A 57,671-nucleotide genomic window follows, 5' to 3' on the forward strand; every position below is an offset into this window, starting at 1 on the left:
ACATTGTTTGGGAACGCGGGTATGCTATTTAACATCGCCATGTTGTCGTTGCAGCTGGTGTCTTCAGGAGCGATCGTTCCGCGTGAGCTTTTATCGGGTTTTTACCATACTCTAAGCGAAGCTTTTCCTGCCACTTACGCAGTAAATGGATTAATGAATATTTTATTTGGCGGACCTGCTGTAGGGAAAGAGGTAGGCTTCCTGTTTATGATTTCCGGTGTTGCATTAGTCATTGATGTCATCGTGGTTGTATTGAAAAAAACGAAGCGTGTACCGGCTGTAGAGCATCGCGCGCAGACAGCTTAGCAAGAACCGAGGAGGATGCAAATGGCTGGCCAAGATATGGATATGAGAATGCGCATTCTTCTGGCAGCGAAAAAGCTGTTTGCCAAGAACGGCTATGACGCTACAAGCGTACGACAAATATGTGAGGAGGCCGGGGCCAATGTGGCTCTGGTTTCCTATTATTTTGGTGGAAAAGAGAGCGTTTACCATGAAATCTTCAGGCAATTTTTCCCGAGCGGCAGGCTTCCTGAGTTTTTGTCTATTGAAGATCCGGTCGAAGGGATTCAAACGATTATTCGGGAGGTTATATTGATCCGTAATGCCGATCTTGACCTGATTACTATGATGCAAAGGGAGATTATTACGGTATCGACCCGCGTTGAAAAAATTCGGGAGTTTGTCTATCCGTTATGGCAAAAAGTCCGGGATTTTTTGGAGAAGGGCAGACAGCAAGGGCTCTTCCAGTTTGAATCGCTGGATAGCACGCTTATGTTTGTCTTAGGGTCGATGTTTTTTTATAAACAGAGAGATTTTTTTGAACTTTTGTTTACGGAGGAACGTCCGGATACACAAACCTTGATTAGACAAACAACCACATATATTATGAATGCGTTAGGTTATCGCGGAAAAGGAGAATGAATGAATGGACAAACGTTACATTGTGTGTTTAGGTGAGTTGTTGATTGATTTTGTGCCGGACGTGAACGGACAGGCGTTAGCCGACGTCACGAACTTCCAGCGGGCGGCTGGCGGAGCGCCGGCCAATGTAGCAGCGGCGATCGCCAAGCTGGGCGGCGACGCGCGGTTTATAGGCAAAATCGGCCGTGACCCATTCGGCGATTACTTGAAGCGCACGCTAGAGGAGGTCGGCGTGCAAGCGGCTGTGATTCAGACCGACGAGGCGAAGACCGGTCTGGCTTTTGTGTCGCTGCGCGCGGATGGGGAGCGCGACTTCTTGTTTTTCCGCGACCCGGCGGCGGACATGCTGCTGCGTGCAGACGAAGTCGAGGCGCAGTGGCTGGCGGACGCCGCCGTCTATCACTTCGGCTCGGTGTCGCTGATCGCCGAGCCTTGCCGCACCGCAACGCTGGACGCCGCGCGTCGCGCAAGGGAACTTGGCGCACTGGTGTCGTACGACCCCAATGTGCGCCTGGCTCTTTGGCCGAGCGCTGAGGCCGCTCGGGCTGAGATCTTGGCCCAGCTGCCGCTGGCCGATGTGGTCAAAGTGAGCGAGGAGGAAATCGAATTCCTCCTCGGCGTGGACGCGACCACAGGGGCGCAGCAGCTGCTGCAGCGCGGCCCCAAAGTGATCGTCATCACTTTGGGGCCGCAAGGCTGCCGTGTCGTGACCGCACGGCAGGATATCGTGATCCCCGGCCAACCTGCGGCGGCTGTGGATACGACCGGCGCCGGCGACAGCTTCGTCGGCGGCATGCTCTTCCAGCTGGTGGCGCTTGGCGCTACACCGGCTAACATCGTCGATGCGCTCGGCGAAGCCGGCGTTGCGGAGCGTGTATTCGCCTTCGCCAACCGCGTAGGCGCGATCACCACCACGCGCAGGGGGGCGATCCCTGCGCTCCCGACGCTAGCGGAGGTCCAAGACTAATGTGTGAAAGTTCAGATCCACACTTTTCCCATAACAGGTGAAACCTCAGACCCCCTGAAACTCGGCTTAACACGGTTTTTCCGTCTTAACCGGCTTAGATTGGGTACATCTGCAACTTTAAGACGGCTTTTCAGCGTTAACGTCATTTAGTGGTTTATAAGTCATAAATGGCTGGCTGCAGGTTCGATGCTCTTTCCTCTAAATTCTGAAATATCTGCAATTCTGAGTGCAGGGGATAGTGGCGTGAGAATAATTCTTTTGGATAACATGAGCGAAGCGCGGGAACATATTCTGTCACTTTTCCGTCTCTATTTACCCACTATCCCCATAGCTCAGAACTATGGTACAAGGAAAGCGATGTTTCTGAAATATCTGTAATTCTGAGTGCAGGGGATAATGGAGAGAGGTTTCAGAGTGTAAGATATAGGTTCAATATCAAAACCTCAGTTGTGTAACCTCGAAAAAACTTGTAAAAAACTGTTGTAAATTGGAATATCATGTGCTATTTTAAACATATAGATAAGCACTTATATCAATGTTTCATTGATTTGCGAAGAACGCAAATTTCGGATGGTTGTCCGGGGTTTGCGTTCTTTTTGTTTACCACATCAGAATGTTTAAGTTCTTTACAGCGCTAAAGCGCGTAGAACGGCATTCTGATTGGCGAATAAACCTATCTCTAAACGCGGTCGCTCATCTTCGAAAGACTTCGATAGAGGTTTATCTCATTTTGGTGGAAAAAAGGAGGTTGATGTATTGAATCGCAGGAGAAGCCTGCTTATTAGTTTGGCTGCAGCGGTGTTGGCCGGGCTGCTGGTATATGGTGTTTACGTTTTGCAGGTGAATCAGGTGGAACTGCAGCAGACGGTACAGGTGGTTGTGCCAAAGGACTTTATTCGTGCCGGGACGATGATTGGCGGTGATATGGTGGAGCTTAGGGCTTTCCAAAAGGGCAGTTATACGGACAGCATGATAACCGATCTGAAAGATGTTATCGGTCAAGAGACATTAATTCCCCTTGGGACGCAGGAACCGATTCTTAATTGGAAGGTGAACAAGTATCATCTTTTACCGAATGAGAACCAAGCTACCTTTCAAATTCCAAAAGAGTATGTCTTGTCCGTTTCTAATGGCATTCGTGCAGGCGACAGGGTCCATGTGTATGTATCTGCGGCCGATGGCAGCTCACGCAAACTTTTTGATAAGGAAATGACAGTGGCTTCTGTGAAGTCATCTGCCAATGTGGAGATCGATAACCCCAAAAACTCCAATCTACTCTCCAAAGTGGACGGGGACACGGAAAAAATGTACGCTTCCAGGCTGGAAGCCAACGGAGCTATCGACCAGATTAATTTGAATTTGAGTGAGGACGAGTGGCTGGAGATCGACCGGCTTTGCAGCACGAAAAAAGCGAAGCTTGTGATCGCGTTCAGCTCTTCGTCCATACTAGTACCTCAATGAAGGGAGGAATGAAACCATGAACATCGGGTTACTATCAACGGATGAAAGATTGATTGATGAGCTTACGAATGTCGTGTATAAGCAAACCCTAACATGGGTTGTATGCTCGGAGATTGAAGAATTTGGCCGAGAGGTAAGCAAAGTTCCATTTTCCCATATTATCGTGTCGGATCGGCAGATGGATTTTGGAGTATTAGAGGAATGGCTTGATAACTTACAAAAGCAGCATCCGGAGATGAAGATGATCATCTTGCTCTCCAATTATCATGTTGCAACGGTCAATGAGAAGTATGAAAAGATGTGCAGGTTGAAAAAGTTGGACTACATCCAACCGGGGCGAAGTACGGCTGTCATTGCGGATGAAATCCGTGCTTGGGTCGATGGTTTGTCGGGAGAGCACCTGTATCATCAATCGACAGGCAAGCTGATTACTTACATCGGGTCAACGCCGAATATCGGTACGACATTAACTTCCTTTGGAACTGCCGTTTCCTTAGCCAGGGAAACCTCAGCGAAAATCGGGTATATGTGCCTCAATTTAAAAAGCTCCAAGCTTCATCGCTATCTTGGCCGGGATGATAACGTCTTTACGCTGGATAGCTTGAGAGCCGAACTGAAATCGCAGAGCCTTACGACGGAAAGGCTTCAGCAAGTATGTGACAAGCTGAGAGAGGTGCCCGGGCTGCATGTTTTGTATGGGAATATGCTTAGGGAGCAGGCGGAATTTTTCACGCCTTCTGAAGTTGTTCATCTGTTGCGTGTAGCGAGAGCCGCTTTTGATTTGTGCATAATTGAAGTTAATGCTTATTGGGACAATGCAGCGACGGTATGCGGTCTTTTGGAAGCTGATACCAGAATTGTTATAACCACACCTGACATTGCTCAATTTCAAGAGGACTTCACGAAGTGGATCCGGCAAGTCGGCTCTGTATTCGGGCTTCAGTCTGATGCTTTTGAATTAATAGCTGTTCAAACCGATCGAATGTCCAAACATGACGAGTTCACGATCAAAGATATTCGTAAGGAAACACAACTGCATCTGATCGGTCAAATTTCCAAACATGCCGATGCGCTTTCTCGCTGCAATCAAGGCAAACTGCTCGATTTGTTCTTGCCCGGTCATGCCATGCAGGAGGAGCTCATTGCGGTATCGCGGAAATTAATCGATTACTATCAACTGCCTAGGAGAGTGAGTTTGCGCCAAACAACATGGCTCCGAAGAATGATCGCGGGTCGGCGGGCTGCAACTTAAAAAGAATGGAGGGTGAAAGGGAGTGAATGAGGAACGGTTTTCGATTATTACGTACATGCACGAGCGCAAGGTTGATGATGCGGTAGAGGCTGTTAGTATGAGACCCCATGTCCCGGAAAGCAGGGATCGAGCTGAAGGGCAAACACAAGGAGACACTGTCTTTAACCAGTGGGTACAAGATATCCGCAGCGAGCTTGTGACGGTAAAAGGCAGAAATGAAGAAGAGAAGCAGCACTATAATGAAACTCTAAACCGAGCTATTCTAGGCTATGAAGAAGATCGGGGCAAGCTTCTAGCCATTATTCATGATCTTGTGGCGAAACGAAGGCTGACCGATGTGCCGCCACGTGCGAGTAGTTATGCGACTTTGCCGGAAGCCATTTTTGCTGAAATAATTGGACTTAACGTGTTGGAGCTTGTATTGAAGCAGAAAGAAGGGCTTGAGGAGATTCAAGTCGTAGGGAAGCGAATTTTTGAGGTTCGCGGTGGAATACCTGTGCCTTCCCCCTATATGCTGCCTTCTCTAAGGGATTTAGAGCGGATTCAGCAAAATCTGGTACTTTTTAATAACGATACCTTAAATCCAAGAAAGCGTTGGGCGGAAGTCGTTTTGCGTGACGGTTCGCGTGTTACCATGACCGGATTTGGTTTTACGGCTGAGCCGACATTGACGATTCGTTTTTATACGGTAAAACGATTTGATCTGACTTCTCTTACAGGATCTGAACTGGCAACGATGGATACAAAGATGAAAGAGCTGCTCCTAAGTATCGTTCGTTCCTATTTCAATGTGGTTGTTATTGGTCCAACGAACTCAGGTAAAACGAATTTAATTAAGGCCATTATTGCTGAAATGGATGATAACGAGAGAATCATTACGATCGAATCGCGATTCGAGTTGAATTTGAAGCGGGATTTCCCCCATAAGAATATCGTCGAATATGAAATTGATGAGCAAGATCCGAGGCATTCCGGCTTGCAAGCTTTCAAATTAGCGCTGCGGCAATCCCCAAAACGTATATGTCATGCCGAAATTCGAGATGAAGATGCCAATTTGTATGTGCGAGCATGCACACGCGGTCATGAGGGCAGTATTACGTCAGTTCATGTTAATGAGCTGGAAGATGTGCCCGATGCGATAACGGACATGTGTATGCTCGATGGACGGGGGATGAATCCAGCGCGATTAACGAAGCGAATTACCGAATATGTTACACAGTTCGGGATTGAGATGGCTATTGTTCGTGGAAAAAGAAAAATTGTGCGAATTGGCGAATACAGCTACGAAAATGGGGAGGTTCGTGTAAGCGCTCTCGCACTTTATGACAATTTCACAGATCGATGGACATTTCCCGGGAAATTGTCGCATCGTGCATCGCAAAAAATTAATAAATATGACCAAGCAGGGTTTGCTGTGCTGATGAAGCTCGGTTTTACAGAGAAAGAAGGCAAATAACATGTTGGTTTTCGCCAAATATTTGTTTCTTTTGCTGCTGTTTGTGCTATGCTACGTGTTTCTCCAAACGATGCTGCAAGCGCTAATCCGACAGCGTAAGGCCAGATACAGGCTTTATTATGTCAAACAATCTACGGCCCTACGCAGATTCAGCGAATATTTGGGGAAAAGGAGTCACTTTTATAAGCATGTTAAAGAGATGATGGAATCGGTCGAATCCAAATTAAATATGAATACGATGATGATGCTGGCTGTCATCTTATTTTTGGCAGGCTTACTCGGTGGGGCATTATTTTTTCAAACAGTAAAAGGTGCTGTCGTTGTCACGGCCATATGCGTTTCGCTTCCATATATGGTGCTGCGCATGAAGCTGTTGAGTGTTCGTCTACAGACTCGATTAGAGTTCTTGCCTGCTGTCGAAGTATTTTATCAGTACTATATGATTGACCCGAGCAAAAATATTAAACTAGCTCTCAAGTTTTGCTTGGAAGAAGATCGAATTTTATACCCGATTAAGCCGGTATTCGAGCAATTGTATCGAAATTTAATGACGCAAAGGGAGACGGAGGAGAGCTTGAGGATATTTTCACTCGCCTTGGGACATACATGGGCGGATTATTTTGTCGGTATTGTTCGTGTCGCTTTAACGGAGGGCAGTTATGTTGGAGAAAGCTTAAAGGAGTTAATTGTCGATATGCGGAAAGCGCAGCGATCCGATCAATTAGAAAGAAACCGGCTCCTGGAGATACGGATTGCTAATTTCACTCCTATTTTTTTCTTGGCTCTGTTTTTATTTATAAATTTTAAGGTAAACACGGATAATGCGTATTTGTATTATGTCGTAGACCCGGATGGACGGAATATGCTTCTGGATGCGATATTGCTTATTTTTGTTTCATTTTTAATGGGTATCTACTTATCACTTAGAAGAATGTGAGGCTGTTCGCTATTGGTTATGGAAAGTACGCAGCTGCTTGTGCTGCAAATAGGCTCAAATCTGCTTCTTTTTATTTTAATCATGACGGCACTATACCACATGCTGAACCAAGTTCCTGTCAGATCGAAGAGATGGAGATCGCTGCATGTAAAACAAGTTCTTCGGCAAGCAAAACTTCCAGCGTGGTTATGCAAGCTGCTTGGTATGAGCAATAAAAGTGTGGAGGAGAAACGTCAGCTTCTAATCGGATGCGGGGTGTGGCTGGATGCGGCTTTATACGAAGGAAGCAGGCGGTTGTTGATTATTGTTGCGCTAGTCGCGATTATCGGAAGTTACTTGGCATTCCAACATCCATGGATGACGTTTCATGCGCACCCGATTTATGTCATGGTTGGCGCTGGATGTTTACTGCCGTTTTTGCTATTCGATAAAAAAGTGCTTTTTCAACTGAAGGGACAGCGATCGCATCGGATCGTCAAAGAAATTTACGTCATTAGTCATCATCTTTTATATTACAACGATTCCCATATGAATCTGCATGCAAAGCTTACACTCTGTGCATCTCAAACGAGATCTATTCGGTCGATTTTTCAAGTGATGCTAAACGAATGGTACCAGGATTCGGAAGCTGCCATTTACCGATTTAAAATGAGACTTGGAACGGACGAAGCACACAGCTTCGGAGAGACCTTGAATGCATTAAGGCTGAATGAACACGGCAGCTATTACGAACTATTGAAACAAAGAATTCAAGATTATAAAGAGAAGATGGAGCTTGTTCGCGACAGCCGTAAAGAGACCGTGTCTTATTTGCTCTTTGTACTCGCAGGGCTGCCGATTCTAAATACGTTTCGCGTATTTATGTACCCTTGGATTGCTGAGGGGCAACGATTATTTGACTCTATTAACTAAGGGAAGAGGGCGTATATGAGAAATATTTTAATTACGGTGATGATGATGATTGTGGTGGCTGTTTTGTTTACATCGATTATTAATGATGGATCTGCGGGCATGAAGAAGAATATTGAAACGCATGGAACGAAGGCGAATGCAGATATTACGGCACTCAAACCGTGAGATCCATATTAGTTACGGTAATGCTCATCATGGTCGTGATTATGATTTACAGCAATGTGGTAGGCGGGAGCGGCGGTACTCGGCAGCAGGTAACAAATAGCGGAGCGCGGATCAGCGGCACGATTCAAAAGATAGATCCATGAAGCAGATTCTCGTTTTCATTCTTTTTGCGACGCTGCTCTGTTGGTTCATGTTTGCGCCCGTATATAAGCACGTTGTTATTATGCGGCAAGCTTTACTTCAAAAAGAGGTCGACTACTTGCTCGAAATCGGCTCGAACGGCAGGCATGGCTACATCAATGAGGCGATGATTAATGACTCTAAACAACGGATGGCTGAGAAAGGTTTTTTACCGACAGATCTCGTGTATACAGTAGCTACGACAACTGGTATGGGCGGGACGGATGCGAGTCAGCCGGTTATTAGAGGGACCGGATTATCTTTGAAGCTTACCTATCCGCATCATCGGTTGTTTGTGATTGATCAGTTAGTCGGTATCACGATTCCGGCGCAAACCGATCGAATGGGGGCAGCGGGCATGAAGATGAGCGAATATGTGCCTTGAGGAGATATCATGTACAAACTTTTGTTAATGATCCTAATGAGTGTTGTATTCATGGCGCTCTATGCTTTGCAAACGGATGTGGAGGTGGCGATGCATACACTTTTTCATGGCAAGCATGCGTTGAATCGTGCGGTACATGCAGCTGCTCAGCAAAGCGATCAGGTGAAGTTAGCTTCTGGTATCCACTCGATTGATGAGAGTAAGGCTCAGGCAGAAGCACTTCGCTACTTGCAAGCGAACTTGCGGCTTAATAGTTCCAATGATCCGCTCCCGGATACGTTTTTACGCAGCCGGGTGGTCGTGGAATTATTTAAGGTCGTTAATGATAAGGAGGTATTTCCTTATACATACACGAATGCGGGGTACGGATACTCAGTTACTCTGCATAGACCCGGCGTTATTATGTTTATTCGATTGGAATACCCTCGAACCTATTCGGTGCTGCAGCCCATCACTTGGACGGTCAAATCTTCGGCGGAAATGGTGTATTGATGTATAATGGATGTAAGATACATCTAACTTCCATTGGGAGTTTAAAAAGTCCGCTTTCAGAACCGAGAAGGTTGGACAAAACCGGAGAAGGAACGGAGCGAGATATGAGTACCGGACTTCCCGGGTTTGTTCAAGATTCGATGCCGAGTGACATCCTGAGTATCAACGTTATGAGATAAACCTTTATCGAAGTCATTCGAAGATGGACACCGCGTTAAGCGGCAGGTTTATTCGCCAATCAGACTTTCGTCTGATGTGGTTCAAAGTGGACTTTTTAAACATCCTCTAAAAGGAGAGGTTGTTCATGAATAGGTATGAGCAAAGACAGCAGTGGCTGCAGGCCGAGATGATTCAGAGGGGATGGTCCGGCTTTTTGGTCACGCAAAATGTCGATATCTACTATTATACCGGTTCGATGCAGACCGGATATTTGTTTATCCCTGCGGAAGGCGAACCATTGTATCTGGTTCGGCGGAGTTTGGAACGAGCGGAAGATGAGGCACATGCGGCTGTAGAGCCGCTTGGCTCGATGAAGACGCTCAAGGAGCGTCTGGCAGCCCGATACCCAGGGCTGCTGGAGGCAGGAGCCGCAGCCGGCGGACTGCGGCTGGCGACGGAGCTGGACGTACTCCCCGTCCAGCAGTTCCAGCGCTTGCAGGCCGCGCTTCCCGGCGCGGCCTGGGAGGACGGTTCGTTGCTCGTGCGCGAGCAGCGGATGATCAAATCGCCGGACGAAGTCGCGGCGATTCGGCAGGCTGCGTCCGTCGTCGACGCATCACTGGAGGCGGTCATTCCCCAGATTCGTGAGGGAATGGCAGAGTTCGAGCTGATGGCGCTCATCGAGCATCAGCTCCGGCTGCGCGGGCACCAAGGGCTGATGCGCATGCGCGCTTACAATTCCGAGTTGATCACCGGAATGGTAGCGGCAGGCGCTTCGGCAGCGGTGCCCACCTATTTTGACGGGCCGGCCGGGGGGACGGGGCTTCACCCGTCCAGCCCGCAAAGCTCGGGCCGCGCGCTGCTGCAGCGAGGCGAACCGATTCTCGTCGATATCGGCTGCTGCATCGACGGCTATCTTATCGATCAGACGCGCACGCTCGTGATCGGCGGTCTGGACCCTGAGCTGCAGCGCGCTTACGAGGTGACGGAGCAGGTGCTCCGCGCCACCGAGGCCAGGCTGCAGCCGGGCACGATCAGCGAGCATCTGTATCTGCTCGCGCTGGATCAAGTTCAGGAAGCGGGGCTGAGCGCCCACTTCATGGGTTACGGCGCCGACCAAGTGAAGTTCCTTGGTCACGGCATCGGGCTCGAAATCGATGAACTGCCCGTTCTCGCCAAAGGCTTCAAATACCCGCTGGCGCCGGGCATGGTCATCGCCATCGAACCCAAGTTCACGTTTCCGGGACGCGGGGTTGTTGGTATCGAAGATACCTATTTGATCACGGAAACGGGTTATGAGAAGTTAACGATTTCCCGAGAAGGAGTGATCGTCATTTAGCGGTGATAACAAAAAAGACTAGCGCAATTTTGATTTTGTGCCAGTCTCTTTTTGCTTATGGAGATCAGCACGGGATAGGAATACGTAAGGGTCCATTCTTCATACTTAAATATAACAGCTAGAACGGTAATCCACCCGAAGCTAATCGCAAATATGGAGCAGCTCAGAATGCCCAATAATCGCTTACCACCAAACTCTCCAAATTACATCATGGTGTATGAGCTGCATCCAAATGATCATAGGTAAATCTTATTAATTCCATACAGCCCATTTAGTAGTAAAAAAAGACTACCAAGGAACTTTTCAATTCCAGAGGCAGTCTTTTGGTAATTTCTATTTTGTAATTTACGGGTTACAGCTTTTCAATAACTTTATCAATCAAACCGTAGTTTTTTGCTTCCTCTGCAGTCATATAGTAATCGCGATCGCTATCCCGTTCAACTTTTTCTATGGATTGCTTGCTCGTTTCAGCAATAATCCGGTTCAAGGTTTGACGCGTTTTGAGAATATGATTCGCACGAATTTGGATATCGCTCGCTTGCCCTTGGGCGCCGCCCCACGGCTGATGGATCATGACTTCGGCGTTAGGAAGCGCGAAACGTTTGCCTGGAGCCCCTGCTGTCAGCAGAATAGCGCCCATGGACGCGGCCATGCCTACGCAGATGGTAGATACGTCAGGTTTGATGAATTGCATCGTATCATAGATCGCAAGTCCGGATGATGTGGAACCGCCAGGCGAATTAATGTACAGCGAAATATCTTTCTCCGGATCTTCTGCAGAAAGGAACAGCAGCTGAGCGATGATCGCATTCGCGACCTGATCATTAACCTCTGTGCCGAGGAATACGATTCGATCCTTTAGCAAACGGGAATAAATGTCGTAGGAGCGCTCCCCGCGACTGGATTGTTCAACAACCATAGGAATGAAACTCATTTGAATCATCCTTTCTGTTCGTAGTTATGCGGCAAGACTTTGAACTGTGTGACCGCTGTAAGAAGGCTTTTGGCCAAATCCGGAGGATACGATCCTGAGACGGATTGGTTCACCGGATGGAGATGCGGAAATGTCCTGTATGCTGACGGTAGCTTCCGAGTCGAGAAATGGGGAGCCATGACGGCGATAGTCATCGATGGAAATGACTTTACTGTTCGTATCATTCGTGCGCTCAACCTTCCGTTCCCAGATAATGACAGGTGCAGCATCTGTCTGCGGCTTGCTTGTTTGTTGTTCTTGGCTCATAGGAAGTGCCTCCTTATTCTTTGGGTTTGGGATACACCGCTAGCAGCACCTGATAGGTTGAATCTTCGTTGGGTGTACCTGTGTAACGGCTAACTAATTGCTGAACCATCGCCGTGTATTCTTCTACGAAAGCTTGCCTCTGCTGTTCATCGGCTAAATTTACATGCAGTGCTAGGGAGGCGCTGGGGATGACTTCGTTTGCATCAGACTGTTCCATTAGCAACATGGCATCCCTTTTGATACGTTCCGAAGTCGTAATGAGATGGGCGAGGGAGCCTTGGTCCTTCAGTCTTTGTACCGTTTCCGGCTTCATGCTGAGGGACTCGGCAAGGACGAACGTTTTGGCGATGGATCGGAACAGCACTTCCACCAAATTGCGCACTTGGCGCGTGCCAACCTTCTGTACCAAGCCTGCTTTTTCCAGCGCTTTGAGATGATAATTAATACGCTGCGCGCTTTCGCCAAGCTGTCTGGCTACTTCAGCTGCAGAAGCCGGCTCCATGAGTTGGGCGATGATTTCCCCGCGAAGCGGATTAAGCAGCATGGTCGCTTGTTCGGGAGATTCAATGTAATAGCTGTCTTGAATGTCGTTTAACATGGAGAGAAAGTGCCTCCAATACAAAATATATGTTACGTAAAAATATTTTATTACGTAGTGGAGAGAATGTCAAATGGCAAATGCCCAACACAATGATTGTTGAAGGACAATAATGTTTTGAAGTAGACAATAAAGTGTTGAAGTAACAAATAAAGTCTTGAAGTAGACAAAAAGTTTTGAAGTAAATAGGCGTTCACTCTACTGGGTGAACGCCTATTAAATTTCTTGTATGGAGGAAATCCTTAGTCGTCGTATGGAAGCAAGCAAGTCAGTCAACCCGGGGAGGGGGCGATTAAACTAACGGGTAGTAAAATTGATAATCACCCGCATAAATTGCGGGCTTTTGTTTTCATACAGACAAATTCTTGTCGGAGATGATTGACAAGAACGTGACCCTCGGAACCGGTCCTTAATATGAAACTAGCAATCCCCATAATTGGTACAGCGGTTCCAAAAGTAGAGTGACTGAACGGTTAAACTTTTGGTTGTCGAGTGCGTCTAATAGATATAATAGGAAAATGATACCAGTCGGGAGTGGGGCATATGCGAAGGTGGATTGTTTTAATCGGATTGTTTATCGTCCTCCTCCTGGCAGGCTGCGAGCGAGGAGACGGAGGACGGAGCGATCCGGCCCGAGGGGCCGAAGTGGCAATGAAGCAGACGGCGGAATCGTTCTTTGAAGCGGTTGTCCGCGGGTATTTCGATACGGCGTTCGAGCACGTCGCTTACCGGGTGGGGACGCCGGACGAGGCGCCGGGCATCGAATACGCCGAGGCGAAACGGCTGTGGACGGAACGGATCGGCAAACTGCATGGTGAAGGCACCCGACTGCTCGCCTACGAGCAGGTCGCGATTCGTTCTGAGCGGGAAATTCCGCAAGGGGTCGTCAAACTGCGGTTGACGGAGCGAGGAGGAGCGGAGCGGACGGAAGAGGCTTCGATTCATTTTCATCAGACGGATAAAGGCTGGAAGGTACTGAAGGTGTATCCGAAGGATCAGACTAAGCAGTCGGAGCTGGAGCTCGCCATGGGCGGGCATGTCGGCGTCAAGGCGGCTGTCGCAGTCAAGCCTTCCGTACCGGAAACGCGCCCGCCGATACCTGAGGCCGATACCTGAGGCCGATGCCAAGCCGGCTTCGTTTCGCAGCGGCATTCGGGAGCTGAGATTCGGGGAAAGCGACAAGATGCAAGGCTATGTGTTCCGGACATTGGACGGAAACGAGCTTCCGGAGCGTCTCTATGAGGTAGCCCGGCATATGGACGAGTTCAGTATCGGCTGGACGTGGAGCGACGCCGGAAAGCATCGGAGAGAGGAGCTGCTGCAGCAGATTCAGGTGGAGGGAAAGGCGAGCATGCGGATTCAGGGCGAAAACGAGCATGGAGCGAGCCTGAGCTTTTCCGACATGGGCGATTCATTCACGGTTATCTTGGGCAATCTGCCGGCCATAATGGTTACGCGCATGGAGCCGCTGGGCATCAAGATGGAAACGGCCAATTCGACCACTCCAAGCCTGCTGCTGCACGGAGATTCACCCTACGTTCCGCGACTAGCAGCACTTCTTCCTTCCGGCGAGAAGCAACTGATCGTTGTCTTCTCAGAGGATATGGATACCTCGCGGTTTCCCCAACTTCCTGCAGGGACATGGCTGGATGCTCGCCGTTACCGTCTGGAATTAAGGGCGGATCAGCCGGGGGGTTCGGATAGCGTCATGACCAGCGTTACCCTGATGCCGTTTCGGTCGGCGCGAGGGAACTTTATGGACGGCGATTATATAAACATTCATTGGAGGTTGCCGGAGCGATGGCGAGATATCTCAACAGGTGAAACGGTCGGCTGGTCCGAAAGGGATCCGTTTTATGATTCGATTGTATTTTCGCCGGATCGCTCCAGGTATGCTGGCGCGACAATAGCTGGTTATCCGGATGGAGACGGAGACGGCCGATTTTACGGGCTGGTGCTGGAGGAAAAGGGAAGACCACCGAAAGTGATCGAACCGATGGTTTACTCCGCCGTTCTTCAGGACGGTTCTCCGGTGCAATGGGTGGATAACGATCGACTTCTGTATGCCGACTATGAACAAGTTTTTGAATACTCAATTGGTTCAGGTCGGAAACGCACTGTATTTACCATAGGAAAAGGAGAGCATCGCGTTCACGCGTTTGCATATGACCGGTATGCTAATAAGCTGTATGTGCTGTCCCACAGATACGAGTCGAAGGACGGGCAGGAGCAGTTCTCCATAGATGCTTATGTGCTCGACCGGGAATACCGGCAGTTGGAACGGATCGAGCGTTGGACGGTTACACCGTTCGAATACGGGTACCGGCCCAAACGGCTACCGATTCGGGTTGCCGAGCAGGGTGTGTACCGTAGTTTCGTGCGCGACGGCCGCGTGTTTACACAGTTTGAAGCCCGTGGCGGTCGAAAAGCGGAGGCACAAGGGGAGATCGTTTATGTCGACGGCAATCTCGCACTACTTCTGGATGGGCCGATCCCCGGGGATCTTGGAGGGGAGATTCCACAAGCAGTGAGTGTATGGCAGAAGGGAAGCGAACCGATTGAGGCAGCGAAGGCGCCGGGCTTAATCCGTCTGTACGCAAGCCGGATAGTTGCCGAAAAGGACGGCAAGCGTTACGTTTACGACATCCAGTCCGATTCCTGGGATGCTTGGGAAGAAGAAGGGAGCATACTTCACCTGTCTCCGTCCGGTATGTACAAGAAAACGAAAAAGTAGGACAGAATAGAGTCTGGACTGAGCTAACGGAGTACGATTGTTCATTAAATGTAATAAAGTTGAAATCTTATTTTCATACAGCATTAATGAATCAAAGCTATAATAAACATTGACCCCCTTTAAAATATAAACTTTAGACCCGCAGCCCGTTGCTGTGGGTCTCTTTTTGTAAATGATTGAAAGGGCAGGATAGCGCGGTGAACGGCGGCTTCTTTTGTTGAACTATTGGGCAGTTTTCTTCAACTATTCATATTGATATGTTAAAGTTGAATCATAGTTCGGTTATCTATATGGCTACTTTTAGGTGACGAGAAAATTCTCCACAATACGATATTACCGCAGAAGATCAACTGCTCGTTAATGTTAAAAAGCTAAGTATTAGGAGGCTATATTAATGTGGCTTACGAATCACGAAAAAAAATTCAAACCACTAGATATAAATATTGTGGGTGAAGTCGAAACCAGTCTAGGGTACAAATTACCAAAAAGTTATATAGAGTTATTAAAGATTCAGAATGGTGGCGAATTATAAAATGGCTTTATTCAAATTGAAAAAGAAACGGGTGTTAAATCAGTTAATACAGGCAGGTTTTATTCTTTAGAGAAACTAGCGATAAACTTTCAGGAACATTTGAACATAATTGAAGACCAGCTAGCTTTTAGCGATCATAATAGAGATCTCTACCAAGCGTTTAAAAATATTTTACCTATCAGTGTTGAGAATCATGGTTATGTATGTTTGGATTATAGAAATTCGCTAATAGCTCCATCAGTTGTTTACTTTTATGACGAAGATTTTGTTGATTATTACATCGCATCGAACTTTGATGATTTTTTAAATAAATTAATGTCAATCGATTAATATGGACATGGTTAATTAAACTAACGAAGAACTATAGTGGAGGGGCTTGCTTCGCGGCAGCACCTCTTTTGTTTATTAAAGTAACTGGCAGTTTCTTTTGAAAGACTTAACAAACAATCTCAATTATCTCATTGAAACATTTGTTAACTTATGGTATAAATTCCTAGTTGAATTTGAAAGGGGCATACAAAATGAAAATTGGGATTGTTGGTGATTTTAGTCCAGAATATCCATCACAGATAGCTACTAACGATGCTCTAATGCATTCATCTAGGAAGTTAGGGATTTTTATCGAGTATGAGTGGATTCCTACAACTACTGTAATTAAACAACTGGATACCATCAAGGAAACCTATCAGGGTTTTTGGATAGGCCCTGGGTTCCCAGATTCTGTTGACGGGGTACTTAGCATTATTCAATTTGCACGCGAAAATAATATACCTTTGTTAGGGACATGCGGTGGATTTCAATACATCATTATGGAATATGCAAGAAACAAAATGATGCTGGAGAATGCTGGGCATGAAGAACGCGATCCACACGCAAATCAATTAATTATTAGTAAACTAGCTTGCTCATTAGTCGGTCAAAAAGGTGAAGTCATAGTAAAGAAACCTTCGAGAATCTTTGATATTTATCAAGTTGAAAATGTAATTGAACAATTCAGATGTAACTATGGACTTAGTGCGGAATATGAAAAACAAATTCATGAAGCCGGATTAAGAATAGTCGGAACGGATTCAATTGGCAACCCAAGAATTATTGAACTACCTAAGCATAAGTTCTTCATCGGCACGTTATTTGTTCCCCAATTAAGTTCCACCTCTAATTCAACACACTGCGTCGTTGACTCTTTTATTACTACAGTCTTAAGTCAGTCAGAGGATTAAGCAGAAGTAGGGGGTAATAGCATGGATTCAAGATTTCAGCAATTGGCCGATTATGTTTATGATATGCAACTCCGTATAGGAGCGACAGCAGCAGCGTTATACGTCCTACAGAACGGCCGAATCGCGCACGAATCCTACTCCGGCAAGCACGATGATGACGAGTGTTCGCGCATCGTTGACGCTCGTACGCAATTTAATGTGGGTTCTGTACGCAAAACCTATCTTGCACTTGCCATCAGCCTGCTTATTGAACAGGGAAAGATCGGGAGTATAGACGATTCGGTATCGCGGTATCTGGACAAGCTGCCTGAGTACACGTATGATGTGACGCTACGTCACCTCTTGACGCATACACATGGACTTATGGAACGGGAAGGACAGCTTATCCAGGAGTTTCCTGCCGGCAAAGGATGGGCTTATCGTAATGCAGGCATCGCGCTGCTATTCCGGATCGTATCCCGGCTTACCGGGATGACATTGAGTGAATTCATGACAGTAGCGGTTTTCGAGCCTTATGGCTTGCGTGAAACCGGTTGGTGTACGGCACCGCACGAACATCTAATCTACAATTATTACTCGCATTTGGACAACTGGGTCGGTCCGAATGATAGTACGGCTGGAGACCAAAGCAACCTATTCGTCAGCGCCCGCGACCTTGCAAAGTGGGGACAACTTCATCTAAGCCGGGGCGCCGCCGGGGATGGCAGGCAGGTACTGCCACAAAGCGTATTCGAGTGTGTGACGGCTCTCCAGACGCCTGTGGGCATTCCGTCTTTAAAACCACGTAACGGTTATATCTGGTGGCTGCAGCACGGCACGCAGTTGAATCAGATTGGCGAGCGTGTGCCCGCTGGCTCGTATCAAGCACTCGGCATCACGGGATGCGTCGTGTTGGTCATTCCCGCCTATAACGTGGTAGCTGTACGCATGTATAACCAGCTCTTTAATCCTGAGGATTACGATTATCTCAAAGATATTCGGGCATTCGGCAATTTTGTGTCCGACGCGATGATGTAACTAACGGGAAACTATAGTTGAAAAGTTCTTGGTTCTTGATCAATAATAAAGAAAGCGAAGTTAAAGGAGAGTCGTCAGTATAGATGATCTCGTTCGATTAATAATAGGTTGCATATGAAGAAGCCAATATGAGATTTTATCAGGATTGGATAAGCTCTGAAGAGGACATGGTACCTTATAATACCAAGTTTTAAACGAATGTTTGTTGAACTAACGGATCTTCACGACAAAGGCTGCCGGTATCATCGGCAGCCTCTTCAGCTAACGAAGCAGAATAGTGGAACCAGGGAGCAGATTGCCGGCGGCAACTGCTCCTGTTTTTATACGAATGCCGTGTACCAAGTAACTTAATTTGCTCACTGCGACACAAACATATGTGCATAATCGCACTTTATACTCTAATGATTTTTCACTAGAATCTTGAACCATGTCTTCGAACTGCCAACATCCCTTTTTTCTTCATATTCATTTTGCATTCTGAAATAAAAAGTCCAGCCATTGTACAAATGATCCCCAATGCAACCAGCCCTGTCATTTGTTCGTGCAAAACAATCATAGAAGTAACTACCGTAATGACAGGAACCATGTAAATATAGACGCTGCTTTTAACTGCACCCAATGCTTTAACAGCATAATTCCATGTCATAAAGCAAAGAGAAGAAGCCCCAAGACCCAAGAATAATATATTGAGTAAGGAAACAGGATTTGAAAAACGTTCCAGTCCCAATTGAAAGTCAAACAGGAATAGGGTAGGAATCATGAATAATATCCCATAAAAAAACACCCTTCTTGTCGTTTGGATCGTATGATATCCGTAACTACTGATTTTTCTAGTCAATACAGAATATGCAGCCCAAATTAGAGTAGCAGCTACTGCTAACAAGTCACCCAATGGGTTTAAGTGAAAATTTGAAGTTCCATTAAAGCTGATGAGGAAGATGCCAGTAATTGCAACAACAAATCCAATGAAAAAACTGATCCGTAATGGTTCCTCTTTCAAAAATAGATAGGTAAGAATGGCCGTAAAAAATGGAACAATGGAGCTTATTACGCCTACATTGGAAGCCATTGTAAAGGTTAAAGCCATATTTTCTAAAAGGTAATACAAAGTAACACCACATAAACCAGCACATACAAAAGTGAGTTCATGTTTTTTATTGGTTACTTTCAGTCTGTGTGGGTAAACAGCCATTAATGCAATGAAACCTATTGCAAACCGGAAAAATAGGATCTCAATAGGGGAAAAATCTTTCAATAAAATTTTTGTGGAAATGAACGTTGTACCCCAAATCAAAATGGTTATAAGAGCTGATAAATGGCCAGCAGTCTTTTTGTTTTCCATAGTCCTGTCCTTCCCCGCAGTTGATTATTTAATATGGTTAACAAAAATGTTGCGGTATTGTCCGGGTGTTAGTCCGATTAATTCCATAAAAAAATGGCTAAAATGACTTTGATCTCCAAATCCTGTTTGCAGGGCTGCATCTAACGGCTTCACTCCTTGTTCCAATAACTTCTTAGCTTCATTGATACGTACTGTTTGCAGGTAACGATACGGGGTAATTCCTCGAACTCGGGTAAATGAACGCAACAAAGAATATTTGTTCATAGTAGAAATTCTTGCTAAATCATCTAAAGCGATAGGCTCTTTATAATGTGATTCTATGTACTGACAGATATTTTCAATTTTGTGTTCGTTTGCTCCAATTTCTGTTTCTTCGGTGGTCTCGGTATATTCTTCAATTAGCTGTTCAATAAGAAAATAAAACGTTTCTTCCTTCTTAAAATTTGGTGATTCGTTCATTATCATCTGATGAAGATTCTGCAACAAATGGGTTTGTTCACTTCGATAGGCAACAGGAGCAGTAAAGTGGGGAAGATAATCTTTTCCAGTAATCTCTTTTGTCACTTTCCGCATGATTTCAGGCTTGATATTTAAACAGCGATAGTCTAAAGTTTTGTTGTCAATCTGTTCACAAGCATGATTATCCAGAGGATTAAAAAAAAGTAAATTACCTGTACCTATGACATACTCTTCATTTTTGCAAGATAATCGTCTTTGTCCACTCTCTATAAAACCAATCACATAGTACTCATGGAAATGATTCGGAAATTTTTGCATGATCCCATGAAAACGGAAGGCTTCAATTTGCAAATCATGATCAAATCGAACCGTTCTTTCCTCTTGTCTCATATGAATAGCCTCTTTTCGATATTTTCAAACTAAGTTTAGCACATATTATTCAGCTTTTATTGTATGATATTGACTTTGAAGCGGGTAAACCCGGGTTTCCAGAATATGTCGTACCGTAACAAAAAAACATCCTTCAATTTAAAGGATGTTTTTTCTTATCATCAGCTTCTAATCAGCATTCTCATTGACATGCCGACATGTAACATTAAGTGGTCGTACTTATGTACAAAAAGTATTGGATACGGGTAACGTACTTGCATATCATCACACTCCCTCTTATTATCCCGTTCATATTGTTACGATTCCAAAGAAGCATATCTCATCCTTACTTATTCTGGAACACAGTGACAAGGGGAGATACCAAGACTCAAAACATCTTCATTTTCATGTATTTTACGGTGAGCCAATACGTTAATTGCTATTGTTTTGCTCACTGAACTAACATACACAACACTTGAGGAAACATTTTCTATGAACGGTAACCCAACAAAGCAGAGGGTGAGTAATTTGCTGAAAAGAGTTGTTTTTCTTATCACCGCCTTGTCGGCATTAATCGGCGGTATGATTTGGCTGCGGATGGGCTTTGAGTTGTCCTTGATGCCCACTGGTAACCCCAAAGATCAAGTTTACCGAAGTTCTCAGTCTTTTATGCCATGGTTCGGTTGCGGTATAGCTTGTATCGGAGTAGGATTGGTTGGTTTATATGTTTCCGCAAAGGTGGTAAACATCCAGGGCATCTTGTGGAGAAGCGTGCAGTAGATAACAGCCTGGGGAATGTTCAAGAACGTTTCTTCTATTCCCGCACGCCCTAAAAAGGATTTCAACAATGGTAACAGCTTTCTTTCTGTCGACCGCTGCAATACAAGGTGATGAAATCCTACGAATGAGTGAGAATACGTGAGGGACGGGCAGGATTGATCAATTATTTTCCATTCAAGCAATTGTATAAATATACGTGTTAGAGTATTATTATACCAATAGTTGTTGGAGGGTTGTAATTTGATGATATTGATATGCGAATCAAACTCACTTGAAGATTATTTGATGGAGACTGAAGAAGTTGACTTTAGTCACCTTTCCATTAAGGAAAAAACAGCCGAATTATATTCTAAATCATCATCTTACGAAGTCGATTTTGTAAAAAAAGCGTATGAATTTGTTCGTGATGAAATATCTCATTCGTGGGATATTCAAAGTTCAAGAATAACACGCAAAGCCTCGGAAGCACTCTATTTCAAAGAAGGTATTTGTTATGCTAAGTCAAATTTATTATGTGCTATATTAAGGAGCAGAGGGATTCCAACAGGATTTTGTTATCAACGACTTACAATAGGTGACACTCCTGACACAGGGTACTGCATCCACGCATTAAATGCTGTTTTTCTGAAATCCCAAGAAAAATGGATTCGCCTAGATGCACGCGGAAATAAAGTTGGTGTTAATGCGGAATTTTCTCTAAACGATGAAAAACTGGCTTTTACTATACGGAAAGAATACAACGAAATAGATTACTCAAATATATATAAACAGCCCAATCCTAAAACCATTAACGCACTAAAACAAAGTACAGATTGTATAAATATGTATCTTCATGGTTTACCAACAGACTTATAGAAATTCAACTAACGAAATTACTTTCATTTGTATGGAGGATTTCAATCTTGGCAAAACTCTTCAAGATTTTTTTGACTGCTCTAGTGTTGATTCTAGGCTATATCGTAGTTGCACCATACCAATATGGAATGTCAACTACTTTGTTTTATACAGTATCAATTGGTTGTATTGTATTTTCGGCAGTTCTTGTATTTTTGTTATTAAAAAAAGCAACCGCAAAAGAAATAGTGAGCATTGTAGTTTTAATTTTACTAATAATATTTTCAACGTACGAGATATATGACCAGCAACCTAATATCAGGATAAAGCAAAAAATTGCAGAATTTTTACCTAACGCCCCCATTGAAATTGCTGGATTTAGAAGATTAGAACCTGCAACCATAGCAGCACAACCGTACTATTTAAATGAAGATTATCCCAAAAACGAGTTAAGTGATGTTCAATGGTCGAGAACTGTTTTTCTAAAAAGAGCGATTTCACCTGAAAAAAGCGTGGATTACTATGCCATTCGTTTTAAACGTCCATATATGATAAACGGAAATGACGTTTCCAAAAAAGCTTGCAGCAATTTAATGTGCAGCTATTATTTTACTGGTTCTATTATTCTAGACCCCATAGCGGGCGAATTGCTTGGACTTTGGATTGAAAATAAAGGGGTTGGAAAATAATATTGTGTTCAACTAACGAGGAACAAGAGTTCAATAAAGAGATGAGAAGGCAACCAGTTGCATTTTCGTCAAAATGGGATTCGTTTTGTACTTTGAAGGTTCTGCTAACTCTCCAGACATAGCCATTCGCACAATATTGTCGAATCCTTCTGGATGGCAAGGCATTTCCAGTGCCTCCGGTAGAACCATTGAGCCAGTCGAAAAAAGTTTTTGGTTGTGTAACCCGACTAACATAGGGCTCCATATGGGCAAACTCCACTGCCAAGTATGGTAGCAATTTCGTTGCAGGTTTGAAGTCTTTCATTTCGAGAAATATTTACAGGTCCATTCATGTGCATTTGTGTGCATCTCCCTTTGATTTATTTGGGCGAATAGTCACTAAAACATGGATGGAGGACCTCGGGCTTAACGGGGGACTTTTTTTGGATGCATTGGATTTCCTCCCACAAGGTTCTCTTGTGGAAATTGTTCCCAAGACATTTTCGAAGCTACCGATTAGGTAGCTTTGTTTGTTTGTTTTTTTGGATAAGATGTTTGTATGAATCGAAAGGGATAAAGACAAATGAAGAATAACAAACCAGTAAAGTTGGATGATCTAGTCGGTGAAATTGAACTTCAAATTGAGGATACTTTTACTTTTATAAACACCAAATCAGGCGAAGTTATTACTTTAATGAGAGAAGAAATTGGGGCTGCAGAAGATGAAAAACCACTTGAAAATTATCCTGAATGGCAAAGAGAAAACATTGAAAAAGCAATAAGTATTATTGAGGATGAAGACGGGGTTTACGTTGACTTCAAGTTAAGAAACGATTACAACGAATATGAAATCATACAGGATTTTATCGGGACTTTAGAGGATGAAGACATTAGAGAAGAACTGTATGGTACCATTCAAGGAAGAGGAGCATTTCGGAGATTTAAAGATGGAATAATAGAATATGGTATCGATAAGCATTGGTATAAGTACAAAGAAAGAAAGATAAAAGAATTAGTAATTGAATGGTGTAAGGAACACGACATTGAAATCCAGGAATAAGAAAGAGCCCTATTTTTCAATGGGTGAATAAACATCTTGGTTGTGCTAAACGGGCAGTTTAGTTGAATATTAATTCCGGTGAACCGTATCACAAGTAACGGCGAAAATTGAAATATTATCACGATAATCCAAGGTGTGTAATTAGTGATGTAACGATGTGTAAAGGTGACAATTAACTCTTTACCGATCGTTCTCAATATGTTATATTGATGGCGGGAGGGAAACGGAATGGCGAGAAGCAAGGAGTTTGAAGAGAACGCGGTATTGGATAAAGCGATGAGACTCTTTTGGGAACAAGGTTATGAGAAGACATCCATGACCGATCTGGTCGAGCACATGGGAATCCATCGAAGAAGCTTGTATGATACATTTGGCGACAAACATACGCTGTTTCTAAAAGCGATGGATCGGTTTGGCGATAAAATCAACGCTGCGCTTGCAGCTGGAGTTAAACGCTCCAAGTCTGCAGCGGAAGCTCTTCAGTTTATTTTTGACTTCATCATTGATGGAGAAGTAGACTTGCCTTCCGGCTGCTTAATGGTGAATTCAGCTGTAGAATTGGCAGCGCGCGATGCAGATGTTGATGCCAAGTTCACTGAGGCGTGTACAATAGCAGAGCAGCAACTCAAGGAAATTATTCTCTGGGGGCAGCGGGACGGTGAATTTGCCACTGATTACGATGCCGGGGAAATGGCAGAATATCTGCAGAATGTTTGGGTTGGGCTAAGGGCAATGGCAAGAACCTCTGTTGCCAAAGAAAAACTTCACCGCATAGCCAATACATCGATTAAACTTATAGAAGGATAATGGTTTTTTTTCTTTAAATTAGAACGATTGTTCCTGAACTCGCGAGTCTCCTCTTTGCCTAAAGCTTTTTTTCCATCGTAATAATTGCTTGCACTTTTTTTAGAATGATCGTTCTTAAATGTGAACCCGAAACAAATAACAAGAAGCTGAGCCAGCAAGGAATAGAACTGCTGCATTCAAACAAAAGATGAAGATAAGGAAGGATGGATAAACAATGTTAAACCAAAAGATGATGAGAGCGATCGGATATTACGAACCGGGGGAAGGAGTACCGCCGTTTCAGGAGGTTGAAGTGGAGAGACCGAAAGCGTCAGGAAGGGATTTGCTCGTAGCAGTGAAGGCAGTATCCGTCAATCCGTCGGATTGGCGGTCACACAAGGACAAAAAACCGGACGATTCGTCGCTTACGATAGCCGGTCGGGATGTAGCCGGCGTGGTAGTCGAGGCAGGACCGGATTGCAATATATTCAAAGTCGGTGACGAAGTTTATTATTCTGGATCCATCATTCGCCCGGGCGGATTCAGCGAGTTTCACCTGGTCGACGAACGGATTGTCGGCAAAAAGCCTAAGAGCCTCGATTTCGCGCAGGCAGCGGCTTTACCGTTAACAACCATTACAGCGTGGGAAGCTTATTATGAACGATTGGGTATTTCCAAAAATCCATCGGATAATGAGGGCAAAAGTATCTTGATCATCGGGGCTGCGGGGGGCGTCGGATCGATCGCGACTCAACTGGCCAAGCTTGCCGGTCTAACGGTCATCGCTACGGCCTCGCGTCCTGAATCGATCAAATGGACGAAAGAACATGGTGCCGATCATGTTATCGATCATCATCGACCGCTTGAACCTCAACTAAAAGAGCTTGGCCTGGTTGGCGTTCCGTATATTTTTGTTTTGAATAATCCGGATCAGCATTTGAATGAGATGAAGAAGGTGATTTTGCCGCAGGGGAAAATCTGCTCGATTTTGCCATTCGAACAGCCGGCTGAACTTGGTGAATTGTTTATAAAAAGCGTGACGTTTGCTTGGGAATTGATGTACACTCGTTCGGCATTTCAGACGGACGATATGATTGAACAGCATCGACTGCTTAATGAAGTGTCCAATCTTGTGGATGCAGGGAAAGTACGTACAACGATGAAAGAGCTTATCAAACCAATTAATTCCGGAAACCTGAAGGAAGCATTTCACAAGAGCCTGTCAGGCAGCACAATCGGTAAAATCGTATTAGAAGGATTTGAATAAAAGCGCTGGGCAGACAGCAACTGGCATCAGCGATCGTTCAAGGGAATTGTTTTAAACCTATAAGATGGAGGCCGCATGATGAGAGCAATGGTAATTGAAAAATACGGGAAATACCCGCTTCAGTTAGCGGATATTCCAAAGCCCGCAGTAGACGATCACGAGGTGCTGGTGGAAATCCATGCGGCTAGCGTGAACCCCCTCGATCTTCTTGTGCGGGATGGTAAATTACGTGTCCTGCTGAAATACGATATGCCCCATGTATTAGGATATGATTTTTCGGGCGTTGTCATTCAAGCGGGACGGAAGGTTACCAGATTCAAGGTCGGGGATGAAGTATTCGGCCGACCAAGCAAGGGCGGAGCCTTCGCCGAATTTATCTCCGTGAATGAAGACGATATCGCCATAAAGCCTCGCAACCTTACCTTTGAGGAAGCGTCATCCATTCCATTGGTCGGGCTTACCTCCTATCAAGTATTGCATGAAAAATTGAAACTAAAGGCCGGGCAGAAAGTATTGATCCAAGCTGGTTCCGGCGGAGTCGGTACTTTTGCTATCCAACTTGCCAAAGCGATGGGACTTTATGTCGCAACAACGACAAGCGAAGCTGGAGCCAAATTGGTCGAGTCGCTTGGAGCCGATCGAATCATCAATTACAAAACAGAACAATTCGATACACTGTTACAAGGTTATGATGCCGTTTTTGATACCAAAGGCGGAGAGACTCTAGAGAAGGCCTTTAAAATTGTCAAAGAGCAAGGCCAAATCGTATCCGTCGTTGGGCCGCCCAATGCGCGCTTCGGAAAAGAGGAGAGGGTTGGCTTCGTCAAAACAAATCTACTTCGGTTGGTTGCCCGGAAGATTACCAAGTTAGAGAAAAAATATAAGGTCAAGTACAGCTTCCTGTTTATGAAACCAAGCGGCAGACAACTGGAGATCCTTTCTGAATGGATTGAATCCGAGAAAATAAAGCCTGTTATTGATCGAGTATTTCCTTTTGAAGACACTCAAAAAGCAATGGAGTACTCCGAATCTGGCAGAGCAAAAGGGAAGATAGTCGTAAAGATAAAGTGATCGCATAACTAAAACAGACAATAAAAGGAGCATATAAAAATGATTATTTCTGAACAAGTTGCATTTGTCACCGGTGCGAACCGGGGTTTGGGCCGTCATCTTGCCTTTGAACTTCTATCCAGAGGGGCTAAGGTGTATGCTGGTGCAAGAAATCCGGAGTCCGTTAACATTCCAGGTGTGATACCTGTAAAGCTTGATATTACTAACCCGCAAGAGGTAGCTGAAGCTGCTATGGTCGCTAAGGACGTTACGCTTCTGATCAACAATGCAGGCACTTCTACAGGCGCTTCTTTGCTTGACGGCGATCTCGACAAAATACAATTGGAATTTAATACCCACTTCTTTGGCACACTATCCATGACTCGTGCGTTCGCGCCTATTCTCACCAATAATGGGGGAGGATCAATCCTGAATATTCTTTCTGCATTATCATGGTTCAGTATAGGGGGTAATGAAGGTGCTTATACGGCTGCAAAGGCAGCAGAGTGGGCACTGACGAACGAGTTGCGCTTAAAGTTGTATCCTCAAAATGTGAGAGTGGCTGGCTTGCATGTGGGCTTTATGGACACAGACATGACGGCCGGCGTTGAAGCTCCGAAGGCCGACCCTGCCGAAATTGCAAAACTGGCTATTGATGGAATAGAGGCCAACAGCTTTGAGATTCTTGCCGATGAACTGAGCCGCAAGCTCCAAAGTGCTCTCGCTGGTGGTGTAGCTGCGTTATACCCACAGCTTACATGAGCCTAACTGTACTAATATCTTCTCTGGCGGTGGAAGGTTTCTAAACACATTTGATGCCCGTGTTCCTGTTGGGACGCGGGCATATTTGTGACAACCATAGTAGGCACCCAAAAAGGTGTCCCTTAAAATTCGCCGTTAGAGTGATACGGTGAACCGTATCATAAATAAGGGCAAGTTATTATAATTGACAGCAACAATTAATACGTGGTAATTTCATAATAGGATAATAAAGGCAATGTAACCTTCGGGTTCAACCTCGCTGAGAAGTGGGTTGGACCCTTTTTTACATTTCAAAACCAGGGGAGGATTCGTAATGCTGAGAACAGAATTGCTGTTACAGCGGCTCAACGAGATCGGCAAGTCGCTCGAACGCAAGGGGGGAGCTCTTTTATTACTAGGCGTTGGTTCCGTTGGGGTTGAGACAGAACGGTTGGATGAATTTTCGGATTTAGATTTCTTTGTCATTGTGAAACCGGGGGAGAAAAACAGATATATCGACCGATTGGATTGGCTCGAAGAAATACACCCTCTTGCCTATTTGTTTAAGAATTCGGATGTTGGGTACAAAGTACTGTTCGAAGACGGTATTTTCGGGGAATACGCTGTATTCGAGGAATGGGAGCTGGCGAACGCCTCCTATACGGATGGCCGGGTCATATGGAAGGATCCGATGTATGGCAATACGGGAATCGCCAAACCTTCCAACCCGATCCCCAGCCTAAAAAATGATTCCTTGGACTTTCCTTTGAACGAAGCCTTAACAAATCTATACGTGGGGCTCGGCCGCTATGCAAGGGGAGAGCGCCTATCCGCAACGAGGTTTGTTCAAGGTTACGCTGTGGACAGGATTCTATCCGTACTCCATCTACTGGAGCAAGAGGTGGATTACTTTCCCGACCCATTCGGGAATGAGAGGCGGTTAGAAAAGAGATACCCCCGTTTTGCGGAAATCATAGGAGACATGATACTGGGTTACGATCATGTTCCCGAATCGGCACTTCGCATTTTAAATTTCTTAGAAGAAGTTTATCCAGTCAATCGAAGGTTAAGCGAGGAGATACGGCGATTGGCTAATCTAACTTGCCGATAGAAACAGCACGGTGAAAAGTATCACAAGTAAAGTAGTTTGTTGAACTAACGGGTACTATGGTTCAATCAAAACACGGAGAAGACTGCGCGGCATTTGCTCCGTGTTTTATTATGCTAAAGGGTAGTTTAGCGTGGAAAATGAATTACGGACGAATATTCTGAAACACAAAGAAGAACAATACGATATAGTTAATGAGTAAGGCACGACTTTCTTTTACGAGTGCTAGTTTGACAGCTGGATACAATCATGATATATTTAGCTTGCTAAGTAAATTCGATGATAAAGGCTGAGAAAAGCAATATGGAGACAAAGGTTGACTGTGAGATTCGTGAGTTGTTCGATAAACTTTCGGCTAGAATGAGACGAGATTACAGCGAAAGTCTAAGGGAACTAAACCTACATGTCGGTCAAGATAATCTGCTCTACCGTTTATGGTCGGGTGATGGAATAACACAAATGCAGCTAAGTGAACATCTGCATTGTGAACCTCCCACCATAACCAATATGGTTAAATCACTTGAACAAAACGGGTTTATTTACCGTAAGCGTGATGAGAAAGATGCACGAGTTATGCGTATTTTTCTAACCGACAAAGGTAAAGAGCTTGAAGAGCCAATTCGTAGCATATGGCAAAAGCATCAAGAAAAGTTGCTAGAATCGATTTCAACTGAAGAACGACTACTTTTAAGACGGCTTATGAAGCAAATGGAGAGTAACTTGTTTTAATAATCTCTCCTTTTCTCTGATTTTATTTAGCAAGCTAAACTAATGTTTAGTATACTAATTAATTGGTCCATAAAAGTTTAAGTATTTATTTAGTAAACTAAATATTTATTCTTAAAAACCACAAAGGAGTAGAAAATTAACAATGATGAATAAACAAAAAATTGGTGTTGGTATTATTGGTGCAAGCCCCTCAAATCCGTATAGTTGGGCGGTTAATACACACATACCTTCGATTAAGGCGTTACCGGATGATTACGATTTGAGCGCTGTTAGCACAAGCCGTCAAACGACCGCAAAAGAAGCCGAGAAAAAGTTTGGTGCACCCGGATTCGATAATCATCTGGATTTAATTAACCATCCTGGCGTTGATCTGGTTGTTGTCACGGTAAAGGTTCCCTATCATCATGAAATCATTTCGGCTGCGCTTGACGCAGGGAAGATGGTCTTCTCGGAATGGCCGCTCACCAATGGCCTGGATGAAGCAGAAGATTTGTCTAAACGGGCAGAAACATCCGGAATACGCACAATTGTAGGCTTACAAGCACGGTATAGTCCTGTCATTCGCTATGCAAGAGACCTCATTTCAGAGGGTTACATTGGAGATGTTCTTGGTACGACACTTGTTGGTTCAGGCATGGGTTGGACGGGAGTTACCGACCGTTTGAATTCGTACGTCTATGATAAGGCCAACGGAGTAACGCTTCTCTCGGTTCCGATTATGCACACTTTTGACGCCCTACAGTATTTGCTGGGTGATTTCTCGACCCTGTCGGCAGAATTGGTTTCCAATCAAACAGAAGCTTTAATAGCAGATACGAATACTATAATTCCCTTCACCTCACCCAACCATGTATCGATTATGGGGACGCTGACGAAAGGCACGGCTGTGTCTGTCTTTTATCGCGGTGGAATATCTCGTGGTGAAAATATGCATTGGGAAATCAATGGGACAAAAGGTGATCTGGTCATAACTGCACCAAGTGGTCATACCCAGTTAGCTGAATTAAAGTTGCAAGGCGGACGAATTCAAGAGAACCGTGTAGAAGATTTAATTGTTCCTGAATCTTACTTTGCTAAACATCTACCGACAGGTATGCCAGGCAATACAGCACGTATTTATGAACAGTTCGCCAAGGACTTGCGTGAAGGCACATACAATACCCCGGATTTTGCACATGCTTTACGCCAACATAAACTTCTCAGCGCTATTGAAACTGCTTCACTTACAGGAATGAGGCAGCATTTAAACTGATTTTTTTAAAGAGGAGTAATTCCAATGCATTCAACTATGAATGAACGATTGTAAAAGAAGAAAGCGGCGGGAAATTTCCAGCCGCTTCTTTGTACATAATAAAAAAGGATCCGTCCAGGTTTAAGATGATGATAAAGATTGACATCGACATAATACGTGTATATACTCATATTTATGAGAGAACATAATTCAACTTCAGATTTTTCAGGGACGACCGATTATACAGCAGAGTGCGCTTGCTTTAATTTAAGAAAAACGTCCCGGTTCATTACCAGTTTATATGAAGAATATTTAAGACCAGTCGGGCTTCGGGCAACCCAATTGTCTGTCCTTATGGCACTTGAACAGGCCGGATCTGTCACCATTACATCTCTCTCCGAAATTCTTCTAATGGATCGGACCACATTGCCACGGGATCTCAAGCCGCTTGAGAGACAGGGCTGGGTGTCGATCACGGAAGGGGAGGATCGCAGGAAACGATTTATTGCTCTGACACCCGAAGGCCGGGACCTTCTTAAGCGTGCGCTGCCGTTATGGGAACAGGCGCAAATCCGTATTCGGGATTATATGGGCGATGACCGTTATAAAGGTTTGCTTGGTCAATTGTCTGATATCGTTAAGTTGAACAGGCAAGATTAATTTTTTTTCACCTAAAAGGTGTATATACACTTAATGAGAAAGGATAGATGAAAGTGGCCGATATGAAAAAACATCCCACAGTTGTGCGTTACTACGAATCCTCTGCGCAATCCGCCACTCTTGACAACGAAACGCTTGATTATGAGTGGATACGTGAATTGTGTCTTGAGGCCGGAGCTGACGATGTCGGGGTTATATCCATTGAACGCTCCGAATTGGATGATCAGCGTGATGACATTCTGTCCGCATTTCCGCATGCTAAGACAATGATCAGTTTCGTTGCCAGAATGAATCGAGAACCGATCCGCACACCAGCACGATCCCTTGCCAATATTGAATTTCATCATACCGGCGATAAGGTAGCGGAGACAGCCCATCACATCGTGTCCGCATTGGAAGCGCGAGGGATACGGGCTTTAAATGCAGCCATGGGTTTCCCGATGGAGATGGATAAGTTTCCCGGCAAGACCTGGGTCGTTTCGCTCAAGCCTGTTGCCGTTGCGGCAGGGTTAGGCCATATGGGCATCCATCGCAACGTGATTCATCCGAAATTCGGAAACTTCATTCTGCTTGGCGCCGTTATGATCGATGCCCGGGTCAACAAGGAAGACCGGCCGATTGACTACAACCCGTGTCTGGAATGCAAGCTTTGCGTATCTGCCTGCCCTGTGGGCGCGATCGGTGCGGACGGACAATTTAATTTTTCTTCATGCGCTACGCACAATTATCGTGAGTTTATGGGCGGTTTCAGCGACTTTGTGGAAACGGTCGTGGACAGTAAGAACTTCAAAGAGTACCGGAATGAAGTACCGATAACCGAAACGACTTCCTGGTGGCAAAGTTTGAGTTTCGGGGCTAACTACAAAGCAGCTTATTGCTTATCGGTTTGTCCGGCGGGCGATGATGTGATCGGGCCGTTTCTGAAAGACCGTAAAGGGTTCATGAATGATATATTAAAGCCGTTGCAGGCCAAAGAGGAGACGATCTATGTAACTCCTGGCTCCGATGCGGAAGCGTATGTCATGAAACGTTTTCCCCATAAAACGGTAAAACGCGTCGGGAATGGACTCAGACCGAACACGATCCGCCTTTTGATCACCCTGATGCCTCATGCATTCCAGCCGAAGCAGGCAACGGGTTTAAACAGCACCTATCATTTTACATTCACCGGAGATGAAACGAGACAAACGACAATCGACATTCGTGACAATAAGCTCCAGATTAGGGACGGTTTTCACGGCAAGCCGGATATTCGGATTACGGTGGATAGCAAAACGTGGCTTAAGATCGTGGGGAAGGAAAAAAATGTGGCTGCGGCATTGTTGACAAGAAAACTGCGGATCAAAGGGAACCCCAAATTGTTGATGAAATTTGAGAAATGCTTTGCTTAATAAGAGTGTGTATACACTATTATGCATAGGGGGATTGAATCCGATGCATTATTGGAGAAAGACGGCAATCATTGGTGGTTCGATGAGACGCATGAAAAACATTCAAAACCGAAGGCGGCGAACGATATGCCTATCTCACAAACCATCGTTTAGCGATCGATATGATAGTTTTGGCAATAAGCTTGCACAATACTTTGCTTGGGATTCGGGTATTTGCAGGAACCTTACGATCTTTGGAAATCTTGTTGCACAATAAAGCATGCAAAGCCACTATATAAATCATTTATAGAGTCATTTATAGAGAAAGGATTGATTTTTATGAAAATGGATTCCAACACAATTCTTATAACGGGTGGAACGTCCGGGATTGGACTCGAGCTTGCTGCTCAGCTCCTTCAGCTTGGGAACACGGTAATTATTACCGGCCGGGATCAGTCCAAACTGATCTTAGCCAAAAAGAAACTGCCAAACGTTCACACATTTCAGTGTGATGTAAGCGATCCAAAGGCAATTTCTGATCTTTTTGAAAAAGTAATCAGTCAATTTCCAGAATTGAATTTTCTGATCAATAACGCTGGGGTTATGCGTGCATTAAATCTTCATACCAAAGAGGTTGATTTAGAGGATATCAGCAGCGAGATTGATATTAACCTCAGCGGTTCGATCCGTATGGTGAAACAATTCTTATCGCATTTAAAGGCGAAGAAATCCGCTGCGATTATGAATGTCTCATCAGCGCTTGCATTTGTTCCTTATCCGGTATTGCCGGTATATTGTGCGACGAAAGCCGGTATTCATTCATTTACACAATCACTGCGAATGCAGCTAAAAAATTCGAATATTAAAGTATTTGAATTGGCGCCTCCAACTATTCAGACCCCTTTAATTAAAGCTCTTAATGGCTACGAGATCAAAGGCGTAAAGCCAATGGATGCCGGTAAGATGGTCAGGTACACAATCGAGAGTTTGAAAAAGGATCGCTTTGAAATCCTGCCGGGTCAGAGCAGTTTGCTGAAGTTCATGAGTCGTGTTGCACCTCAGTTTATGTTAAATCAGATGAGCAAAACTGTTGACAATATGCTGACTCAAACCAAAAGTTAACTATACGGAACTGTGGTATTTTAAACTCTTTGCGTTTAAAAAATATCCAACATGAAAAACAAAGGGAAAAATTGAACCGTTATGTGGGCGAAATGACAACTATGTCGATACTACGGATCCAAAGACGCAGCTTATCAATATGTAGGAGGACAAGAACATATATGCAAATGGAACCGCGCACTGCGCGGCTTTTTATTTTTATGGATATAAGCTAATGCCTACTGCAGAAGAGGTTAAATTTCATTAAGGTATTTAAAGGGGAATTTCGTTGTATCTCTAACGGTTTTGTAGTACCTTTTCCTTATCAGAAATGTATCTTACTTTTTATTTCAATTAAGGTGGATCGTGAAACAAACAATATTTCCAGGGAGGTTTATATGGGGACATTTGGGTACGGGAGATGGAGCATTGATGCCTAAAATACTGATCGTGGACGATGAAGCGGATCTTCGAAAGCTGCTGACCGATTACTTTGAAATCAACGGGTATTTCGTCATGACTGCCAAGGACAGCCGGGAGGCGCTGCAGAAGGTGGAACAACGACCCGATCTCATATTGCTGGATATCAACATGCCAGAGCAGAACGGTCTTGAATTATGCGAGAAAATCAGAGACTTCGTCTCTTGTCCGATCTTATTCTTAACTGCTCGAATCGAAGATGCCGATAAAATAGCCGGATTTCGGGTCGGAGGAGATGACTATATCCTGAAGCCTTTTAGCATTCGCGAGCTGGGTGCCAGGGTTGAAGCGCATTTGCGCAGGGAACAGCGAATCCAAACCAAAAACTCGGTGAGGTTTAACAATGATTTAGTCATTGACTATACGGCCCGGAATCTGTACTACCGGGATACACGAATTCCTCTGGCCAAAAAAGAATTCGACATTATCGAATTGCTGTCCATGCATCCCGGTATGGTGTTCGAGAAGGAACGCATATACGAAAATATTTGGGGCCTGGACAATGAAGGAGACAGCAGTGTGATCGCAGAGCATATCAGGCGAATTCGCTCCAAATTCAAGGAATGCGGCTGCAATGACCGAATCGAGACTGTTTGGGGAGTAGGATACAAATGGCCAAGCTCATGAATTGGCAACTGCTAAAGCGGCTCACCTTGCTGCAATCTTTTATTCTGTTATGCGTTCTCACACTCATTGCCGTACTTGTCGTCATCACCATGGAGTTTGCCTGGGCGGAGAGCCTGCGGAAGCGTATCGGAGAAACGGATTGGGTACTTCCCTCCCTCGTCGCGGCGGTGCTGCTAACCGTGACTGCCGGAATTGTCACCATGGCCGTTCTATTTTACAGATGGAAACTAAAACGTCCGCTGGAGATATTAAAGCAAGCATCCGAGAACATTTCGGCCAATGATCTAGGCTTCCGCATCTCCTATGATAGCCGGGACGAGATGGGCGAGCTGATCACCATATTTGAAAATATGCGCGCGCAATTGGAAAAAAACATAAAGACGCTCTGGCGTTCGGTTGAGGAGCGCAAACAGCTTAATGCGATTTTTGCCCATGACCTGAGGACGCCGCTGTCGGTGTTGAAAGGATACGCCGAGTTTCTCGCTACTTATTTGCCCGAGAAGAAATTGTCAGACGAAAAGGTGCTGGACCTGATTCATACCATGAACCTTCACATTCTGCGTCTGGAGAGCTATGCGGAGGCTATGGCCTCGATTCAGAAGCTGGAGGACGTCCCGGTGCATCGCAGGCCGATGGATACGACACCGTTGACGGCTTTGCTGAACGATAGCGCCGAACAACTCACAAGGCAGGTCGGTAAACGCTTCGTCTCTTCCATGGAAGACGCTAATATTACAATAAACGTGGATACCTATGTCGTCATGCAGGTTTTCGAGAACTTGGTAGCCAATGGGGCGCGCTACGCAGCCAGTCAGGTGAACGTTCGCTATGTCATCCAGGATGGCTCAATAAATATTACCGTCACGGATGACGGGCCCGGTTTCTCAGACGAAGCCCTGCACAAGGCTGATCTCCCTTTTTACCGCGGGGAGATGTGGGATGCGAACGAACATCGCGGGCTTGGCCTTTATGTTTGCAAGGTGCTGTGCGAAAAACATGAAGGGAGCCTGCAGGTCGAAAACCATCCTTATGGGGGCGGAAGCGTGACGGCAAGTTTTGGGATCGGGTTGATAAATAGTTGAAAATTATCTGATAGCATTTCCTTATCTTGAAAAGAAGGAGTGCTATGATGACGAAACTGCAAAAAAGAATGTATTACGCAATCAGCTGCTTGCTGATGTTATGTTTCGTGTGTGCTACGCCCGTATCCGCATGGAAGTCCGAGATCGTACTGAAGTCTGGCGGGACATCGACGAATACATGAATCGGAGCATGAAGGCCAATCACATCGAGGGTGCGTCTCTGGCAATTGCCAATAACGAAGAGATCTTCTACGCAAAAGGCTACGGTACATTCGCAGATGGCCAAAGCGTAACGGGCGACACGCCTTTTCCCATTGCTTCGTTAAGCAAGTCTTTTACCGCTTTGGCCGTGCTGCAGCTGGCGGATAAAGGCCGGATTGACCTCGATGCGGCTTACGCTTCCTATTTTTCCGAACTTTCGCCACGGGACCCCCGCGTTCGTGACATTACGGTCCGCCATTTATTGAATCAGACCAGCGGTCTGAATGACAAAATAAATCCCGATATGACGAGGACTCCGCAATTCCAATCACTGCATGAGGCGAAACGGTTATTAAACGAGGTTCAGCTTGCCCATGATCCCGGAACAACCTATAGCTACCATAATCCCAATTACGTGCTGTTGGCGAACCTCGTGGAAAGCGTCAGTGGTGAGCGCTTTTCGGATTACCTGAATCATCATGTTTTTAAACCGCTCGGAATGTACAATACCTTCAGTGTTAGCACGACGCAGCAAATCGATGGGAATGAGGCTATTCCGTCGGGACATTACTTGATTCTGGGGCGTTCCGTAAGCCGCTCTGAGCCGCTGTGGTTCGTTGACGGTGAAGCCGGCATTGTTTCAACCGCGGAAGACATGTCCCGGTGGATGCTTGCCCAGTACCGCGGCCACCTCCTTTCCCCGGCGCTGATGAAACAATATCATTCAGCCGGAGCCATCAGTCCGTACGGCATTGGCTGGCTTGCGGACCAAGACGAAACCGGCCGAACGATCTCCCACAGCGGCATTTTCTGGACGTACAAGTCGGAAGAAATGGTTTATTTGGACGAGCAGATGGGGATCGCGGTGATGTTTAATTCCGGTTTGAACGCTTTTGTGAATTACTCTGCGTTTATCGATGGAATCACGGATATTATGAGGGGAGAGAAGCCCGAAACCTCTTTTCTGAACGGCCGAAACATGGAAATGATCATGATTGCGCTGATCCTAGCGACGCTTGTATGGGGCTTGTATGCATATATTCGTATCCGTCGGAGGAAGAAACGCTTAACGACCGGTAAGTTGATTCTTATAACGGTCGGAAGGCTGATCCCTATCCTAATTCTCTTGTCCCTCTCACCATTGGTGACATTTATCGGCGGAGGGCGTGTGCTGCCTTGGTTCGGCATCTGGACCACCCTGTCGTCTTCAATCATATGGCTTGTTGTATGGTCGCTTGTCAATTTCGTGCACTTGGCTTGCTATTATAACGTCTATGTTCAGGATACAAAGAACGGCCGTTTGGAGTCATTCGCAGGATTTTAAAAAGAAAGCACGGTGAACCGAGTTCCTGCCCGAAAAGGGCATAGACCCGTAGAGCCATGGGATGGTAAACTTCCAGGGTATTCGTGGAATATGCGTGCAATAGTGTAAGATTTAGAAACGGCAAGCTTAGCATAACCTGCAAAAAAAAAGAAAAACCAAGTCATTTGATACGGGTTCTTGTACATCTCAGCTGTTTTCCGTTATCATTTTGAAAAAAAGGCTTCATTTATTTAATTTCTTAGAAAAAATGTTTCTGGAATGTAGAAATCGTTATCCTTAAATCGACTTTATCATGTGAGAGAAAATCACAAACCCAAAAAACAGTAAAGGAGCCAACAAACATGCATTTCACCCTTATGTTTTACGAGAGCCCTGAGGACTTCGCCGCACGAAAGGATCCGGCCAAGCAACAGGAATACCTTGCAGGCTGGTCCCATTATGTACATGCACTTCTCGAATCCGGAGTAGTTGTCAGCGGTTTTGGCCTCCACGCTCCTGAAACGGCTGCGACCGTACTACGTCGTAATGGCGAGATGGTTGTGGAAGATGGTCCGTTTTCCGAGACAAAGGAACAAATCGGCGGTTTATTCGTTATCGATGTACCCAACCTTGAAACAGCTCTTGAGTGGGCTGCGCGAGGCCCTGTTAATGCGGTTGAAGTCCGGGAAAATCTTCCTCCTATGAAATGATCATATGATGAACGCCCGCAACATTATCGAGGAGACGGCGCGTGATGCTTACGGAAGGTTAATTTCATATCTGACCCTAAACTGGCGAGATATTGAAGCTGTAGAGGATGCGTTGGCGGACGCGTTTGTTGCCGCATTAGAATCGTGGCCGAGGGCCGGCATTCCAGATAAACCGGAATCCTGGCTGCTTGCGGTAGCCAAACGGAAGCTTATCGACCGCGCCCGCCGTGAACGTGTTTCCGAACGAGCAATGCCAGCGTTGATCGCCCTGTCAGAAGAGTCCCAACAAATGTCGTCTACTGACACTGCATTTCCCGATGAACGATTAAACATGCTATTTCTTTGTACACATCCAGCAATCGATCAGTCGATACGAACACCGCTTATGCTTCAGACCGTGCTCGGAATGGATGCCTCTCGCATTGCGTCCGCATTCGTTGTAAAACCCTCTACGATGGGGCAACGACTTACTCGTGCTAAAGCAAAAATCCGCACCGAACGCCTTACGTTCGCAATGCCCGATGCCGAGGAATTGCCCCATCGCTTAGATGCCGTTCTTGAAGCCATTTATGCAGTATACGGTAGCGGATGGGATGATTTGACAGGTGTAGATCCTCGAAGGAAGGGATTGGTCCACGAGGCCATTTATCTGGGCAAGCTTCTTGCGAACTATTTGCCTGACGAACCTGAAGTTCAAGGGCTTCTAGCTCTAATGCTGCATTGCGAGGCCCGGCGAGAAGCCCGGATTGATGCATCGGGAAGCTATATTCCCCTGTCCGAACAGGATACTACACGTTGGTCAACTCTAATGATCATGGAAGCGGAACGTTGTCTTCGAATAGCATCGCAATCTAAACGGATCGGGCGATTCCAGCTGTTGGCTGCCATACAATCGGTGCATGCCCAGCGAGCGCGCACAGGGGTCATCGAATGGAAAGAAATCGCCTTGCTATATGAGGGGCTGGCCCAACTTAGTCCTACTATTGGAGTACTGGTCGGACGAGCAGCGGCGGTTGCAGAGGGATATGGAATGGAACGGGGTTTTGCGCTGCTTGAATCTATGCCTCGCGATAAAATCGTGAGTTATCAGCCTTATTGGGCTCTTACAGCCCATTTGCACATGCAATTGGGGAGACATGAGGAAGCCCGTTTGGCTTATAGTCGTGCCATTGGACTCTGTGAAGATCCGTCCATTCGGCAATTTTTATATCAACAAGCTAATCAAATTTGAATTCAAAAAAGCGGCAGTCTAGGATTTCCCAGGCTGTCGCCTCAAATCTCGCGCATCTATTAGAGTTTCCATATTCAAAAGATAAAAATGACGCTTACTGCGGGAGCTTACCACTTTATGTAGATGATGTTAATAAATTTGAAGTCATCGCGGGCGCAAGTTTTTCAATAATGTCTTCGCTTGACAGCTTCTTGGGTACTGAAAATGACCCGAGTGATAAATCATCAGAGTACGAACGTAATAAGCACGAGTATAATCGTAAAAAGTATGGGTTCATTACTGATGTTGTTGTTTACTCTGAAGATGGAAAAGCAAAAACTGATAAACTTACTTATAAAGGATATAGATTAGTAGAAGATAAAAGATAAATTGATCAAAGTAAAACCTACCATTATAGATAGCGCGGGGAACCGTATCACAAGTCATTACGCTAACTGGGAACGTTAGTTCAACGAAACAAGGAGTAGTATGCCGCGGCAGCTGCTCCTTGTTTTTGCAACAAAATTCCAGAATTTTACGTATAATTCTTGGGAGGTGCTTAAATGAAGAAATTATTAATAATAATTCACGCCTTGCTGAGCTTAGTTGCATGTGGTCAGCCTTCACCAGCTGAAGAACAAACTGCAAATCTCTCACGACCCAAGGATTCAGAAGTAGTTACACCAACCGTTTCTAATTCTGGAAAAGAACCTTTTACAGCAAGTATATCTGTCCCTAATGAAATAAAATCCAATGAAGAGTTCATCGTTGAGGCTACTCTAAAGAACTTATCTGATAATAATTTTACGATTGTACATGCGGCAGGTCTTTTTTATTTTTCTATAAAAGATAGTAATGGCAAGGGGGTTAATACATTTGTAATGCATAATGTAGGGAAATATCGCACTTTTCAAGGAAAAGGGACGATTACTGAGCGTTATACATACAAACTTGAAAAGCCAGGTTTATATGAAGTATCGGCAACTGCAAAATTTATGACTGGTGAAGGGGAAAATGAAAAACACTTAGCGCTTGAAACAAACAGGGCAAGTTTGGAGGTAATACCGTTGAACTAACGCAGGACGATAGTTGAGCGACAAAATGCATCAAAACCCTTCAGTAATCGTTAATATTAAGGGGTGAAAACAATGAAGATGATATCTATATTTTTTTTGATTTCTATGAGTCTATTTGTTATTTATCAATTTCAAAGACCCATTCTTACAGAAAATAATGCTATTATTAAAGCAAAAGAATATATGCAAGTAATAAACAAAAAAATGAACGCAGATATTGACTCGCAGAAATTAGCTGAATATTGTGTGCTTACGAATGATACGGTTTGGAACAAAATTATAGGAAATAGGCAATGGTCTGTTATGGTTGATGGTTATGGAGTAGATATCCAGGCTAATACAGGAGAATTTGTCCAGATGATAGGACCCTTAGATGGAGTCATTACGGAACTCCCCCAATAATGGTCTCATCATTTTACATTTGGGGGAAATTATGAAACACACTGTGATAAAGATAACTAAAAGACCGTTTAAAGCCATTTCACAGGCATAAACGGTCTTTTTGCACCAACATTTTTAGGTTGTCATACTTTTTCAGTGACCTCCCAGAACGATCGGCTGCCTTTTCTACGTTAACGGAGAATTGCTAGCATTAGGCTCAAACCCATTCCAGACGACCGTCCGCTCTACTGGGAAGCGAGAGGTAGCTGTGGCGGGTTTAGCTGCCTTGCCAATGGCGACGAGCAGAACCGGAATATAACGCTGTGGGACTTTAAACGCTTTGACGAAGGCGTCGGCGTCGAAACCGACCATCGGGCCAGAATCTAGACCTTTCGCTTTTGCGGCGAGCATAAGTTGCATGGCGGCCAGCGATGCGTTGCGAATCGCTTCGTCGCGCCGATAGGAGGATGTTTCGCTTACTGCATAAGCCTCTTCGATTTGAGTGAACAAGATTTGATGGGAAGTATATCCTGCATAAGCATCCTCAAGTCCGGCCCGGATGACGGGACCGTACACGATCTCGGCATTCCGATTGGCTTCCAAATCCCCGAGTATGGCGACGGTAACAGAAGCGTCAACGACTTGTTTTTGGCCATTCGCGATAGGAAGCAGCTTTTCCTTGGCTGCCGCATCGGTAAAGGAGACGAATTTCCAATGCTGAAGATTCCATGACGACGGTGCACTGCCCGCAATTTCCAATAGCTCCTTGATTTCTTGTTCGCTGAGTTTGTACGTTGCATCGAAATATCTGACGGAATGACGCTCACGGAATAGGGGGGAAAAATCGGTTTGCACAGTGGCTTTCATTACTACCAACTCCTCGTATAATTGTTCGTTACTTGAGATCATAGACCGATCAGTGGCTTGGTACAACCGCAAATATTCAAAAGTGTATTAATACAGTTGACTGAGTGTCATATAATGGTATCAGAAGGTGAGGGAGTGGAATGAAGAAATATTTGGACATTCTTTCCGATATGGAGCTAAAAATCGACGAAGGGCAATTCATTTCGGGGCAGAAACTGCCTTCAATACGCAATGCCGCGAAGCAGTACGGATGTAGCGCCAATACGATTACAAGGGCATACACGGAATTGGAAAATCGCCACGTTATCTACTCGATTGCCCAAAGCGGCTATTACGTGGTGGAGAAACCGGGGCACCGGTCGACCGTCGTGGAGAGTAAGATGATCGATTTCGCCTCCTCGTCGCCGGATCCAACTGTGTTTCCGTATTTGGATTTCCGGCACTGTTTAAACAAAGCATTGGATACATACAAATTCGACCTGTTCACCTGTGGAGATCCAAACGGTTTAGAGCCGCTTCGTCATACGCTCGCTTCCCATTTGGCCGGAGATCAAGTGTTTGCCAGAGCGGATCGGATTATCATAACGTCGGGAGTCAATCGGGCGCTCGAATTATTGGCGAAAATGCCGTTTCCGAACGGAAAATCGGTTATCCTGGTCGAACAGCCGAGCTATGATCTTTACTTGCGGTTTCTTGAGGCGGAAGGCGTATCTGTATGCGGAATCGCTCGAACGGCGGCTGGCATTGATTTACGGGAATTGGAGGAGAAATTCAAGCACGGCGGGATCAAGTTTTTCTATACCATGCCGAGGCACCACAGTCCGCTTGGAACCACGTATAGCGCGGATGAGAGGAAAATAATAGCCCGTTTGGCGAGCAAATATGACGTATATATCGTTGAGGACGATTACATGGCGGATTTAAGTGAAGAACGGGGAGTTGATCCTATATATGCATATAACGGTACTTCGCACGTCGTTTATTTGAAAAGCTTCTCAAAACTCATTTTCCCGGGACTCCGGCTCGGAGCCGCCGTTCTGCCGGAAAAGTTGCTGGAGACGTTCCGCGAATACAAACGATATGCGGACACCTCGCTGCTTTCCCAGGCTGCGCTCGAGTTGTATATCAAAAACGGAATGTACGAGCGTCACAAACATAAAATACGCAGTCAATACGGAGAGCGCATTCGCGCTCTGAACGAGGCGGTGCGACGCCATAATGATGAAGGATTACTGGAAATACCAGGTGTCAACTACGGTGTATACGTACCGTTCAAGCTACCGCGAAAGGTCAATCTGGAACGGCTTGTCATAAGACTTGCGGAGAAGAAGATCATGGTCGTCTCTGGCAAGCCGAGTTATTTATCGGATTATAGGGAGCGGGAAAAGTTTTTGCGGATTAGCATCTCGCGGGCGCGGATTGAGCAAATTGAGGAGGGAGTGGAGACGATCAATGAGGAAATTAAGCGGGAAGTCAAGTACCTATAAACTTTATTTGTATTTTTATTTTCATAAAGTTTTGAAGTAACAAATGAATTATCTGCCAGTGCCTACTCGTGTGAGAACAGAGAGCTGCTGTTTTAAGGTCAAGAAGAGAAATGCACCTGGGAGCCGTGCCGCCGAGAGGATGCCGTAAAGCCGGATCCATTCCTGTACGCAAACGAGCTACAGCGAGAAAATATTGCAATTGAAGAAGTTCCATTTCGCACCCTCCATTCATTCCCTCAAGTCAATGAAATCATAACTTAAAATGCGTTGGAGTAAATACCCGATTTCAAGTACGATGACATCAAGACGCATTGGGGGGGACCAAAAATGAAAGCTCACAGCAGGTGGTTGATGATTTCCGTTGGCCTTGGGATACTATTGAACCCACTAAATTCTTCGATGGTTTCTGTTGCTATTCCAAGGCTGCAAAATGTGTTCCAACTTGACTTTACAGTTGTTTCTTGGATTATTTTTTCTTTCTACATTGCGAGTGCTATCGCTCAACCTGTCATGGGAAAGGCAAGCGATTTATTCGGTCGCAGGAGGATATTTCTTACCGGACTTGTTGTAGCCTTCGTTTCATCATTATTAGCTCCACTATCACCAAACTTTGGGTGGCTCCTCGTGTTCCGCATTGTGCAATCCATCGGAACAAGCATGATGGTTGGGGTTGGAATGGCCATTGTGCGAATTCATATTACGGAGAAACAAGCGACTGCACTGTCTGTTTTGTCCATATTCCTATCCGGAGCAGCAGCAATTGGACCCTTTATTGGCGGAGTCCTGATTCACTGGTGGAGCTGGCCTGCTATCTTTTTCGTCAATATTCCGTTCGTGGTGGCGAGCTTTCTTTTAGCTTGGAGGAATATTCCTAAGGACGAACCGCCAACATCAGTTGCACGGGGCATGTCCTTTCGTAAATGGTTAGATTTGATTGATGCGCCAGGGATCTTGCTCTTCACAGTAGGTCTGGTTGCTCTGCTCGTTGGATTACTCTCAGCAAAATCGTCTGGACATCTCTCATTAGGAAATGTCATTATCGGGCTGATAGGTCTCGTTGCGCTGGGAGCTTTCGTACGACATGAGTTAAAAGTGACGTCACCCTTTATTCCTTTGCGCACATTCGCCAATTATCCTGCGATGACTTGGGTCAATGTCGAATTTATGCTCGTAAATATACTTTTTTACTCGCTCTTTTTCGGACTTCCATCCTACTTGCAAATGGTACGTCATGTCAGCGAGTTCCAGACAGGGATTCTCATGCTAAGCTTAGGCTTATGCTCGTTAGTTACTTCTCCAATAGCAGGACGATGGATCGATAAATCAGGACCTCGATCAGCATTGCTCTTGTCCGCAATACTGATGACATTTGGGTCGGTGTGGCTCGCGACATTGAATCAAACTTCACCGGTTATCAGTGTGTGTTTGGCGTTGGCTGCATTCGGTATTAGCAACGGGTTGAACAATGTCGGTATGCAAGCGGCCTTATTCAAAAGTTCTCCAAAAGAAATAATCGGTGTAGCATCCGGATTATTTAATACATCAAGATACCTGGGAACCATTCTCTCTTCATTGTTGATAGGAATCGTAATGGGAGATAAGTTCAGCGCCGGGGGATTGCAAGTGCTTGGGATTATCCTCACGGTAATTGCATTTTCCTTGGTATTCTTGAGTTGGCGGCGCCGGGAGTCAGGGCAATTGAAAGAGTCCGTAGGTTCACCAAGTTCAAATTAGAAGGAGCATCGATATCGGATCTTAATAGCTTTTCGAGTGGTTACAATATTTGCTCCATTGGCCGTTGAACTGCAAGGGCAAGCAACTAGCCAAAGGCTGACAGCTCGAAACAGAAGAGCTCGGTTACCTGATCGTTAAACCGGGTACGTCCGAGACAAGCATTCCTGGCGTATTCGCTTGCGGCGACGTGCAGGATCACAAATACCGTCAGGCGATACCGCGGCGGGCAGCGGCTGAATGGCGGCGCTCGATTGCGAGAAATATCTTGAAGCACTGGAGAATGTTCATTTAATTGGGAGAGGAATGATTCAAATGAATTGGATAGAAATCACGACGCTTGAAGAATGGAACGAAGTGTTGGAACGTTCCGCCGAGCGCGGACAAGTGGTGCTGAAGCATAGCACGACTTGCAAGGTTAGTTCCAACGCGCTGGAAGAATATAATCATTATTTGCAAGACAACCCGAATAGCGATGTCGATTATGTCCTCGTGAAGGTAGTCGAATCCCGCCAGGTATAGAACCAAATCGCCGAAGATCTTGGCGTCCAGCACGCATCACCGCAAATCATCTACGTCTTAAATAAAGAGAAGTACTGGGCCGCCTCGCATTGGTCGATCACGACCGAGCATATGGCGGCGGTGCTGAAATAAGCGCGGATTCGCCAAAAAAGCCACAGCCCGAGCAACATCGCTCGCTGCAGCTTTTTTAATCATAGCGTGATAAATTCCGCGCGGGTGATCGGTCCCTTGGGACGGAATGCGTGATATGGAACAAAGGAATTATATGTAAATTGGATTCAACTTTTTTAACATACTTCTCTATCCAAAAGCGAAGTAAAATTATTGGGATTATACCTAGAAAACAATAACCTCTCCATCGTAAGGAACAAAGGCAGCATGCTCGAGGCCTCGCTCCATCAAAAAGGATTGGAGATGCCGGCGCTTGAATGTACAATGGCTGATTGCATCCATATGTACGGCAACGATTCTCGTGGTTGGAGATAAATGGGCAATACGGACAATATCTTCAGCAGTCATCGTGATAATGGTCCCTAACAACATCTGCGCGCGCGGCGTATTCAAAATCGCGATATCCGGTTGATATTCTCGGAACACCTCTTCAATGTCTGACGTATAAATGCAGTCCCCGACGATATAAATGGAACCATCCGCTGGTGTGCTTAATATAAATCCGGATACCGGGCCGAGCAGTTTGGCGGCTAGGCCTAGAGCATGCTGTCCTTTTACTCGTTTCATCTGAATGTCGCACCATTCATAAGAATCATGAATCGCATATACATGAAAGAAACCGGACCTTTGTAAAAAGGCTTGATCCTCGGGCTGACAGAAAACAGGCATTCTCTTATTCAGAACGGAGAGGGCCTTCTTATCCAGATGGTCAAAATGTCGATGTGTAAGCAGGATAGCGTCCATGTTCTCGAAAAAGTGAAGCGGAACAGGCAGAGGGGTTAACGGATTTCTGCGAAGTGTACGAGTGAAAGGAACCGGCGGGAGCTCGCCGACATCACTTAACATAGGATCAATCAGTATTTTTTTGCCGTTTATTGTTAAAACCGATGTAGCGTTTCGAATGTGTTGAATCGAGATAGACATAGAGATCCTCCTTTTCATTTTAGATACCGACCGGTCTGTTTTAATTTAGCGCAGTTCTGTATACAAGTCAAGCATATTTTTCCTTATAACCAGAATGACTCACATATCGATTGACCGTGACAAGTGATTATGTTATTTTAAGACCAATCGGTACTTTTTGAGATGAGGGATAGATATGGGCAAAGGGCAAGTCACGAAGGAACATATTATACGACAGTCCGCGGGGTTATTTAATACGAAGGGGTATACAGGTACTTCTCTGTCGGAAATAATCGAGCGCTGCAATGTTCGTAAGGGAGGCATCTATAATCATTTCGAAAATAAAGACGAAATTGCGCTGGCTGCATTTGATTATATGTTCAAGCAATTAAAAGTCCTGTTGTCCAAGGCAGTGACTGAGCAGTCCGAACCGACAGAAAAAATGATGGCGATCTGCGAAGCTTATATCATGCTGGTAGAACAGGATGCATGCGAGGGCGGCTGCCCCATTATGAATACTGCTGTTGAGAACGACGATGGTCACCCGAAGTTAAAACAAAGAGCCCAACTTGCTATGAGTGATATCATGTCGGGTCTGGGGGAGATCATTAGGGAAGGCATAAAGAGGCAGCAGTTTCGCAGCGATATTGATGTTGAAGAGGCGTGCAGTGTCGTAATCGCTCTTATCGAAGGTGGGGTTATGTTAAGCAAATTGTATAATGACAATAAGTATATCCGGCATTGTACGAACCAAGTAAAGGAGTATATTCATGGAAGTATGAATGCCTAGAACGACATGAAAGTTTGCCAACAAGAGTTCCAACAATTAAGGAACTGCGAAAATCACTGGAGCACATATTAGGGGAAGGTTCATTTTCCTATTTTGAAGAGAGTGTTATTGAACATCATGATGGTTGGTCATTCCGTTTCGATGCTTCTGGTTTCATTCGTTCACAGGAACTGTTAAATGGATCGTGGTGGGATGACTGGATCGCCTCATCATGTCCTCTGTTGCTGATGCAAGGTGAAAAAAGTCCAATATTAAGCTGGGAACATGCGCAAAAGATGGCGATGCGCAGAACAAATACAATGTTAAAACAGTTTCCAGGTTGTGGGCATACGATACGAAACGGAGACCCATACGGTTATCAAGTTGCAATTAAGAGTTTTTTGAGCATCAACTTATAACTGAAAGGTCATTCTATTGATAAGATTATTACGACGGGAATGATAGTGAGGAGCTGCATCAATGACAGCTCCTTTTTGGTGTTCATTGAAGTAACGGGCACTAGATTGTCAAGCAGGTAGCTGACCGGATACATGATTACGCTCGAAGACAAGGCCTGCGCCATACCAAGCGAAATGCAAATAGTAGCAGGTCAGGAGGATTTTGATATACCATTCTGGAGCGAAGAACATGCCGAGCAGGGCTACGAATAGTACTAAGGTGGCGATTGCCGGGCGGCGCGACACGCCCTTCGCTGTGAATAGAGATATACCCATTAGCAGCGTACCTAGCAGCAGGGTCGGGCCGGAAATAGCCATGAAGAAATTGCCGGGCATTCCCATCTGCACCTTCATAACCATCTCAGATACTTCCTTCAGCTTCGCATCATTATCGATGCCTTGGAAAACAACGGGATAATCGAACATCTGAAGTACCGCATGGCACGCATCGAAAAAGAAGGATACGAACATCAGTCCGAAGGCCAGCCATCCCCACCATTTCAAACCGTTCACATCGCGCAGGAAAAGCGCAGGCAAAGCGACGAGCATCATCCCAATGCCGATGAATAGCCAAACATGCGACCAGACTGCCAAGGTAAGAAAATGAGGCAACTCCTGCAAACTTGCCGGCGTATCATCGAGATGCAGCATCATAACAACACCACCGATCAATGCGCTAATGATCATTAACACACCGCTAAACCGAAAAAATCCTTGAGGAACATTTACCATTTTTCAATCGCTCCTTTAATCCATGTGTATTCGGCTTGCGCCGGTATTCCTTAATCATAAAGGCAGCGTTTTCTTATCAACAAGGGTAGCGGTTCCTGGGTCACCCGGGAAATTGTGGGAATTGAAACGGGAATGAAGCCAGGAGATATCGGGAAAGATGCGGACAAGGGCATGTAGTCATCACCAATTGGAGCCGGTCTATAAATAGTGATTGACCAATCAATCACAACGTGTTATATTGGTTTCAAGTTAGTGATTGATTAATCACAAAAAACAAAATTGAGGTGATTCCTTTGGAAAAAGCGATTGTAGTAGGAGCAACGGGAGGAACGGGTGCATCTGTTGCGGAAGAGCTGGTCAAGCGAGGGATACGGACAGTGGCCTTCGGTCGATCTCGCCAGAAGCTGGAGCAACTTCGGGCGAGGCTGGGTCATCCGGAACATTTGACAATTGCCGTAGGTGATGCTTTCTGCCCGGATAACATTGTCTCCGCTTCAGAAGGCGCGGACGTTTTGTTCCATTGCGCGAATGTGCCATATCACGAGATGGTAAGCAAGTTGATTCCTCTTGGTGAATCGGTGATGGAGGCTGCTAACCGGCTGAGTTTAAAGGTAGTCGCAATCGACGGCATCTACCCCTATGGAAGAAGACAGATGGTTCGGGCGACTGAGGAGCATCCGAAGCAGCCGCATACGAGGAAGGGCAAGACCAGGCTCGCTTATGAGAAGATGCTGTTCGATGGGCGATGGAGCCGGGCAAAGGTCATGATCGTCCGCCTACCGGATTATTACGGCCCCACGGCGAACGAGGCTTCTTATCTGGGCTCTACGCTCGAAGCGATAGCGGCCGGCAAGTTGGCATTTTTCATCGGCAATATGCATGTCCCTCGGGAATTCGTATACTTGCCGGACGCGGCGTTCATGATCGCGGAACTCGCCGACAGGGATGATGCATATGGGCAGAACTGGCATATTCCGGGAGCTGGCTTGATCTCGGGCAGGGAGATCGTGCGAATAGCCCGGCAGGCAAGCGGAAGCACCAAATCGGTCATTCCGCTCGGAAGAATAGGGCTTTCTTTGCTCGGTATGGCCGTGCCGGTAATGAAGGAAGTAGTGGAGATGCTCTATTTGACCGAAGAGCCGCTTGTCTTGAGCGGGGACAAATATGAGCGGTTGATCGGACCGGCAAGGACGACCGCCTTCGAGAAGGGAATCACGGTTACGGTTCGCGCGTTACAGAAAAGAAATGGATCTTTAATTACGGTCGGTAGTAAGTGATTAATCACTAATTAATATGGAGGGGACAGAGAATGAACCATTTAATCATCTAAACACCAAAAAAAACAGCTTTAATCACGCGATTTTGGACGCGGTGACGGAAAGCTGCCTACAAGAGAGGGATGGGGTTGTCGTTCGGGATTTATACGGCATCGGTTTCCAACCCGTGCTTATGGGGTTCAAACCGGGTTACTGACTGGCAAGAAGGCGACACTCATCCATACGCAGAATAAGTCACAAGAAGAATATGAAGCAAGCGGTTTGGGGAATGCGCTGCATCTTACAAGCGCAGAAACACCCGATCCTTTTCTGCTAATCCATAATCATGTCAATGACTTGTTTCGCAAACGCAGCATAGGGTTCGATCAGATCAGGACTTCGATCGATAGCCCACCTGAGGTTATCGAAAGCCCTTAATAGCAGCAAATGCCTCGTTTCAGAAAGGTCTTTTTCACTTATTCCGTACCCGTCCATAAACGCTTTGAATTCCTCAACACTTGCGCTTTCTTCTAGTCCCAGGATTTGGTAATGCATCAATTGAGCAACAGTTGCATGCGGTACCACGCTTACTTCTGCATTCCAATCCAGCAATATAACTTGGTTTGCCTGATTGACAATCGTATTCTTTAAAGAGATATCTCCATGGTTTAAACCGAAGCGGAACGGTTCACTCTTCAAATTTTCAAACAGTTTTCTTACTCTCTGCGATTCCATCTGAGTGATTACTCCAAGCTCAATCAAGCGATCATGCTCAGTCAAACTATTGATATTATACTGCACATACCCTTGCCAACTGCCGTCTGATCCGGCATGAGAAGGTGACTGAAAATCACCATGGACTGGATCAATCAGATTCCCTCCATATCCCTTCACTTGAATCGAATGAATAAGCTTGGCATATTCGCCCAGTTTCCTCCAAACATCGGACTTGGGAACAGTACTGCCTAACCCGTTGTCTCCCTCAATAAAGGCTTGAATCATATATGCGGTTTCATCAACTATACCAATGGACAACACCTCAGGTCCAGGAACGCCAACTGCCGCTGCTTGCTCGATACACCATTTTTCTTTGATAAAGCTTGGAAATGTATCTTTATCGTTCATGCGGACAACAACTTTGCGACTCTCCGTCTCAACTACGCAAACCTGATTTGTGATACCTTTACCTATGATCTGATATGAAGTTTTTACTTGTTCCAGAAGAAGATCGCCTGCAATTCGTTCTGCTTGTATAACTACAAAGTCTTCCATAGTTAGTCCCCTTCAAGTGTCGTGCTTCGAACAGTTTACCACACACTTTTTGGAAAGTACGTTTATAACTAAACTATACTGCCAGTTAGCGCAACGAGACTGCCGGTACATATCGGCAGCTACACTTTCTCTGGATGTTAACCAAAAAACGAATAGTACACTAGACCAGCAACTATAACATAATATAGAGCTTCGAGCCAAATGCAAGTAGGCCGATGCGATACGGTAATATTCATTTCACGGTCCCATGTAGTCTGTCGTAGTTTATTCTTCAATGTTTGATAGGCAGACGCGTACGTAAATAAGTAGATAACTGGAACGCCAGCGGCCTCACCACGCCACCAGACAAGAAAGCTCCTCTTGCAAGCTTGACGTAAAGAAAGCCTAGCGCCATCTGGATTCCTCACCTTTACACCAAATAAAAATTTGCCCGGTGTTGTTCCCACTAGCGACAGAAGCAGAGATTCGAGAGGTATCCAGACGAGCAAAAGAATAGTTGTCATTACGTACTCCTCTGTCCCTGGTATTATAAATGGCCCGTACATGATCCAATCTATAACTGGAGAAACAAAAGGCACGGACGAGCGATCCAGTAATTGAATTAAATACACAAACAATAAAGAATCCAAATATCTAGCCCATAAACGGAGCCAAGGTCTAACCTTCGTTTTTTCTTCATTCCATTCAAATTGCGTATATATTTCAGCCGCTAACCATTCCCCACACTTATGTTTCGTTACAAGAGTACGTTTCTTAATGTGCCCTGCCCTTATTAGTTCCGTCAATTCCTCCGCAGTAAAAGGACCGTGGATTTCCTTTTCAATTTTATAGAACCATTCAATCAATTATATTTGCCTCGTTTCTCTACCATGATTATTTAGCACATGCTCATATAGTGAAACACTATTTTTCTTGCATAACCACAGGTAAATAATTACTTTTCATCAGTATTTTATTGAAGAAAACTGCCCGTTACTTCAACGGGAAACGGCAGCCGATAATCTGGCCGGCTGCCGTCGTGTTTGATTCAACTATCGTGTCCCGTTAGCTCAAAAGCCCCCTTCAACAAGGACGTATTTAAATTCCTCAACTCCATACCAGCGCAATGCAAAACGCTGCAGTTCCGTTTGGACTAATGTCCCATTACGCCACTTTTCATATTTCAGGTAACTTACTCGGTATTGATTAAAGAATCTTGATTGTTTCTGTTTGCGTAGTCATCATATTCTGTAATTAAATATTGATATGCCGGTTCTCATGTTTTACCGATGCATATCAATCAAAGCCTTGGCCGCAAGAACGACGTCAGCCGCCGGGCTGTCCGCACCAAAGAACCGAGAAGATATGCAGAATCCTTCCAGCAGCACAAACAACAGTCTGGCCAGCGTATTGGGGGATTTCAAGCCTGCTCGTTCACAGACATCACGGTCGGCTCCGTCGGTCTCGATGCGGAATTCACCAGGCTGTTCAGAGAAGGCGCTGGCGCCGGAATCGTGAGCCTCGACAGATTGATCGAGCGGCTGGAACACGGCGAATTCGACCTGGTCGCCGTCGGCCGCGCGCTGCTGAACGATCCCGCCTGGGCATCTAAAATCCGCGAAGGCCGGCTGAATGAACTGATACCTTTCACGCCGGAGGCGACAAAAGCATGTTAAACCGATAATAAAAAAACACGATTTTCGCGGTCTATTACCGGTAACGTTTTGTGACTCCCGACATAATGGGCTGCTAGGAGTTATCCTGTTATTCGCAGCAATTCCGGTCGGTTCTGAGCATGGGATTCGTTCCAATCAGTCAAGGGTACGGATTTCCGAAGAGAAGATATCAAAGGGGACTGAACAGGATACATTCCTTGTACTTCCACATATATCAATATATGATAATTACCATACTACTGTACTGGGGATGAGACTGATTCATGAATACGGAATTTTTAAAAGGATTTCTGGAAACGGCCCGGACGAAAAGCATATCTAAAGCAAGCGAGGCTCTGCATATATCTCATACCGCACTCAGTAAACAGTTGAGAAGCCTGGAGCAGCAGTTTGATGTACAGCTTTTTGTCCGATCCTCTCAAGGCGTTGAATTAACCGAAGCCGGTAAGGTCTTGAATGAATCCTCAAGGGCATTACTCGACCAGCTATCTGTATTAACAAGGGCTCTTGAACCCTATAAAGTATGGCAGCGTATTCGAATTGGTACGGTTCCGGATATCGCTTCGCAGTATCTACTGGCTTCGCTGCACAATTTAAAAAAACACGGCCATGAAGTAGATTTAGTATACCGGCAATCGACAACAGATGTATACAAGATGTTATTCAATGGGGAAGTGGATCTGCTCGTTGCGGAACGAATCTCCATGCATCCATCCATATGGGTAGGTGATCTGCATCGGGAGCCTTTATTTGTGGTAATGCCGAAGGAACATCCGTTTGCAGCAAAAGAGGCAATCACACTATCCGAATTAAGCAGCCAGCCTCTCGTTCTTTATGCTGAAGGATGTACCATTCGTGCCAAATTGACTGATTTATTCGCAGTCATGAATCATCCCATGAATATAAAAACCGAGGTTAACTTCAAAGAAGTTATCCTCGGTTATGTGGGCAATGGCGGGGGACTCACAGTGCTGCCTGAACCTTACATTAAGCAGTTATCAACGGATCGATTAGTCAGCATACCTTTAAGTCATCCTGATGCCTTACGAACGATTGCCGTGTTTAGTACGAACCGGGCGAAAGGCCAGAAGATTTTTCGGTTACTAAGTTAATTTGCAAGTACGGCTTCCTTGATACCAAATAATTGGAGTGAAATATAAGGATAGGTTCCATATCGGACAGCAAGCTCCAATTCCAGCAGCGTTAAACGTTCAATCGTTCGATTATTGGCGAGTTTACCTGCATGAAGGAAGCGAAATGGGAGCGGCTTGAAGCGTTCAATGAAACGGAGTACAGCCTCTTCATCATCCCCGGTAACGAGTACATCGCTCTTTTGATCCTGAAATACCGGGTTCTCAAACACTTTGAAAAACGTATTTTTAAAAGCACCTATCACTTTGGATTCCGGCAGTAAAGACTGAAGACGTTCGGAAGAAGATTCACCCCAGGCAGTTGTGAATCCGCTGAAGTCGTCATTAAAGGGATTTGAGATATCCACAACTATTTTATGCTTGAGCTGTTCTTTATTTGCTTGTGCCCAATCCATTAATGCCGAGACTGGGAAAGCGGGAATGATGATATCTGCCTGCAGTGCTTCCACATAAGAGACGGTCACGATCTGATCCAATTGAAAGTTCTTTGCCAGCCCTGCTGCTTCTGCCGAATTACGGGAACCCCATAATACTTGGCCTTCTACATACGCTGCTACTTGCTTTACCAAAGCCTTACCCATATTACCTGTTCCTAGTACGCTGATTTTCATGATTATCACTCCTTCTTTGAATTGATTTCAGCTTATCAAAAAAGAAGAATCTCCAGAAGTTCTACATTATCGCACCCATCCCACTTTTGGTTTCGGCATTGGAACTTCAAATCGTATCGTACCCGTTAGTTTAACTTTCCGTCACTTTCAGTTCCTTTTTGATAAAGGCTTTTATCTCACTTAAGTAGGGGGATTTATAGACAAATCCATCCTTATTCATTAGGACATACATCGGGTACGTCCTTATGTCCAATTTTTTCAAATTTTTACTCAGTTGCTCATTGTAAGGATGACCATTCATTTCCGTAACATTATCCAGAATTACTTGGTTAGAATGTATGAAGGATTGTACTTCATCCATCTCATTACGAGGTGTATCCCCATTATGATAAAACAGATGTAACTTATAATTACTATGTTGGGGTTTTAAATCCTCGATAAACTCTCCGTATTTTGAACTGTTGCAACCACTAAGAATGACTATTACAAAAAAGCCCATTAACAAAGAGTTAAACACTCTACCTTTTATCCCCATTTATCCACCTCCATATATTTAGACCTTTCTAAAGTTCAGATGTTTCGCTAAACTGCCAGTTAGCTTAACGATCCAAGAGCATTCTTTTACTTACGGCAGACCAGCCTTTACCTGAATCTCCACGTTAGGGCGGTTTGCTACCAGCATTTAAGGATATCTACGAATTGTCCACCGCTTTGACCATCATAAAAAGCATCTACAACATCGAATAGCTCATCAGACAGTAGATTTATCTCTTCATCGGTGCAAAACTCCGGAAAGGCCATTCTATCATTCATATCTCTCGTTAATGCGTAGCTAATATGCCATGAATCATCCTGAAAACGCGGGTCGGTATAATGCAGACAAGTGGGTCCAACATCCACACCGTTCAGGCGATGGATAATGATTTTAAGCCCGTCGTAGGACACCGTTTTCAGTTTCGCACTCAGCCGACCGAATGGTGGGATGGATTTATTGACGACGAAGTGCTTATCGTGGACGCACCAAACCGGGTGTCCTTTATCTGGGCCAGCGGAGAGGAGAAGCACACGGTCACCTGGATGCTGCAGGATTTAGGGGACGGAAAGGTTAACCTTCATCTCGAACAAACCGGAATCTCAAACGATCAAGCATTGGGTAGAGCTAAGTATGGCTGGGGTAAATGGTGCGGCGAGCTTGAAAAGGTGTTGGAACAATAACCGCATTCGGTACAAAAACATCTCCTTCCCCAATGCTAAATTATTGGGTTATTGGTTACGATAGTTGAACCCTGCTTGACCTGAATCAACATAAACCGGCTACTTGTAATTTGCAGCTGGTTTTTTCGGGCTGCCCGACTTTCAATGCACGATGAATGGTACAATGTGAATATAAGTAGTTATTAACACTATCGGAAGGATGATAAGCATGAGCGAATCTAATCAGGAGTATATCGTAATCTCGGGTGCGAGGGAAAACAATCTCAAGAACGTATCCTTGCGCATTCCCAAGCGGAAGATCACGATTTTCACCGGGGTATCCGGATCCGGCAAGTCATCGATCGTTTTCGATACCATCGCCGCTGAATCCCAGCGTCTGCTGAATGAAAATTTCAGTATGTTCGTCCGCACCTTTCTGCCGCGTATACCGCAGCCGGATACGGACGCGATCGAGAACCTGAGCATGGCTGTTACAGTGGATCAGAAGCGACTGGGCGGCGGTTCCCATTCCACGATGGGCACGATTACCGATATCTCTCCTATTCTCCGTCTTCTCTTCTCCAGAGTGGGTCAGCCCTATGTTGACAAGCGCACTTGTTCTCGTTTAACGATCCGCAAGGTATGTGTCCCGAGTGCAACGGGATCGGTCGCAGGCTGGGCGTCGACATGAGCAAGGCGCTGGATATGTCAAAGTCGTTGAATGAAGGGGCAATCATGCTGCCGGACTATTCGGTGAACGGCTGGGAATGGAACATGATCGTGCAGTCGGGGTCTTTCGATCTCAACAAGAAGCTGAGCGATTATTCGGATGAGGAGCTGGAGCAACTGCTATACGCCAAGGCGAGGAAAGTGGAGATGGATTTCGCCGGGAAGGCAGTGAATATTACAGTGGAAGGCATCATCGAAAAGTTCACCAACAAGTACATCAAGCAGGATGTGAAGACGAAGTCCGAGCGCACACAACGAGCTGTTGCGCCGTATATCTCCGAGGGGCCCTGCTCCAGCTGCCGCGGCGCGAGACTCAGTCAGGCCGCGCTTAGCTGCAGGATCAATGGACTCAACATTGCGATGATGTCCTCCATGGAGGTTGGACAGCTGATCCGCGTCATTCGGGAGATTGACGATCCTGTCGCCGCGCCGGTCGTCAAGTCGCTAACGGAGCGGCTGCAGCATCTGGTGGATATCGGACTTGACTACTTGACGCTGGACCGTGAGACTGATACATTGTCCGGCGGCGAGTCGCAGCGCGTCAAGATGGTGAAGCACCTGAGCGGCAGTCTGGTGGATGTCACTTACATCTTCGATGAGCCCAGCGTTGGCTTGCACCCCCGTGATGTACACCGGTTAAATGGATTGCTTCAGAAGCTGCGCGACAAGGGCAATACAGTGATTGTCGTCGAGCATGATCCCGATGTGATCAAGTTGGCGGATCATATCGTTGACGTTGGGCCTCACGCCGGCAGCCGTGGCGGTACCGTCGTGTATGAAGGAAGCTTCCAAGGCCTGCTGGAGGCAGGTACACTGACAGGCACCCATATGAAGCGGCCGCTCCAACTGAAGCACGATTGCAGGCAGCCATCCGGCAAGCTATCCATCAAGGATGCCACACTGCACAACCTGCGGAACGTGAGTGTAGATATTCCAACCGGAGTGCTGACAGTAGTTACGGGTGTCGCCGGCTCGGGCAAGAGTACGCTGATTAACGAAATATTCCTCAGTCAACATCCGGATGCGATCGTCATTGACCAATCGGCGGTAGGAGTGTCAACACGCTCGAATCCCGCGACCTATACGGGCATTATGGATGATGTGCGCAAGGCGTTTGCTTCCGCGAACAAGGTCAACCAAGGCTTGTTCAGCTTCAACTCCAAGGGGGCTTGCGAGAACTGCCAAGGGCTGGGTGTTGTATATACAGATCTTGCATTCCTCGACAGCGTGAAGCTGCCATGCGAAGTATGCGGAGGTAGACGGTTCAAGGAAGAGGTGCTCGCGTACAAGCTGAACGGCAAGTCAATTGCAGAAGTACTGGAGATGACTGTGGAGCAGGCATTGGATTTTTTTCAGCTAAAAGAGGTTGTGCGCAAGCTCCAGGCGATGAGTGATGTGGGGCTGAACTATATTACACTCGGCCAGCCGCTCAGCACGCTCTCGGGCGGGGAATGCCAGCGCATCAAGCTGGCAAGCGAGCTGCATAAGAAAGGCAGCATTTACGTGATGGACGAGCCGACGACCGGCCTACATATGTCAGATATCGGTCACCTTCTGGGGATCATGAA

Annotated in this window: 58 protein-coding genes and 7 pseudogenes (2 of these 65 only partly in view); 51 read left to right on the top strand and 14 right to left on the bottom strand. The window is 45.5% G+C overall.

What is annotated here, in order from left to right; genetic code table 11:
- The 13 genes from ICC18_RS26710 to ICC18_RS26770 form a co-directional block, all read left to right on the top strand.
- A protein-coding gene (locus ICC18_RS26710) for a YhgE/Pip domain-containing protein (RefSeq protein ID WP_188177484.1) crosses the window boundary here: on the top strand, positions 1-306 show its 3' portion. The gene continues 858 nt to the left of window position 1, outside the view; 306 of the gene's 1,164 nt are visible here — the last part of the coding sequence; the start codon falls outside the window, past its left edge; its stop codon occupies positions 304-306.
- 21 nt (positions 307-327) lie between these two features.
- On the top strand, positions 328-924 hold the full coding sequence (locus ICC18_RS26715) for a TetR/AcrR family transcriptional regulator (RefSeq protein WP_188177485.1): 597 nt from the start codon (positions 328-330) through the stop codon (positions 922-924).
- Positions 925-928: 4 nt separating this feature from the next.
- Positions 929-1,891, top strand: coding sequence for a PfkB family carbohydrate kinase (locus ICC18_RS26720; protein WP_188177486.1), 963 nt, complete (start codon positions 929-931; stop codon positions 1,889-1,891).
- 756 nt (positions 1,892-2,647) lie between these two features.
- The gene (locus ICC18_RS26725; protein WP_188177487.1) at positions 2,648-3,352 is read left to right on the top strand and encodes a CpaB family protein; all 705 of its coding nucleotides are present in this window, start codon (positions 2,648-2,650) and stop codon (positions 3,350-3,352) included.
- Between the two features lie 16 nt (positions 3,353-3,368).
- On the top strand, positions 3,369-4,604 hold the full coding sequence (locus ICC18_RS26730) for a CpaE/TadZ family protein (protein ID WP_188177488.1): 1,236 nt from the start codon (positions 3,369-3,371) through the stop codon (positions 4,602-4,604).
- Between the two features lie 22 nt (positions 4,605-4,626).
- Positions 4,627-6,060: an ATPase, T2SS/T4P/T4SS family gene (locus tag ICC18_RS26735; protein WP_312029614.1), complete on the top strand. Its 1,434-nt coding sequence runs from the start codon at positions 4,627-4,629 to the stop codon at positions 6,058-6,060.
- Between the two features lies 1 nt (position 6,061).
- Positions 6,062-6,997 (top strand): hypothetical protein, encoded by a 936-nt coding sequence (locus ICC18_RS26740; protein ID WP_188177489.1) that lies wholly within the window; start codon positions 6,062-6,064, stop codon positions 6,995-6,997.
- Positions 6,998-7,009: 12 nt separating this feature from the next.
- On the top strand, positions 7,010-7,909 hold the full coding sequence (locus ICC18_RS26745) for a hypothetical protein (protein ID WP_188177490.1): 900 nt from the start codon (positions 7,010-7,012) through the stop codon (positions 7,907-7,909).
- 15 nt (positions 7,910-7,924) lie between these two features.
- Positions 7,925-8,074, top strand: a complete 150-nt coding sequence (locus ICC18_RS26750) for a hypothetical protein (protein WP_188177491.1) — start codon at positions 7,925-7,927, stop codon at positions 8,072-8,074.
- Complete coding sequence (locus ICC18_RS26755) at positions 8,071-8,217, top strand: hypothetical protein (RefSeq protein WP_188177492.1); 147 nt, start codon at positions 8,071-8,073, stop codon at positions 8,215-8,217. Before ICC18_RS26750 ends, ICC18_RS26755 begins: the two co-directional genes overlap by 4 nt.
- The gene (locus tag ICC18_RS26760; protein WP_188177493.1) at positions 8,214-8,639 is read left to right on the top strand and encodes a hypothetical protein; all 426 of its coding nucleotides are present in this window, start codon (positions 8,214-8,216) and stop codon (positions 8,637-8,639) included. The genes ICC18_RS26755 and ICC18_RS26760 overlap by 4 nt, the downstream gene beginning before the upstream one ends.
- Positions 8,640-8,648: 9 nt before the next feature.
- The gene (locus ICC18_RS26765) at positions 8,649-9,131 is read left to right on the top strand and encodes a hypothetical protein (protein ID WP_188177494.1); all 483 of its coding nucleotides are present in this window, start codon (positions 8,649-8,651) and stop codon (positions 9,129-9,131) included.
- Positions 9,132-9,435: 304 nt separating this feature from the next.
- Complete coding sequence (locus tag ICC18_RS26770) at positions 9,436-10,629, top strand: M24 family metallopeptidase (RefSeq protein WP_188177495.1); 1,194 nt, start codon at positions 9,436-9,438, stop codon at positions 10,627-10,629.
- A 352-nt stretch (positions 10,630-10,981) separates the two neighbouring features.
- Here the strand turns inward: ICC18_RS26770 and clpP are convergent, their stop codons facing one another.
- From clpP to ICC18_RS26785, 3 genes are read right to left on the bottom strand one after another with little or no spacing between them, the layout of a single operon-like run.
- Positions 10,982-11,563: an ATP-dependent Clp endopeptidase proteolytic subunit ClpP gene (gene clpP / locus ICC18_RS26775; RefSeq protein WP_188177496.1), complete on the bottom strand. Its 582-nt coding sequence runs from the start codon at positions 11,561-11,563 to the stop codon at positions 10,982-10,984.
- A 24-nt stretch (positions 11,564-11,587) separates the two neighbouring features.
- Positions 11,588-11,869 (bottom strand): hypothetical protein, encoded by a 282-nt coding sequence (locus ICC18_RS26780; RefSeq protein ID WP_188177497.1) that lies wholly within the window; start codon positions 11,867-11,869, stop codon positions 11,588-11,590.
- Between the two features lie 13 nt (positions 11,870-11,882).
- The gene (locus tag ICC18_RS26785) at positions 11,883-12,467 is read right to left on the bottom strand and encodes an ArsR/SmtB family transcription factor (protein ID WP_188177498.1); all 585 of its coding nucleotides are present in this window, start codon (positions 12,465-12,467) and stop codon (positions 11,883-11,885) included.
- Positions 12,468-13,010: 543 nt separating this feature from the next.
- Here ICC18_RS26785 and ICC18_RS26790 point away from each other — a divergent pair.
- From ICC18_RS26790 to ICC18_RS26815, 5 genes and pseudogenes are all read left to right on the top strand, one after another.
- Positions 13,011-13,583: a hypothetical protein gene (locus ICC18_RS26790; protein ID WP_188177499.1), complete on the top strand. Its 573-nt coding sequence runs from the start codon at positions 13,011-13,013 to the stop codon at positions 13,581-13,583.
- On the top strand, positions 13,504-15,201 hold the full coding sequence (locus ICC18_RS26795; RefSeq protein ID WP_188177500.1) for a hypothetical protein: 1,698 nt from the start codon (positions 13,504-13,506) through the stop codon (positions 15,199-15,201). Before ICC18_RS26790 ends, ICC18_RS26795 begins: the two co-directional genes overlap by 80 nt.
- 394 nt (positions 15,202-15,595) lie before the next feature.
- Positions 15,596-16,063 (top strand): annotated as a pseudogene (locus ICC18_RS34870) (SMI1/KNR4 family protein).
- A gap of 191 nt (positions 16,064-16,254) precedes the next feature.
- The gene (locus ICC18_RS26810) at positions 16,255-16,953 is read left to right on the top strand and encodes a CTP synthase C-terminal region-related (seleno)protein (RefSeq protein ID WP_188177502.1); all 699 of its coding nucleotides are present in this window, start codon (positions 16,255-16,257) and stop codon (positions 16,951-16,953) included.
- Between the two features lie 21 nt (positions 16,954-16,974).
- The gene (locus ICC18_RS26815) at positions 16,975-17,970 is read left to right on the top strand and encodes a serine hydrolase domain-containing protein (RefSeq protein ID WP_188177503.1); all 996 of its coding nucleotides are present in this window, start codon (positions 16,975-16,977) and stop codon (positions 17,968-17,970) included.
- Between the two features lie 412 nt (positions 17,971-18,382).
- Here the strand turns inward: ICC18_RS26815 and ICC18_RS26820 are convergent, their stop codons facing one another.
- Positions 18,383-19,312 (bottom strand): DMT family transporter, encoded by a 930-nt coding sequence (locus ICC18_RS26820; protein ID WP_188177504.1) that lies wholly within the window; start codon positions 19,310-19,312, stop codon positions 18,383-18,385.
- A gap of 24 nt (positions 19,313-19,336) precedes the next feature.
- The gene (locus ICC18_RS26825) at positions 19,337-20,161 is read right to left on the bottom strand and encodes an AraC family ligand binding domain-containing protein (RefSeq protein ID WP_188177505.1); all 825 of its coding nucleotides are present in this window, start codon (positions 20,159-20,161) and stop codon (positions 19,337-19,339) included.
- Between the two features lie 471 nt (positions 20,162-20,632).
- On the opposite strand from ICC18_RS26825, the gene ICC18_RS26830 reads away from it, so the two are divergent.
- From ICC18_RS26830 to ICC18_RS26840, 3 genes are all read left to right on the top strand, one after another.
- Positions 20,633-20,920: a hypothetical protein gene (locus tag ICC18_RS26830; protein ID WP_188177506.1), complete on the top strand. Its 288-nt coding sequence runs from the start codon at positions 20,633-20,635 to the stop codon at positions 20,918-20,920.
- Between the two features lie 243 nt (positions 20,921-21,163).
- Entirely contained in the window at positions 21,164-21,775 is a 612-nt protein-coding gene (locus ICC18_RS26835; RefSeq protein ID WP_188177555.1) for a transglutaminase-like domain-containing protein, read from the top strand.
- A gap of 47 nt (positions 21,776-21,822) precedes the next feature.
- Entirely contained in the window at positions 21,823-22,443 is a 621-nt protein-coding gene (locus ICC18_RS26840; RefSeq protein WP_188177507.1) for a hypothetical protein, read from the top strand.
- 90 nt (positions 22,444-22,533) lie between these two features.
- On the opposite strand, the pseudogene ICC18_RS26845 reads toward ICC18_RS26840, so the two are convergent.
- Positions 22,534-22,717: pseudogene (locus ICC18_RS26845) on the bottom strand (kanamycin nucleotidyltransferase C-terminal domain-containing protein); the annotation flags it as partial.
- A gap of 288 nt (positions 22,718-23,005) precedes the next feature.
- Between ICC18_RS26845 and ICC18_RS26850 the strand changes: the two are divergent.
- The 19 genes from ICC18_RS26850 (at position 23,006) to ICC18_RS26940 (ending at position 40,616) form a co-directional block, all read left to right on the top strand.
- Positions 23,006-23,482 (top strand): UPF0158 family protein, encoded by a 477-nt coding sequence (locus ICC18_RS26850; RefSeq protein WP_188177509.1) that lies wholly within the window; start codon positions 23,006-23,008, stop codon positions 23,480-23,482.
- A 228-nt stretch (positions 23,483-23,710) separates the two neighbouring features.
- A complete protein-coding gene (locus ICC18_RS26855; protein WP_188177510.1) occupies positions 23,711-24,289 on the top strand; it encodes a TetR/AcrR family transcriptional regulator in 579 nt (192 codons plus the stop codon).
- 214 nt (positions 24,290-24,503) lie between these two features.
- Positions 24,504-25,535, top strand: a complete 1,032-nt coding sequence (locus ICC18_RS26860; protein ID WP_029192403.1) for a zinc-binding alcohol dehydrogenase family protein — start codon at positions 24,504-24,506, stop codon at positions 25,533-25,535.
- A gap of 78 nt (positions 25,536-25,613) precedes the next feature.
- A complete protein-coding gene (locus tag ICC18_RS26865) occupies positions 25,614-26,606 on the top strand; it encodes an NADP-dependent oxidoreductase (protein ID WP_029192402.1) in 993 nt (330 codons plus the stop codon).
- Positions 26,607-26,645: 39 nt separating this feature from the next.
- Complete coding sequence (locus tag ICC18_RS26870; RefSeq protein WP_029192401.1) at positions 26,646-27,347, top strand: SDR family oxidoreductase; 702 nt, start codon at positions 26,646-26,648, stop codon at positions 27,345-27,347.
- Positions 27,348-27,660: 313 nt separating this feature from the next.
- Positions 27,661-28,437 carry a hypothetical protein gene (locus ICC18_RS26875; RefSeq protein WP_188177511.1) on the top strand — a complete coding sequence of 259 codons (777 nt, stop codon included), beginning with the start codon at positions 27,661-27,663 and terminating at the stop codon, positions 28,435-28,437.
- A gap of 300 nt (positions 28,438-28,737) precedes the next feature.
- On the top strand, positions 28,738-29,163 hold the full coding sequence (locus tag ICC18_RS26880; RefSeq protein WP_188177512.1) for a MarR family winged helix-turn-helix transcriptional regulator: 426 nt from the start codon (positions 28,738-28,740) through the stop codon (positions 29,161-29,163).
- A 142-nt stretch (positions 29,164-29,305) separates the two neighbouring features.
- Entirely contained in the window at positions 29,306-30,415 is a 1,110-nt protein-coding gene (locus tag ICC18_RS26885; RefSeq protein WP_188177513.1) for a Gfo/Idh/MocA family protein, read from the top strand.
- Between the two features lie 174 nt (positions 30,416-30,589).
- Positions 30,590-31,054 carry a MarR family winged helix-turn-helix transcriptional regulator gene (locus ICC18_RS26890; RefSeq protein WP_188177514.1) on the top strand — a complete coding sequence of 155 codons (465 nt, stop codon included), beginning with the start codon at positions 30,590-30,592 and terminating at the stop codon, positions 31,052-31,054.
- Positions 31,055-31,101: 47 nt separating this feature from the next.
- Positions 31,102-32,445, top strand: coding sequence for an SCP2 sterol-binding domain-containing protein (locus tag ICC18_RS26895; protein WP_188177515.1), 1,344 nt, complete (start codon positions 31,102-31,104; stop codon positions 32,443-32,445).
- A gap of 318 nt (positions 32,446-32,763) precedes the next feature.
- Positions 32,764-33,546 carry an SDR family oxidoreductase gene (locus ICC18_RS26900; RefSeq protein ID WP_188177516.1) on the top strand — a complete coding sequence of 261 codons (783 nt, stop codon included), beginning with the start codon at positions 32,764-32,766 and terminating at the stop codon, positions 33,544-33,546.
- 411 nt (positions 33,547-33,957) lie between these two features.
- Positions 33,958-34,632: a response regulator transcription factor gene (locus ICC18_RS26905; protein ID WP_188177517.1), complete on the top strand. Its 675-nt coding sequence runs from the start codon at positions 33,958-33,960 to the stop codon at positions 34,630-34,632.
- The gene (locus ICC18_RS26910) at positions 34,617-35,714 is read left to right on the top strand and encodes a HAMP domain-containing sensor histidine kinase (RefSeq protein WP_188177518.1); all 1,098 of its coding nucleotides are present in this window, start codon (positions 34,617-34,619) and stop codon (positions 35,712-35,714) included. The genes ICC18_RS26905 and ICC18_RS26910 overlap by 16 nt, the downstream gene beginning before the upstream one ends.
- A 100-nt stretch (positions 35,715-35,814) precedes the next feature.
- Positions 35,815-37,239, top strand: a complete 1,425-nt coding sequence (locus ICC18_RS26915) for a serine hydrolase domain-containing protein (protein ID WP_223192896.1) — start codon at positions 35,815-35,817, stop codon at positions 37,237-37,239.
- A 341-nt stretch (positions 37,240-37,580) separates the two neighbouring features.
- A complete protein-coding gene (locus ICC18_RS26920; protein WP_188177519.1) occupies positions 37,581-37,928 on the top strand; it encodes a YciI family protein in 348 nt (115 codons plus the stop codon).
- Between the two features lie 4 nt (positions 37,929-37,932).
- Positions 37,933-39,159, top strand: coding sequence for an RNA polymerase sigma factor (locus tag ICC18_RS26925; RefSeq protein WP_223192897.1), 1,227 nt, complete (start codon positions 37,933-37,935; stop codon positions 39,157-39,159).
- Complete coding sequence (locus ICC18_RS26930) at positions 39,156-39,527, top strand: hypothetical protein (protein WP_188177520.1); 372 nt, start codon at positions 39,156-39,158, stop codon at positions 39,525-39,527. Before ICC18_RS26925 ends, ICC18_RS26930 begins: the two co-directional genes overlap by 4 nt.
- Before the next feature lie 174 nt (positions 39,528-39,701).
- The gene (locus ICC18_RS26935; RefSeq protein WP_188177521.1) at positions 39,702-40,214 is read left to right on the top strand and encodes a putative periplasmic lipoprotein; all 513 of its coding nucleotides are present in this window, start codon (positions 39,702-39,704) and stop codon (positions 40,212-40,214) included.
- Between the two features lie 72 nt (positions 40,215-40,286).
- Complete coding sequence (locus tag ICC18_RS26940; RefSeq protein WP_188177522.1) at positions 40,287-40,616, top strand: hypothetical protein; 330 nt, start codon at positions 40,287-40,289, stop codon at positions 40,614-40,616.
- Positions 40,617-40,781: 165 nt separating this feature from the next.
- On the opposite strand, the gene ICC18_RS26945 is transcribed toward ICC18_RS26940, so the two are convergent.
- A complete protein-coding gene (locus ICC18_RS26945) occupies positions 40,782-41,462 on the bottom strand; it encodes a nitroreductase family protein (RefSeq protein ID WP_188177523.1) in 681 nt (226 codons plus the stop codon).
- Positions 41,463-41,602: 140 nt separating this feature from the next.
- Between ICC18_RS26945 and ICC18_RS26950 the strand changes: the two genes are divergently transcribed.
- The 4 genes and pseudogenes from ICC18_RS26950 (at position 41,603) to ytxJ (ending at position 45,334) form a co-directional block, all read left to right on the top strand.
- Positions 41,603-42,949, top strand: a complete 1,347-nt coding sequence (locus tag ICC18_RS26950; RefSeq protein ID WP_188177524.1) for an aminotransferase-like domain-containing protein — start codon at positions 41,603-41,605, stop codon at positions 42,947-42,949.
- A 327-nt stretch (positions 42,950-43,276) separates the two neighbouring features.
- On the top strand, positions 43,277-44,683 hold the full coding sequence (locus ICC18_RS26955; protein WP_188177525.1) for an MFS transporter: 1,407 nt from the start codon (positions 43,277-43,279) through the stop codon (positions 44,681-44,683).
- A gap of 100 nt (positions 44,684-44,783) precedes the next feature.
- Positions 44,784-44,917: pseudogene (locus ICC18_RS34030) on the top strand (FAD-dependent oxidoreductase); the annotation flags it as partial.
- Positions 44,918-44,995: 78 nt separating this feature from the next.
- Positions 44,996-45,334: pseudogene (gene ytxJ, locus ICC18_RS26960) on the top strand (bacillithiol system redox-active protein YtxJ).
- 204 nt (positions 45,335-45,538) lie between these two features.
- On the opposite strand, the gene ICC18_RS26965 reads toward ytxJ, so the two are convergent.
- A complete protein-coding gene (locus ICC18_RS26965) occupies positions 45,539-46,297 on the bottom strand; it encodes an MBL fold metallo-hydrolase (RefSeq protein ID WP_188177526.1) in 759 nt (252 codons plus the stop codon).
- Positions 46,298-46,472: 175 nt separating this feature from the next.
- Here ICC18_RS26965 and ICC18_RS26970 point away from each other — a divergent pair, with 175 nt between their 5' ends.
- Positions 46,473-47,066, top strand: coding sequence for a TetR/AcrR family transcriptional regulator (locus tag ICC18_RS26970; RefSeq protein ID WP_188177527.1), 594 nt, complete (start codon positions 46,473-46,475; stop codon positions 47,064-47,066).
- Positions 47,067-47,080: 14 nt separating this feature from the next.
- A complete protein-coding gene (locus ICC18_RS26975; protein WP_188177528.1) occupies positions 47,081-47,464 on the top strand; it encodes an alpha/beta fold hydrolase in 384 nt (127 codons plus the stop codon).
- Positions 47,465-47,572: 108 nt separating this feature from the next.
- On the opposite strand, the gene ICC18_RS26980 is transcribed toward ICC18_RS26975, so the two are convergent.
- Entirely contained in the window at positions 47,573-48,235 is a 663-nt protein-coding gene (locus ICC18_RS26980; protein WP_188177529.1) for a hypothetical protein, read from the bottom strand.
- A 293-nt stretch (positions 48,236-48,528) separates the two neighbouring features.
- On the opposite strand from ICC18_RS26980, the gene ICC18_RS26985 reads away from it, so the two are divergent.
- Positions 48,529-49,512: an SDR family NAD(P)-dependent oxidoreductase gene (locus ICC18_RS26985; protein WP_188177530.1), complete on the top strand. Its 984-nt coding sequence runs from the start codon at positions 48,529-48,531 to the stop codon at positions 49,510-49,512.
- A 312-nt stretch (positions 49,513-49,824) separates the two neighbouring features.
- Here ICC18_RS26985 and ICC18_RS26990 read toward each other — a convergent pair whose 3' ends face one another.
- The 3 genes and pseudogenes from ICC18_RS26990 to ICC18_RS34035 all read right to left on the bottom strand — a co-directional run.
- Positions 49,825-50,763 (bottom strand): aminoglycoside phosphotransferase family protein, encoded by a 939-nt coding sequence (locus ICC18_RS26990; protein WP_188177531.1) that lies wholly within the window; start codon positions 50,761-50,763, stop codon positions 49,825-49,827.
- 137 nt (positions 50,764-50,900) lie between these two features.
- The gene (locus ICC18_RS26995; protein ID WP_188177532.1) at positions 50,901-51,608 is read right to left on the bottom strand and encodes an RDD family protein; all 708 of its coding nucleotides are present in this window, start codon (positions 51,606-51,608) and stop codon (positions 50,901-50,903) included.
- A 207-nt stretch (positions 51,609-51,815) separates the two neighbouring features.
- A pseudogene (locus tag ICC18_RS34035) lies at positions 51,816-51,956 on the bottom strand (class I SAM-dependent methyltransferase); the annotation flags it as partial.
- Between the two features lie 228 nt (positions 51,957-52,184).
- Between ICC18_RS34035 and ICC18_RS27000 the strand changes: the two are divergent.
- Positions 52,185-52,418: pseudogene (locus ICC18_RS27000) on the top strand (12-oxophytodienoate reductase); the annotation flags it as partial.
- A gap of 263 nt (positions 52,419-52,681) precedes the next feature.
- A complete protein-coding gene (locus ICC18_RS27005) occupies positions 52,682-53,530 on the top strand; it encodes a LysR family transcriptional regulator (RefSeq protein ID WP_188177533.1) in 849 nt (282 codons plus the stop codon).
- On the opposite strand, the gene ICC18_RS27010 is transcribed toward ICC18_RS27005, so the two are convergent.
- A complete protein-coding gene (locus tag ICC18_RS27010) occupies positions 53,527-54,180 on the bottom strand; it encodes an NADPH-dependent F420 reductase (RefSeq protein WP_223192898.1) in 654 nt (217 codons plus the stop codon). The genes ICC18_RS27005 and ICC18_RS27010 overlap by 4 nt on opposite strands.
- 130 nt (positions 54,181-54,310) lie before the next feature.
- Positions 54,311-54,715, bottom strand: coding sequence for a hypothetical protein (locus tag ICC18_RS27015; RefSeq protein WP_188177534.1), 405 nt, complete (start codon positions 54,713-54,715; stop codon positions 54,311-54,313).
- 338 nt (positions 54,716-55,053) lie between these two features.
- Between ICC18_RS27015 and ICC18_RS27020 the strand changes: the two genes are divergently transcribed.
- Together ICC18_RS27020 and ICC18_RS27025 are read left to right on the top strand one after the other, a co-directional pair.
- Positions 55,054-55,395, top strand: coding sequence for an SRPBCC family protein (locus ICC18_RS27020; protein ID WP_188177535.1), 342 nt, complete (start codon positions 55,054-55,056; stop codon positions 55,393-55,395).
- A 208-nt stretch (positions 55,396-55,603) separates the two neighbouring features.
- Positions 55,604-57,671, top strand: a pseudogene (locus tag ICC18_RS27025) (ATP-binding cassette domain-containing protein) (it continues 187 nt past the right edge of the window).

The organism is Paenibacillus sedimenti (assembly GCF_014534655.1).
Taxonomy (GTDB): domain Bacteria; phylum Bacillota; class Bacilli; order Paenibacillales; family NBRC-103111; genus Paenibacillus_E; species Paenibacillus_E sedimenti.

Coding starts and splice junctions, on each gene's coding strand:
- ICC18_RS26715 (WP_188177485.1), top strand. CDS start 328: ATGGCTGGCCAAGATATGGATATGAGAATGCGCATTCTTCTGGCAGCG.
- ICC18_RS26720 (WP_188177486.1), top strand. CDS start 929: ATGGACAAACGTTACATTGTGTGTTTAGGTGAGTTGTTGATTGATTTT.
- ICC18_RS26730 (WP_188177488.1), top strand. CDS start 3,369: ATGAACATCGGGTTACTATCAACGGATGAAAGATTGATTGATGAGCTT.
- ICC18_RS26740 (WP_188177489.1), top strand. CDS start 6,062: ATGTTGGTTTTCGCCAAATATTTGTTTCTTTTGCTGCTGTTTGTGCTA.
- ICC18_RS26750 (WP_188177491.1), top strand. CDS start 7,925: ATGAGAAATATTTTAATTACGGTGATGATGATGATTGTGGTGGCTGTT.
- ICC18_RS26760 (WP_188177493.1), top strand. CDS start 8,214: ATGAAGCAGATTCTCGTTTTCATTCTTTTTGCGACGCTGCTCTGTTGG.
- ICC18_RS26765 (WP_188177494.1), top strand. CDS start 8,649: ATGTACAAACTTTTGTTAATGATCCTAATGAGTGTTGTATTCATGGCG.
- ICC18_RS26770 (WP_188177495.1), top strand. CDS start 9,436: ATGAATAGGTATGAGCAAAGACAGCAGTGGCTGCAGGCCGAGATGATT.
- clpP (WP_188177496.1), bottom strand. CDS start 11,563: ATGAGTTTCATTCCTATGGTTGTTGAACAATCCAGTCGCGGGGAGCGC.
- ICC18_RS26780 (WP_188177497.1), bottom strand. CDS start 11,869: ATGAGCCAAGAACAACAAACAAGCAAGCCGCAGACAGATGCTGCACCT.
- ICC18_RS26785 (WP_188177498.1), bottom strand. CDS start 12,467: ATGTTAAACGACATTCAAGACAGCTATTACATTGAATCTCCCGAACAA.
- ICC18_RS26790 (WP_188177499.1), top strand. CDS start 13,011: ATGCGAAGGTGGATTGTTTTAATCGGATTGTTTATCGTCCTCCTCCTG.
- ICC18_RS26795 (WP_188177500.1), top strand. CDS start 13,504: ATGTCGGCGTCAAGGCGGCTGTCGCAGTCAAGCCTTCCGTACCGGAAA.
- ICC18_RS26810 (WP_188177502.1), top strand. CDS start 16,255: ATGAAAATTGGGATTGTTGGTGATTTTAGTCCAGAATATCCATCACAG.
- ICC18_RS26815 (WP_188177503.1), top strand. CDS start 16,975: ATGGATTCAAGATTTCAGCAATTGGCCGATTATGTTTATGATATGCAA.
- ICC18_RS26820 (WP_188177504.1), bottom strand. CDS start 19,312: ATGGAAAACAAAAAGACTGCTGGCCATTTATCAGCTCTTATAACCATT.
- ICC18_RS26825 (WP_188177505.1), bottom strand. CDS start 20,161: ATGAGACAAGAGGAAAGAACGGTTCGATTTGATCATGATTTGCAAATT.
- ICC18_RS26830 (WP_188177506.1), top strand. CDS start 20,633: ATGAACGGTAACCCAACAAAGCAGAGGGTGAGTAATTTGCTGAAAAGA.
- ICC18_RS26835 (WP_188177555.1), top strand. CDS start 21,164: ATGATATTGATATGCGAATCAAACTCACTTGAAGATTATTTGATGGAG.
- ICC18_RS26850 (WP_188177509.1), top strand. CDS start 23,006: ATGAAGAATAACAAACCAGTAAAGTTGGATGATCTAGTCGGTGAAATT.
- ICC18_RS26855 (WP_188177510.1), top strand. CDS start 23,711: ATGGCGAGAAGCAAGGAGTTTGAAGAGAACGCGGTATTGGATAAAGCG.
- ICC18_RS26860 (WP_029192403.1), top strand. CDS start 24,504: ATGTTAAACCAAAAGATGATGAGAGCGATCGGATATTACGAACCGGGG.
- ICC18_RS26865 (WP_029192402.1), top strand. CDS start 25,614: ATGAGAGCAATGGTAATTGAAAAATACGGGAAATACCCGCTTCAGTTA.
- ICC18_RS26870 (WP_029192401.1), top strand. CDS start 26,646: ATGATTATTTCTGAACAAGTTGCATTTGTCACCGGTGCGAACCGGGGT.
- ICC18_RS26875 (WP_188177511.1), top strand. CDS start 27,661: ATGCTGAGAACAGAATTGCTGTTACAGCGGCTCAACGAGATCGGCAAG.
- ICC18_RS26880 (WP_188177512.1), top strand. CDS start 28,738: ATGGAGACAAAGGTTGACTGTGAGATTCGTGAGTTGTTCGATAAACTT.
- ICC18_RS26885 (WP_188177513.1), top strand. CDS start 29,306: ATGATGAATAAACAAAAAATTGGTGTTGGTATTATTGGTGCAAGCCCC.
- ICC18_RS26890 (WP_188177514.1), top strand. CDS start 30,590: ATGAGAGAACATAATTCAACTTCAGATTTTTCAGGGACGACCGATTAT.
- ICC18_RS26895 (WP_188177515.1), top strand. CDS start 31,102: ATGAAAGTGGCCGATATGAAAAAACATCCCACAGTTGTGCGTTACTAC.
- ICC18_RS26900 (WP_188177516.1), top strand. CDS start 32,764: ATGAAAATGGATTCCAACACAATTCTTATAACGGGTGGAACGTCCGGG.
- ICC18_RS26905 (WP_188177517.1), top strand. CDS start 33,958: ATGCCTAAAATACTGATCGTGGACGATGAAGCGGATCTTCGAAAGCTG.
- ICC18_RS26910 (WP_188177518.1), top strand. CDS start 34,617: ATGGCCAAGCTCATGAATTGGCAACTGCTAAAGCGGCTCACCTTGCTG.
- ICC18_RS26915 (WP_223192896.1), top strand. CDS start 35,815: ATGTTTCGTGTGTGCTACGCCCGTATCCGCATGGAAGTCCGAGATCGT.
- ICC18_RS26920 (WP_188177519.1), top strand. CDS start 37,581: ATGCATTTCACCCTTATGTTTTACGAGAGCCCTGAGGACTTCGCCGCA.
- ICC18_RS26925 (WP_223192897.1), top strand. CDS start 37,933: ATGATGAACGCCCGCAACATTATCGAGGAGACGGCGCGTGATGCTTAC.
- ICC18_RS26935 (WP_188177521.1), top strand. CDS start 39,702: ATGAAGAAATTATTAATAATAATTCACGCCTTGCTGAGCTTAGTTGCA.
- ICC18_RS26940 (WP_188177522.1), top strand. CDS start 40,287: ATGAAGATGATATCTATATTTTTTTTGATTTCTATGAGTCTATTTGTT.
- ICC18_RS26945 (WP_188177523.1), bottom strand. CDS start 41,462: ATGAAAGCCACTGTGCAAACCGATTTTTCCCCCCTATTCCGTGAGCGT.
- ICC18_RS26950 (WP_188177524.1), top strand. CDS start 41,603: ATGAAGAAATATTTGGACATTCTTTCCGATATGGAGCTAAAAATCGAC.
- ICC18_RS26955 (WP_188177525.1), top strand. CDS start 43,277: ATGAAAGCTCACAGCAGGTGGTTGATGATTTCCGTTGGCCTTGGGATA.
- ICC18_RS26965 (WP_188177526.1), bottom strand. CDS start 46,297: ATGTCTATCTCGATTCAACACATTCGAAACGCTACATCGGTTTTAACA.
- ICC18_RS26970 (WP_188177527.1), top strand. CDS start 46,473: ATGGGCAAAGGGCAAGTCACGAAGGAACATATTATACGACAGTCCGCG.
- ICC18_RS26980 (WP_188177529.1), bottom strand. CDS start 48,235: ATGGTAAATGTTCCTCAAGGATTTTTTCGGTTTAGCGGTGTGTTAATG.
- ICC18_RS26990 (WP_188177531.1), bottom strand. CDS start 50,763: ATGGAAGACTTTGTAGTTATACAAGCAGAACGAATTGCAGGCGATCTT.
- ICC18_RS27005 (WP_188177533.1), top strand. CDS start 52,682: ATGAATACGGAATTTTTAAAAGGATTTCTGGAAACGGCCCGGACGAAA.
- ICC18_RS27010 (WP_223192898.1), bottom strand. CDS start 54,180: ATGAAAATCAGCGTACTAGGAACAGGTAATATGGGTAAGGCTTTGGTA.
- ICC18_RS27015 (WP_188177534.1), bottom strand. CDS start 54,715: ATGGGGATAAAAGGTAGAGTGTTTAACTCTTTGTTAATGGGCTTTTTT.
- ICC18_RS27020 (WP_188177535.1), top strand. CDS start 55,054: ATGCAGACAAGTGGGTCCAACATCCACACCGTTCAGGCGATGGATAAT.